Source organism: Streptomyces sp. NPDC031340, from assembly GCF_055569945.1.
This window is the reverse complement of sequence record NZ_JBVIIE010000059.1, coordinates 1-55,043: the sequence shown is the minus strand read 5'-3', so window position 1 is coordinate 55,043 and position 55,043 is coordinate 1. Positions and strand designations below refer to the sequence as shown.

24 protein-coding genes are annotated in these 55,043 nt (G+C 72.1%); 13 read left to right on the top strand and 11 right to left on the bottom strand.

What is annotated here, in order from left to right; genetic code table 11:
• Positions 1-15 precede the first annotated feature (15 nt).
• From ACZ5GT_RS33415 to ACZ5GT_RS33405, 3 genes are all read left to right on the top strand, one after another.
• Complete coding sequence (locus ACZ5GT_RS33415; RefSeq protein ID WP_469033898.1) at positions 16-23,601, top strand: scabin-related ADP-ribosyltransferase; 23,586 nt, start codon at positions 16-18, stop codon at positions 23,599-23,601.
• A 64-nt stretch (positions 23,602-23,665) separates the two neighbouring features.
• Positions 23,666-24,982: a ricin-type beta-trefoil lectin domain protein gene (locus tag ACZ5GT_RS33410; protein ID WP_469033896.1), complete on the top strand. Its 1,317-nt coding sequence runs from the start codon at positions 23,666-23,668 to the stop codon at positions 24,980-24,982.
• Between the two features lie 52 nt (positions 24,983-25,034).
• Positions 25,035-26,294: a phenylacetate--CoA ligase family protein gene (locus ACZ5GT_RS33405; RefSeq protein WP_469033894.1), complete on the top strand. Its 1,260-nt coding sequence runs from the start codon at positions 25,035-25,037 to the stop codon at positions 26,292-26,294.
• A 189-nt stretch (positions 26,295-26,483) separates the two neighbouring features.
• Here the strand turns inward: ACZ5GT_RS33405 and ACZ5GT_RS33400 are convergent, their stop codons facing one another.
• The 3 genes from ACZ5GT_RS33400 to eccD all read right to left on the bottom strand — a co-directional run bounded on the left by ACZ5GT_RS33400 (position 26,484) and on the right by eccD (position 30,350).
• Positions 26,484-26,879, bottom strand: a complete 396-nt coding sequence (locus ACZ5GT_RS33400) for an XRE family transcriptional regulator (protein ID WP_469033891.1) — start codon at positions 26,877-26,879, stop codon at positions 26,484-26,486.
• 331 nt (positions 26,880-27,210) lie between these two features.
• Positions 27,211-28,716, bottom strand: coding sequence for a type VII secretion protein EccB (gene eccB, locus ACZ5GT_RS33395; RefSeq protein WP_469033889.1), 1,506 nt, complete (start codon positions 28,714-28,716; stop codon positions 27,211-27,213).
• A gap of 233 nt (positions 28,717-28,949) precedes the next feature.
• A complete protein-coding gene (eccD, locus tag ACZ5GT_RS33390; protein ID WP_469033887.1) occupies positions 28,950-30,350 on the bottom strand; it encodes a type VII secretion integral membrane protein EccD in 1,401 nt (466 codons plus the stop codon).
• Positions 30,351-30,555: 205 nt separating this feature from the next.
• Here eccD and eccCa point away from each other — a divergent pair, with 205 nt between their 5' ends.
• Entirely contained in the window at positions 30,556-34,509 is a 3,954-nt protein-coding gene (gene eccCa / locus ACZ5GT_RS33385) for a type VII secretion protein EccCa (protein WP_469033902.1), read from the top strand.
• 61 nt (positions 34,510-34,570) lie between these two features.
• Here eccCa and ACZ5GT_RS33380 read toward each other — a convergent pair whose 3' ends face one another.
• Entirely contained in the window at positions 34,571-35,212 is a 642-nt protein-coding gene (locus ACZ5GT_RS33380; protein WP_469033885.1) for an MBL fold metallo-hydrolase, read from the bottom strand.
• A 72-nt stretch (positions 35,213-35,284) separates the two neighbouring features.
• On the opposite strand from ACZ5GT_RS33380, the gene ACZ5GT_RS33375 reads away from it, so the two are divergent.
• Positions 35,285-35,785: a MarR family winged helix-turn-helix transcriptional regulator gene (locus ACZ5GT_RS33375; RefSeq protein WP_469033881.1), complete on the top strand. Its 501-nt coding sequence runs from the start codon at positions 35,285-35,287 to the stop codon at positions 35,783-35,785.
• Positions 35,782-36,438: a fumarylacetoacetate hydrolase family protein gene (locus ACZ5GT_RS33370; RefSeq protein ID WP_469033879.1), complete on the top strand. Its 657-nt coding sequence runs from the start codon at positions 35,782-35,784 to the stop codon at positions 36,436-36,438. The genes ACZ5GT_RS33375 and ACZ5GT_RS33370 overlap by 4 nt, the downstream gene beginning before the upstream one ends.
• A 90-nt stretch (positions 36,439-36,528) precedes the next feature.
• Here ACZ5GT_RS33370 and ACZ5GT_RS33365 read toward each other — a convergent pair whose 3' ends face one another.
• Both ACZ5GT_RS33365 and ACZ5GT_RS33360 read right to left on the bottom strand, forming a co-directional pair.
• Complete coding sequence (locus ACZ5GT_RS33365; protein ID WP_469033900.1) at positions 36,529-37,713, bottom strand: S8 family serine peptidase; 1,185 nt, start codon at positions 37,711-37,713, stop codon at positions 36,529-36,531.
• 131 nt (positions 37,714-37,844) lie between these two features.
• Positions 37,845-41,174: a right-handed parallel beta-helix repeat-containing protein gene (locus ACZ5GT_RS33360; RefSeq protein WP_469033877.1), complete on the bottom strand. Its 3,330-nt coding sequence runs from the start codon at positions 41,172-41,174 to the stop codon at positions 37,845-37,847.
• Positions 41,175-41,549: 375 nt separating this feature from the next.
• Here ACZ5GT_RS33360 and ACZ5GT_RS33355 point away from each other — a divergent pair, with 375 nt between their 5' ends.
• Positions 41,550-41,819: a type II toxin-antitoxin system prevent-host-death family antitoxin gene (locus ACZ5GT_RS33355; RefSeq protein ID WP_469033875.1), complete on the top strand. Its 270-nt coding sequence runs from the start codon at positions 41,550-41,552 to the stop codon at positions 41,817-41,819.
• Positions 41,820-41,912: 93 nt separating this feature from the next.
• On the opposite strand, the gene ACZ5GT_RS33350 is transcribed toward ACZ5GT_RS33355, so the two are convergent.
• Positions 41,913-42,326, bottom strand: coding sequence for an ATP-binding protein (locus ACZ5GT_RS33350; RefSeq protein WP_469033873.1), 414 nt, complete (start codon positions 42,324-42,326; stop codon positions 41,913-41,915).
• Between the two features lie 252 nt (positions 42,327-42,578).
• Between ACZ5GT_RS33350 and ACZ5GT_RS33345 the strand changes: the two genes are divergently transcribed.
• The 3 genes from ACZ5GT_RS33345 to ACZ5GT_RS33335 all read left to right on the top strand — a co-directional run bounded on the left by ACZ5GT_RS33345 (position 42,579) and on the right by ACZ5GT_RS33335 (position 43,919).
• Positions 42,579-43,427, top strand: coding sequence for a helix-turn-helix domain-containing protein (locus ACZ5GT_RS33345; RefSeq protein WP_469033870.1), 849 nt, complete (start codon positions 42,579-42,581; stop codon positions 43,425-43,427).
• A 9-nt stretch (positions 43,428-43,436) separates the two neighbouring features.
• Positions 43,437-43,628 (top strand): hypothetical protein, encoded by a 192-nt coding sequence (locus ACZ5GT_RS33340; protein ID WP_469033868.1) that lies wholly within the window; start codon positions 43,437-43,439, stop codon positions 43,626-43,628.
• Between the two features lie 99 nt (positions 43,629-43,727).
• A complete protein-coding gene (locus ACZ5GT_RS33335) occupies positions 43,728-43,919 on the top strand; it encodes a hypothetical protein (protein WP_469033866.1) in 192 nt (63 codons plus the stop codon).
• A gap of 99 nt (positions 43,920-44,018) precedes the next feature.
• Here the strand turns inward: ACZ5GT_RS33335 and ACZ5GT_RS33330 are convergent, their stop codons facing one another.
• Positions 44,019-46,016 carry a glycosyl hydrolase gene (locus ACZ5GT_RS33330; RefSeq protein WP_469033856.1) on the bottom strand — a complete coding sequence of 666 codons (1,998 nt, stop codon included), beginning with the start codon at positions 46,014-46,016 and terminating at the stop codon, positions 44,019-44,021.
• A 426-nt stretch (positions 46,017-46,442) separates the two neighbouring features.
• Positions 46,443-47,297: a carbohydrate ABC transporter permease gene (locus tag ACZ5GT_RS33325; protein WP_469033853.1), complete on the bottom strand. Its 855-nt coding sequence runs from the start codon at positions 47,295-47,297 to the stop codon at positions 46,443-46,445.
• A 185-nt stretch (positions 47,298-47,482) separates the two neighbouring features.
• On the opposite strand from ACZ5GT_RS33325, the gene ACZ5GT_RS33320 reads away from it, so the two are divergent.
• On the top strand, positions 47,483-48,757 hold the full coding sequence (locus ACZ5GT_RS33320) for an RNA-guided endonuclease InsQ/TnpB family protein (protein ID WP_469033851.1): 1,275 nt from the start codon (positions 47,483-47,485) through the stop codon (positions 48,755-48,757).
• Here ACZ5GT_RS33320 and ACZ5GT_RS33315 read toward each other — a convergent pair.
• Positions 48,705-49,664 carry a carbohydrate ABC transporter permease gene (locus ACZ5GT_RS33315; protein WP_469033847.1) on the bottom strand — a complete coding sequence of 320 codons (960 nt, stop codon included), beginning with the start codon at positions 49,662-49,664 and terminating at the stop codon, positions 48,705-48,707. The genes ACZ5GT_RS33320 and ACZ5GT_RS33315 overlap by 53 nt on opposite strands.
• Positions 49,665-49,751: 87 nt before the next feature.
• The gene (locus ACZ5GT_RS33310) at positions 49,752-51,071 is read right to left on the bottom strand and encodes an ABC transporter substrate-binding protein (RefSeq protein WP_469033846.1); all 1,320 of its coding nucleotides are present in this window, start codon (positions 51,069-51,071) and stop codon (positions 49,752-49,754) included.
• A gap of 286 nt (positions 51,072-51,357) precedes the next feature.
• Between ACZ5GT_RS33310 and ACZ5GT_RS33305 the strand changes: the two genes are divergently transcribed.
• Entirely contained in the window at positions 51,358-53,763 is a 2,406-nt protein-coding gene (locus tag ACZ5GT_RS33305) for a glycoside hydrolase family 2 protein (protein WP_469033843.1), read from the top strand.
• Positions 53,760-54,791, top strand: a complete 1,032-nt coding sequence (locus tag ACZ5GT_RS33300; RefSeq protein WP_469033841.1) for a LacI family DNA-binding transcriptional regulator — start codon at positions 53,760-53,762, stop codon at positions 54,789-54,791. The genes ACZ5GT_RS33305 and ACZ5GT_RS33300 overlap by 4 nt, the downstream gene beginning before the upstream one ends.
• Positions 54,792-55,043 lie beyond the last annotated feature (252 nt).

The following is a 55,043-nucleotide window of genomic DNA, read 5'->3' as shown; positions in this document are numbered from 1 at the left end:
GCATACGACTCGCTCGTGACACGACTGAGGGCTCTCGGCATCGAACCGGCCCAGGCACCCGCCCAACTCACCGGCAACGAACTGACCGACCTCCTTCCCCCGCCCGCCACCCCCACGCCGACGACGCCCACAGCACACCAGGACCAGAACCCCACCCCGGACAAACCCGCCTACCCGTTCACCCGCGACGAGACAGACATCCCCACGCGGCACTTCATGGAGGACTACCTCACAGAAGTCCTCACGGAAGACATCTCCACGGAAGACTTCCCGGGAGACGTCTCCATGGAAGACCACTTCCCGGGAGACGTCTCCATGGAGGAAGACGCACCGACGTGGGAGGAAGCTCTCTGGGCGAGCGACTCCGAACCGGAAGACCAGGACGACGCCGGGCCGACGCGCCTTCCGGCGGGCGACCTCCACGTCCTCTCCACACTGCTGGGCGTGGACTCCCGCGGGCCGGCCGGTGCGGACTCCACGGCCATGGACCTCTCCGACGGCGATGACGCCCTTGCCGACAGCCCCATGGAAGACGTCTCCATGGAGGAAGACGCACCGACGTGGGAGGAAGCTCTCTGGGCGAGCGACTCCGAACCGGAAGACCAGGGAGCGGCGCGGGACACGGACCCGGACGTGTTCCCCGCAGTGACCTACTCCGACGGGGCGAACGTCACCGGCCCGTCCGCCCTGTCCCAGCTGCAAGACCTGGTCCGCGCACTGGGCAGCAGGGCGGCCGTGGCCAGGGCGCTGGGGGTTGACCACTCCGCCGTATACAGATGGCTCAGCGGCAAGAAGCAGCTGAACGCAGACGCCGTCACAAGAATCGAAGAGCTGCACGGCCGTCTCCTCCCCAACGGCGCGACCGGCGACGTGCGGCCACCGGAGACCGCCGCGTCCTTCAGGGACATCCTGCAATCGCTGTACGTGAAGGAGCGGGAGAGCCACGCGGATGATGAGTCCGCGCTCCGGGCGGTGGCCGACGCACTCAGCGGCGGTACGGTCGAAGTGAGCCCGGACGACGTGTACCGAGGGATAGCCGGCACGCGTGCCGTGGACCCGGCGGTGCGCGAGCGGATCGCCGAACACGCCGCGCTCGTCCTCCCCGACGGACCCACCACCGCACCGGCCGACACCCCCGCTCTCCACACGGTGGAGACCCGCCACCTGGTGAACCGGCTCGGCCCCGACACCACGGCAGGACTGCTCGGCATCCGACCGCAGGTCCTGGAATCCCTCCACGCCGGCACCTCCTCCCCGACGCTGGAGGTGGCGGAGCGGATCACGGCAACCACCGACCTGCTCCTGACGCAGGACACCACACCGACCGCCGACGACGTCACGAACCACGTCCGCCAGCGCAGAACCCCCCTCCAGAACGACATCGCGCACCTCACCAGCCGGCTGGGCACGGCCGCCGTGGCCGACGTGCTCGACTGTGACCCGAGGACTGTACGCAGGTACCGCCTGGGTGGTCATGAGTCGCAGGTGCCGAAGAAGACGGCCGACCGGATCCGCGCGGCACTGGCCCTGCTCGACGAACACGGTCCCGCCGGCGTCACCGCCGACACGGTGACCGAACGCGTCACACCGGACGCCACCGCGACCACACTCCGGGCGCTGAGAGACGTGGCGAGCAGTGAAAAGGACCTGGCCAGAGAGCTCCAGGTCCCGCAGGCGACGCTGCGGCAGCAACTACAGGGCGCGCCGGCCTTTCAGGCGTTCGCCGAGCGGGTGGACGCGCTGGTCACACAGTGCAAACAGTTGGGGATCGACGTCCAGCAGACCGCGACCGCCGGGGCCGACGGAAATGCGCCGACCACGCTCGTCCAGGCCAGGATGAGGCTGCTGCTGAACCGGCGCGACCCGCAGGAGAACGAGGCCACTTCAGAAGGGGCCGCGGCCAAGGTACTGAACGTCGACCAGCAGGATGTGCGGGCTTACCTGAACGGCACGGGCACGCCTCCGGCCGCCACCGTCGGTCCGCGGCTCAAGGCCGCCGCCGACCTGCTGCTCGAACGTCCCGGGCCGGTCACCGCCGAGGAGGTGACCGAGCGGGTCAGCCGTGCTCGCGGCCCCTGGCAGACGAAGATACAGACGCTGCGGGACGGGCTGGGAAACGACGAGAACCTCGCCGACGTGCTCCAGATCAACCCACGGACGGTGCAGGCGTACCGCGTCGGTGAGGCGACGACACCGCTGAAGGAGACGGCCGACCGGATCGACGTGGCACTCGCCCTGCTCGACCGACACGGTCCCGACGGCGTCACCGCCGACACGGTGACCGACCACGTCACGCGGTACGACGCCCGGGACAAGGTGCGCCTCCTGGCCCAGTGGCTCGGAACCGCCGACGCGGCCCGAAAACTCGAGGTCGAGGAACCGACGGTGCGCGTGCTGCGCATCTTCCGGGAGACCGGCATGCTGACCGTGGACACCGCCCGCCGGATCGACACGGCATACGACTCGCTCGTGACACGACTGAGGGCTCTCGGCATCGAACCGGCCCAGGCACCCGCCCAACTCACCGGCAACGAACTGACCGACCTCCTCCCCCCGCCCGCCACCGCTTCACCCACCACGCCCGAAACCCCCGCCTACCCGTTCACCCGCGACGAGGCAGACTTCCTCACCGAGCACTTCCTCACGGACAACGCCCCCACGGACGACGCCTCCATGGACGACGCCCTCGTGGAAGAAGACTCCCCGACGCGGGCTCCCGCCCGGACCGGCACTCGCCAGGACGACGCCGGATCCGCCGCTCCTCTCGACGCACTCCTCCAGGAAACCGACTCCGAACCGGAAGACCAGGACGACACCGAACCGACGGGCCTGCTGCCCGGCGACCTCGACATCCTCTCCACACTGCTCGGCGTGGACAGCGCCATGCAAGTCGACTCCGAACCGGAGGACCACGACGACGCGGAGGACATGGACGACGCAGAGGACATGGAGATCGACTTCGTGCCGGCGGTGGACTACGCCACGGTGCACGGCGACGACTCCGGCCTCCCGGCAAGCCGCGAGAACGAGCAGGCCGACGAGACCCCCGGTGAGCTGCTGGCCTCGGGCGAGGTGGACACCGACCGCTGGATCCCCTTCGGCGCCGGCGAGGGAACACCCGAAGCGTTCACCTTCACCAGGCCCGACACCGCCGACGGCGAACCCGCCACATCCGGCGCACCATGGCAGATCAGCCGCCCCCAGGGATCCGGCGAACGCACCCGGATCGGCTACACCTGGGCCCACTACCGCGGCGCCACCCCCGCCCAGGACACCCTCCACCTCACCCGCCGCATCTACCTGGACACCCGGAACGCCTCCCCCGAACAGATCACCACCCTGCGAAACGGCCTGCGCACAGCCCTGAACGACCTGATCAACCAGCACGACTACCGCCTGCCCGCCCTCCAGCCCGACCGGATCACCGGCCCCGCCCTGCCCGGCCCCCTGCTCCGCGTCGACGTACGCTTCACCGACTCCCCCGCCGACGCCGACTCCGTCGTCACCGTCCACACCGGCCTCCCCGGCCCCGGACGGTCGATGGTCCAGAACGCCTGGTACACCGACGTCCACCCCGCCGCCTACGTCCACGAAATCGTCCACGGCCTCGGCGTCATCGACGACAACCCCGACCCCCGCGTCCTCCTCACCCCCGGCGGCCGCGGCCAACAACACCTCAATCCCGGCCAGTCCAGCCTCATGGGCCCCTTCACCGACCCCGCCCGCCAGGACTTCGCCCTCACCACCGACCACCTCCAGCAGATCACCGACGTCCTGACCCCCTACCTCCGCCACACCACCACCCCCCACACCGAGTCCGCCCCGCGGAACGAGGCCACCGCGCCCGCCGAGGCGGACGGTGTCGACACCGCACCCCCCGTGGACGTGACCAGGCTGCCGCGGAACGAACGCGACCACCTGGTCGTGGTCCAGGAGGACCGGCTGTGGCGGTTCTCGGACAAGGAACCGGAGGAGGTCTTCCGAAACGGGTTCACCGCCGACGCCCCGGACACCGTCGTGGGGCTGCTGGAGTGGGCGAAGGACAACCCCGGCGAGGCGCCGTTCGTCTCCACCACCCGCGATCCGGAACTGTGGTTCGAGGGAAGGCGGTACCGCTACGAGATCCGCCCCCTCCTCGACCCCCGCGACAGCGAGGGGATCGACCTGAACGCCACCTTGCAGGGGCTTCACGACCGGGGGCTGCTGCCCAGCGGCAACACGTTCGCCCACGAACAAGAGGTCACCTTCACCGGCTCCATCCACCCCGCGGCCGTCACCGCCGTCTACGACCGCGCGGACGAGTTGACCGGCTTCTGGGACCCCGCCCGGGAAGAGGTCATCTGGGTGGACGGCAACCTGGCACAGGTACATCCTGCGGATCTCGCCCATCTGAGGCCGTTCTCCCTGGAAGAGCCCGTCTACCTGTTCTCCGACGACGCCCCCTCGGACGTGCTCGGTCCGAGACGCGAGGGCTTCACCGCGGAAGCACCCAACGCCCACGTCCTGCTGCGCGACTGGGTCGAGCAGGACGGACTCCCCGGACCGTACATCCCTGCCACCCGCGACCGGCACCTGCCCAACGGCAGCCGCTACCGGTACCAGATCCACCCGGGCTGGAACCTCTACAGCTACGTCGTGGACGTCAACGCCACGATGGAGCAGGCCAGGCAGGCCGGCGCCGTCCCCCCTGACTGGACACACCCCCGCCCCGGGGAGCAGCAGGTCCTCTTCATCGGCAGAGTCACTCCGGGAGCGATCGCGAGCGTCTACGACCGCATCGCACACCGCACCGGCATCCTGAACGCGGACACCGGCACCTTCGAGTGGACCCCCGGCGACGTCCCCCCGGACGAGTTCGGCGGTGCCAGCCCCATGGACCCCCTCGACACGGGCCTCCAGGAAACCGACTCCGAGCCGGAGGACCGGGAACCGGCGGAGGACATGGACATCGACATGGCCCCGGCGGTGAACTACGCCATGGCCCCGGACCCGCTCCAGTTCGTCGTCGAGGCACGCGGGGAACGCCTGTTCAGGTTCTCGGGAACGCCGAAGGACCAGGAGCCGCTGCCGGAGGGTCCCCGGCCCGAGACCCACAGCCGGGCCGCCGGCACCGCCGTGCCCGGCCGGCCGGCGACCACGGGATCCGCTCCTGGCGCGAACACGGCCGGCGACCCCGACGTCGCCCCCGCGGTCGACTACCGGGTCACCGGGGACGGCACCCGGGAAGCGGAAGAACAGCACGGGGACGAAACCGTTCCCCGGGGCGGCGAACGCGACGGGTCCGCGACGGCGGATGGTGCCCCGGACCGGCGGGAGAGCGCCGTCACGACGCCACCGCCTGCTGAACTGACCCGTGCCCGGGCCGCGTTCGAACAGCGCGTCGGCGCCCACCACCACGCCGATCCGGCGGCGCTCGCGGCCGCGCGCTCGGCCGTCGTGCGGCTGCGGGAGGTGCTGCACGCCGCCTACCCGTCTTCCGGACACAGCGCCGAGGTCGTCGACTCCTCGTTCTTCACGACCGATCCGACCAGCGCGGGGCAGACGGTCCTGACCGCGGCCACCTCCAGCGCGGACGCCCTCGACCGCCTGATCGCCGAGGGATCGGTGCGCGAGCTGATGACGGCGTTCTTCAACGCCGCCGGAAAGAAGGCCCTGTACGAGAAGGACGCGGAGGTTCCCTCGCTGACCGCCGTGCTGCGGTCCGTGCTGAACCCCGGTGACGGTTCCTCCGCCGCCGACACCGGCATGTCGCTGGCCGACCGGCTGGGTCTCGACCGCGACGCACTGGAGACCTACAGGCAATTCGTGCACGGCGATGACCGGCGCGAGCTCCAGGAAGCGCTCGCGGCGGATCCCGAACTGAGCGGCCAAACCTACCTCTTCAAGCCGTCGGACCCCTTCGCCCTGGGCAACCTCGCCGCCCACAGCACGACGGGCGCGGTCAAGGACCCCTGGGAGATGGTCCGCAGCCAGATGTCGCGCGTCGCACGGCCGACCTCGGAGCAGGAGACCGGCCCGGCGAAGAAGACCCCCCGCGACTACACCTACCTCGGCGCCCGCCTGACGGACGGTGAGCGCACCTTCCTGAGCCGGAACGAACGGCCGCTGTCCCTGGTCGGCTTCGACATCGAGGAGATCCCGCTCGGCACCCTCGCCTTCGACGCTGCGGGCGACCCCGACGTCACCGGCATCCTGTCCCGCCCGGACGTCACCGCCGTCGAGGTCCAGCGGCCCGCCGCACCGGCGGACACGACCGCGGAACACGATCCCGACGTGCCTTCGGCACAACCGCGTCCTCCGGTGGAGCGGGTCTTCGCCGTCGTACGGAAACCCGTCACGGTCGAAGCGCTCCGCGCCGGCGATCTGAAGGACGCCACCGAGCAGGGACCGGAACTGCCCCTGAGCTGGGTCGAGGGGATCGCCTACTGGACCCTGGACGAGCAGTCTTCCTGGTACCGGCGCTGGCACGACGGGCAGGGGATGCCACTGGTCGCCGGCGTCTCCGGCACAACGCTGCGCATGCTCAGGGCCTTCCAGTGGCTGAACGTCCCGGCCACGAGCGCCGTCGACTTCCGCAAGGCCCTCATGGGCTGGATGCTCCCGGGCCAGGACCACTCGCTGTTCGAGATCGTCCGCGCCTCGCACCTGGCCGACGTCTCCTCGCCGCAGGAGGAAGCGGCGGTGCGTGCGGGCGTCAACGGCCTCTACACGACTCCTGGAGTCGTTCCCGCCGGGCTCGTCCCGCCCGGCGCCGGGGCGGCGAACGGCCCCGGCGATGTCCCGCCCGCCGTGAACATGGACATGGTGCACCCGAAGGACCGCCCCCACCTGCGCACCACGGAAGGCGAGCAGGTGTGGCGGTTCTCCGGCGAGGACCCGGAAACGGTGTTCCGGAACGGCTTCCACTCCGACGGACCCGACAAGCACCTGCAGTTGTGGATGTGGGCCATGACGACGACAGCGCGTGCGCCGTTCGTGTCGACCACCCGGGACTTCAACCTGTGGTTCAGGAACAAGCGGTACCGCTACGAGATCGACTCCGCACGCAACTCCGACCCCAGCGGCATCGATCTGGACATGACCATCCTGGTCCAGAAGGCTGCCGGCGCCCTGTCCCGGTCGTGGCGGAACACCTACGCCGAGCGGGAGATCACCTTCACCGGCTCCATCGACGCGGGGGCGGTCGTCAGCGTCTACGACAGCGTGGAGGACCGGACCGGTGTCTGGAACGCCGCCGAGGAGCGGATGGACTGGTACCCGGGGCAGCACCAGGTCTCCCGCGGGCCGCATGCAATCACGTACCAGGCCGGGCAGGGGAACGGGCCCGGGACCGGCCCCGGGGCCGCGGGGACGGACGGTCCGCTGACCTTGCTGGGGTCCGGCCGGGTGGGCACCGATCGCTGGATCCCCTTCGGCCGGCGCTCGGCGGCGGCCGAAGGGCCCGGTTCGGTGCCCGAGGCCTTCGTGCTCACCCCCGGCCAGGACGGCGAACGGCCCCGCGTGGAGCGGATGACGCGGGTTCCGTCCGGAGAGCGTACGCAGGTCGGCTACACGTGGGCCCACTACCGCGGTGCCACCCCCGCACAGGACGCCATCCACCTCACCCGCCGGGTCCACCTGGTCACCGAGAACGCCTCCGCAGAGCAGGTCGCCGCCCTGCAGAGCGGCCTGGTGACCGCCACGGACTACCTGATCAACGAGCGCGGCTACCGCCTGCCCCCCTTCCAGCCCGACCGGAGCAGCGGGCAGGCACCCCAAGGCCCCCTGCTCCGGGTCGACGTGCGCTTCGTCGACTCCCCCGCCGACGCCGACTCCGTCGTCACCGTCCGCGACGGCCTGCCCACCCCCGGACAGTCCATGGTCCAGGACACCTGGTACACCGGCGTGCACCCGGCCGCCTACGTCCACGAGATCGTCCACGGCCTCGGCGTCCGCGACGACGCCGCCGACCCCCGCGTCCTGCTCACCCCCGGCGGCCGCGGCGAACAGACCCTCGCCGACGGCGAGTCCAGCCTGATGGACGCCTTCACCGACCCCGCCCGGCAGAACTTCGTCCTCACCACCGACCACCTCCGGCAGATCGCCGACGTCCTCAGCCCCTACCTCCACCACGGCACCACCGCCGACGCCGAACCGGCCGCGAGCACCGCACCGGACACCGCTGACACCCCGCCCCCCGTGGACGTGACCAGGGTGCCTCCGAACGAACGCGACCACCTGGTCCTGGTCCAGGAAGAGCGGGTGTGGCGGTTCTCCGACAGGGCACCGGAGGAGATCTTCCAGATCGGGTTCACCGCCGACGCCCCGCACCGCGTCGTCGGCCTGTGGGAGTGGGCGGACGACAACCCCGCGGCACCGTTCGTCTCCACCACCCGCGATCCCGATCTGTGGTTCGACGGCAAGCGGTACCGCTACGAGATCCGTCCCCTCCTCGATCCCCGCGACAGCGTGGGAATCGACGTGAACGCCACCCTCCAGCGGCTTCGCGAAGAGGGAGTGCCCACCGGTGACGACCCGTACGACCACGAACAGGAGGTCACCTTCACCTACTCCATCCACCCCGCGGCCATCGCCACCGTCTACGACCGCGAGACCGACGCGACCGGCTTCTGGGACCCCGGCCTGCGAACGGTCGTCTGGGTGGACGGCAACCTGGCCCAGGTACACCCGGACGACCTCCCCCACCTGACGCCGGCCGATCGCGAGCAGCCCGTCTACCTGTTCTCCGACAAGTCCCCCGAGGAAGCGCTCGGCGACGAGAACGGGAACGGATTCGACCCCCAGGCCCCCAACCGCTACGTCCCGCTGCGGGACTGGGTCGAGCAGGGCGGGCTTCCCGGACCGTACATCCCGGGCACACACGACCCGAACCTGCCCGAACAGGGCCGCTACCGGTACCAGATCGACCTGACCAGGGGCAGCGCCTCCTACGCCGTGGACGTCAACGCCACGATGGAAGCGGCCGTGCGGGCCGGCGCCCTCCCCCAAGACTGGACACACCCCAGCCCCGGGGACCGGCGGGTGCTCTTGATCGGCAGGGTCGACCTGCCGATGATCGTCGACGTCCACGACACCCGGCCCACGGACCCGCTCGACGCACTCCTCATGGAAACCGACTCCGAGCCGGAAGACGACACGGCCCAGCCCGCGGACCTGGACCCGCTCGACGCACTCCTCATGGAAACCGACTCCGAGCCGGAAGACGACACGGCCGAGGAGATGGACACCGACCTTCCCCCGGCGGTGAACTACGCCATGGTCCCGGACCCGCGCGAGTTCGTCGTCGAGGCCGCCGGGGAACGCCTGTTCAGGTTCTCGCGGAAACCGCCGCAAGACATCTTCCAGAACGGATTCACCGCCGACACATCCGAAGCGGGCCCCACGCTGTGGAACTACGCAGAATCCAACAGCCCCGCTCCGTTCGTGTCGACGACACGCGACATCGACCTGTGGTTCGACGGGTACCGCTACCGCTACGAGATCGACTCGAGCCGCAACCCGGACCCGGTGGGTATCGACCTCAACGCCACCCTCGAAGCGGAACGTCTGGGCAACTATCTCGCCGATGACCAGGTGTCGCCGTACCCGGAAGAGCAGGAGGTCACCTTCACGAACGCGCTCGCACCGACGGCGGTCGTGAGCGTCTACGACCACAAGGGCAAGCGCACGGGCTTCTGGAACCCGGCCCGCAGAGGCGTCGAATGGCTGCCGGGCGACCGCCACTCCCCTGTTCCGGTGGACCTGTCCCTGCTCAACGAGGACGACCGGCCCTACGTGGTGTCCAGTGCCGTCGGAGAACAGCTGTGGCGGTTCTCCGACGAGTCGGAGAACCCGGAGCTGGTCCTGCGGGAAGGGTTCCGGACCGCCGGTTCAGGCGAGAACCCCCGGCTGGTGGACTGGGTGGAGGGCGACCGGTCGGCTTCCTTCGTCTCGACCACGCGGAACCCCGCCCACGACGAGCACGGCAAGCGCTACCGCTACCAGATCGACCCGACCTGGAACCCGGTACCCGTCGGTGTGGATGTCGCGGCCAGTCTCCGCAGACAGCAGCACGCGGGCGTCGTCCCCACCGCGTGGACCCACCCCCGCCCCGCCGAAGACGAGGTGATCTTCCCCGGCTCCCTCGACCACCGGGCCGTCCTCAGTGTCTACGACACGGTCGAGAACCGCACCGGCCGGTACGACCCGGACACGGACACCGTCGAATGGACCGACGGGCAGCACCAGCGACTCACCGAAGCGGAGGAAGGGGAGGTTTCCCCCGACTCCTCCGCCCGCTGGTCCGACCTCAGTGGCTCCGACTCGGGCGACAACACCGACCGGCACGACCCGGACATCGACACCATCCGAAGGATCGACGAGCCGCACCGGCGACCGGAGACCGGGCGCATAAGGCAGCTGATCGACGACCTGATGGGCTCTCTGCAGGCCATCTGGGAGACGGTGCGTACCCAGGGCCGCGCCGCCCTCCGGTGGTTCGCGGAGCTGCTCACGGCCGTACGCGACCGCCTCCACGGGCTGACGCGCCCCGTGGCCCCGCCCGCCCCGGCGGCCGACGGCCACACCCCACCGGTCACCGCGCCCACGCCGGATGACCAGGAGACGCTGCCGGAGGGTCCCCGGCCCGAGACCGGGAATCAGGCCGGGCAGGTGAGCGGGGACGGTATCAGGGGGGCGGAGGCGCCTGAGCCCGCAGCGATGCAGGAGGTGGCGGAGACAGCAGGGACGGACGGTCCGCTGACGCTGCTGGGTTCCGGCGAGGTGGACACCGATCGGTGGCTTCCGTTCGGCTCCCGTTCCGGGCGAGGGGCGGCCGAGGGTCCCGAGGCCTTCGTGCTCACCCCTGACCAGGACGGCGGCCGGCCCCGCGTGGAGCGGATGACGGTGACCCCGTCCGGTGAGCGGACTCGGGTGGGTTACTCCTGGGCCCACTACCGTGGTGCCACCCCCGCGCAGGACGCCGTCCACCTGACCCGTCGGGTGCATCTGGTTGCCCGGGACGCGTCCCCCGAGCAGTTCACCGCCCTGCAGAACGGCCTGCGCACAGCCCTCAACGACCTGGTCAACCAGCGCGACTACCGCCTGCCCGCCCTCCAGCCCGACCAGATCACCGGCCCCGCCCTGCCCGGGCCCCTGCTCCGCGTCGACGTGCAGTTCGTCGACTCCCCCGCCGACGCCGACTCCGTCGTCACCGTCCACGCCGGCCTGCCCGGCCGCGAGCGGTCCATGGTCCAGAACAGCTGGTACACCAACGTCCACCCCGCCGCCTACGTCCACGAGATCGTCCACGGCCTCGGCGTCATCGACGACGCGGCCGACCCGCGGGTGCTGCTCACTCCCGGCGGCCGCGGCGAACAGACCCTCGCCGACGGCGAGTCCAGCCTGATGGACGCCTTCACCGATCCCGCCCGGCAGAACTTCGTCCTCACCACCGACCACCTGCGGCAGATCGCCGACGTCCTGGCCCCTTACCTCCACCACACCACCACCGGCACCGAGCCCGCCCCGGCCCCGCGCACCGAGTCGACGCCCGCCGAGACGGACACCCTCGACACCGCGCCTCCCGTGGACGTGACCAGGGTGCCTCCGAACGAGCGCGACCACCTGTTCGTGGTCCAGGAGGACCGGTTGTGGCGGTTCTCCAACAGGGAACCGGAAGAGGTCTTCCGGAACGGGTTCACCGCCGACTCCCCGGACAGCGTCGTCGGACTGCTGGAGTGGGCGAGAGACAACCCCGGCAGCGCACCGTTCCTCTCCACCACCCGCGACCCGGAAATATGGTTCGGCGGCAAGCGGTACCGCTACGAGATCACCCCTCCCTTCGATCCCCGCGACAGTGAGGGGATCGATCTGAACGCCACCCTGGACCGGCTTCGCGACCTGGGGATCACCGCCGCTGCCAACCCGTACCCCCACGAAGAGGAGGTCACCTTCACCGGCTCCATCCACCCCGCGGCCGTCACCACCGTGTTCGACCGCGAGACCGACGCGACCGGCTTCTGGGAACCCGTCAGCGGGAAGGTCATGTGGCTGGCCGGCAACCTGGCCCAGGTCCACTGGGCGGACCTCTCCCACCTGACGCCGACCGACCCGGATGAACCTGTCTACCTGTTCTCCGACAAGGCCCCCGAGGACGTGCTCCGCGAGGGGCCGGCAGGCGGCTTCGCCGCACAGGAGCCCAACCGCCACCTCCTGCTGCGGGACTGGGTCGAGCGGGGCGGACTTCCCGGACCATACGTCCCGGCCACCCGCGACCCGAACCTGCCCGGCGACAGCCGCTACCGGTACCTGATCAGCCCGGCCATGAACTCCTATTCCTACGTCGTGGACGTCAATGCCACGATGGAAAAGGCCAGGCAGGCCGGCGCCCTCCCGCCGGACTGGACGAACCCCCGCCTGGAGGAGCAGCAGGTCCTCTTCGTCGGCGGAGTCGGCGCCCAGGCGGTCGTGAGCGTCTACGACAGAGCCCTGCACCGCACCGGAACCCCGAGCAGCATCGGCACCGGCCTTTCCTCCGAGGACACCGGCGCCCTCGACTGGATCCCCGGCGACATCGCGCCGGAGGGCCCAGACGTCTTCTCCGTCCAGTTCGGCACGGACAGGCCGGCCGGTGCGAGCTCCCCGGCCACGGACCTCTCCGACGACGACTTCGCCCACCGCAGCCCCATGGATGTCGACTGGGAAGCGGCGCAGGACACGGACCCGGACGTGTCCCCCGCGGTGACCTACTCCAACGTGTCCCCGGACGTCACCGGCCCGTCCACGGGCGGTATCCGCCAGGGCGACGGCGAGGAGCAGTACGCGGCGCGCTCAGCGGAGGCCGGCGGCTCCGTGACCGGGGACCAGGATTCCCCCGGCGGCGTCACCGGTGACGCCGCGTCGGATGTCGGCGACGCGGCCGAGAACCGGACCACGGACGCCGACAGCCCGGCCAGGGTCGTCACCGCGGACCCGGCATACGCCGTGGTGGACCCGTCCGAGGCGCGGCGTCCGGCGGAGGAGACGCGGGACGGTCTGCCGCTCGGCGGTGACGCCGACCCGGCCGTGTGGGACCGTCTGCGCGGACACCTGCGGGGCATCTGGGACGCGATCACCGGGCTTCCGGCGCGGCTCGGCGCCTGGGCGGGCCGCGTCTGGCAGTCCGTCGTGGACCTGCTCAACCGCAACACCCGCCCGCACACCGAGCCGGGTCCCACCCCCGAGCCCGACGCGCCGATTCCCGGCACCATGGAGACCGGCCCCGACACGCCAATCCCCGGCACCACGGAGACCGACCCCGACTCCGACCCCGACACAGCACCCGAGGTGCCCTTCCCCGGCGCGGTGGAGACCGGCCGCGCCCGGATCCGGCCGGTCCAGGACGCACGGTGGGTCGGGGAGCCCTACGGGGGCTGCCTGTGGATCAGGCACTTCGAGGCGCGCCGGTACCGGCTGCCGTCGGGCGAGTTCGGCTCCGTCGCGGCGGTCCGCCTGTTCCTCGACCAGGAACCGGGTCAGCAGATCACCGGGGAGACGCTCACCGAGCTGAGGCAGCGCGCCCAGCAGGGTGTCGACGAGCGGTGGAACACCGGCCACCGGCTGCCCAACGGGGATCTGTTCCGGGTCGACCTGGAGTTCGTGACCGACAGGGATTCCGCGCACCACGTCGTGACCGTGCACTCCGACTATCCGCGTGCCGACCACATGAACTGGGGAACCGACACCGAACCGTACGTGCTGGCGCACGAGGTGGGGCACCTGCTGGGCCTGGAGGACGAGTACCGGGAGGGCGACCGCAACCGCCAGCGCGCCGTGTACGAGGACGAGGGTCTGATGGGCCCCTTCCTGCGGGACGACCGGGGCCGCCCCACGGTGGACAACGACCACGCCGCCGGAGTGGACCTGGGCCGGATGCGGATCGCTCCCCGGTACCTGCGCCAACTGGGGGCGTGGATCGAGGGCGCCCTGAGGACGGCCAGGCTCCGGACCGCGCACGGGGTGGCCTTCTCCACCGAGGACACCCTGCACGCGCGCGCGGACGGGCTGCCCACGCGCGCCCACTTCGCCCTGGACGTGCGCAGGTCGGTGCTCTACGGCGAGGCCCGCACCGGTGGGGGCGGGCGCATCACTCCCCCACCGGCCTCCGACCGTCCCCGGCCGGTGGCGCTGGAGGGCACGGACAGGCCCAACGGGACCTACCGTGCCATGTATCCGGACCTGCACCGGCGAGCGGTACGGGAGAACCTGACCGACCTGATGGCAGGCGATCTCCTGCTTCCGGCTCAGCCGGACCCGGGGCTGATGATGTTCCCCGCGCACTGGACCGAGGAGGACGCGGTCTACGCCGCGGAGCAGGCCTACCTGCACGCCCTGCGGAACGGCACAGTCCAGCCGGTGCCCGGGCGGTCCGGTGTCCACACGTGGCGGGGCGAGTACGCCGGCGTGTGGATCGAGGGAGAGGTCTCGCAGGGGGTCTTCACCGGCTTCCGCCCGAGCGACGACCAGGCCGACACCCTCACTCCGACTCATGCCGCACCCCCCGCGCCTGCCGCCGAAAACCACAGCGGTCCGGTCATCGGCCGCCGTGTGGAGGACCTGGTCCGGTACGGCGACCGCCGCACCCGCACCGGAGCTCACCACGAGCCCGGACTGACGCGGGCGGACCAGATGAGGTTCCACGGTCTGCAGATCAACCGCGGCCAGGAGCATCACAACGGAACGTACGACGCCGAGGTCTTCTTCCTCCACCCCGCGCTCCGCGTGGGTCCGGGCCGCCCGTTCCTGCCCCTGGCATGGGAGCAGCACGTGGACGGGGACCAGCATGTGATGTTCCCTCGCGCGTGGACGCCGGGGACGTTGCTGGACAACGTCGAGAGTGCGCACGGGTCCGCTCTTCAGGCGGGCTCCTTCAGACAGGTCGACGACCGTGGCACGTACCACTGGGTCGGTACGGCCGCGGGCGTCCGCATCGAGGGCCTGGTACGCGACGGCCGGCATCTGGTCTTCCGGCCCACGTACGTTCAACCGCACGTCATCTGGCCCGAGTCCGGGCCGGTCGGCGAGGTGAGGGTTCCCTCGGTGACGGTCGAGAGCGACGACGGCCGAGTGCTCCCCTTCGACATCCGGCACCTGCTGTTCGCCAACGGTCAGCGCGCTGTCGAGTTGACCGTACGGATATATCTCGACCCCGCCCCCGGCACCGATCCCGCATGGATGGACAAGACCTTCGACGCGGTTCGGCAAGCGATGCCCGGTGCCGTCATCCAGGCCGCGAACGTGTCGCAGATGAACGGTGCTCTGGTCGGGCTGACGCTGCTGCGCACCGACGACGTGGAGCAGGCCCATCACACACTGTTCGTGGTCGGGGGCGACTTGGGCCTCATGACCGGTGGAATCGTCGGCTTCCTGCCGAGGGGCACCGAGCTGCGCACTTTCGTCGAGCGACTCGTGAACATGGAGGCGCCGCACGCCGACGCCTGGCGACTGCCCGCCGACGCCGACCAGGAAGACGGACCTTGGGCCCTGAGCCATGCCGTCGAGCGACTCGCATTCGCCGACCCCTTCGGGCGGCCCACCACACTGCGTGAACCCGATCCCTCGCAGAGGGGTGACTGGCCCTCGAACGTCCCGTCGGACGCCCCGTCGGCCCCGCCGGCGGAATCCGATGACCTGGACGAAGCGGGATTCGACCGCCTGTCCCTGCTGATCGCCCCCGGCGCGCCCGCGCGGACGCCCGTCTACCGTCCTGCCCCCGTGAGCACACCGAACGCCCGCCCGGAGGACGAGGCCGCGCCCGAGCCGGGAGCCGGTGAGGAGGCCGGTCAGCCGGAACCGGAGGCACACGACGCCGCCCCGCGCGAGCGGACGCCGGCCCCCTCCCGTATCGAGACGCAGCTCGACACGCACCGCCCGCCCCGCGTGGACCGTACGATGCCGGCACCGTCCGCCGAGGACGGGCCGGTGGTCTTCACCGATGGCAGCCGGCTGCCCGAGTACCTGACGTCCGGATACGGCGACGGGGACGACCGTTCCCGCAGCTACGGCCACAGCCGGGTCGCCCTGCGCGGGCCCGACCTGGTGGTGGCGGAGATCGCCGAGCGTCTCGGCGGCCCGAACACCGAGCCCGGCCTGCGCGAGGCGCTCGACGACCTGCGCCGGGCCATGGACGCCACGCCGCAGGTGTTCGCCGGCGACGGGTACGAGTCTCCGTCCTTCGGCGACCCGACGCGGAGGAAGGCGCTGTGGGTGGTCACCCGTCCGCACGGCAACTGGGAGCGGTTCACCGACGTCCACGCCACCCCCGTCAAGATCGACGCCGCCCACCGCAGCCAGGCCGGCGACGGCCGGACCGGCGTGGGGGGCAGCAAGATGAAGGCCGGGCTGGGCCTGACGGTCGGCCCGCCGTCGGGAGTGGCAGGTTTCGGCCGGATCGGCGTCTCCATGGGCGTCGCCACGTCGCACGAGCACGCCCTGCAGGACCAGACGCTCAGCCAGGTGGAGAGCCGGGCGGCGGAGAGCTCGCACCTGCACCTGGACGACGTGCGCTACGAGGTCACCGTCGTCGGTGCGGCCGCTGACTCCCCGGCGAGGCAGGGCCAGTTCGCCTTCTCGGTGCGCAACGGACTGACCGTGCGGCTCCCCGACAGCGCCACCTCCCGCGCCGAGCCGGGGCGGGTGCCGCAGCGGATGACGCTGGACGAGCACGCCGACTACCGGCTGGTGCACACGGAGGGCTACGGTCCGATCAGGCCGTTGCGGGACCGGCTCGTGGCGGAGATCGGTGCGGAGCCCGGCACCGAGGCGCACGCGTACCTGTCCGCGTTCTTCGGTGCGGAGCACTTCCAGCGGGCCGCCGACCGGCTGGCCAGGGGCGGCGTCGCCACGGAGGTGCTGTTCGACGAGGACGGGGCACCGCTCGGCGCGTTCACCGTGGACCGGGTCGTGCCCGGGGAGGCGGTCCTGCTCACCGAGAGCCAGGTCTTCGAGATGCGCCACACGCTCCAGCAGACCGCCAGGAACGAACGGACGTTCTCCCGCTCGTCCTCCCTCGGCGTCGAGGTCACCGTCGGCCCCAGCGCGGAGCTGGGGATCCTCGGGAAGGCCATGGCCGGAGGCGTCGTCGGCCGGGAGCACACGGTCACGGACAGCAGTGCGTTCGGCGGCTCGGGCGCCCTCAAGGTCGTCGGCCGGGCGAAGAACGTGCCCACCGTCCTGTACCAGGTCCGCAAGACCGTCCACGTGCGGCGGAGCGGCAGCGCGGAGACCGTCCGGTTCGAGACCTGGAGTCTGGACCGGATGACCCACACCGAGGCCCGCCGGCTGGCCGGCTGGGACGACGGCACCACCCTGCGCACCCGGCACGGCAACGAGCCCCGCCCCCCGGCGTACCTGACCGGCGACCGCCCCGCCCTGCTGGGCATGAGCAGGCCCGAGGAGTTCCGCTGGGAGGACGGTGAGAAACCGGCAGGCGCGTCGAAGGGCTGGCTGGAAACCTTCACCGACCAGGTGGTCCGGGCGGCCGCGGAGCGGTACCCGGGCGTCCTGGCACCCCTGGAGGCGTTCACCGGTCCGGCCGATGCCCGCTGGCGCGACCGGGAGCACTTCGTCATGGCGCTGCAGAACACCCTGCGGGTGCGCAACGCCCTGTCCCACCACAGCGTGGCCGGCAACCTGGGCGTGATCACCACCACCGGGCTGACCATCCCCCTGGACGTTCCGCGCGCCACCTGGACACGCTCGCAGCTCACCCTCCGCGTCGGCGGCGAGCTGACGCAGCGGCGCTACGAGGGGACCCAGAACGACCTGATCCTGCGCACCAGCGCCCCGGGCACCGCGCGACTGGACGGCTCCTCGTCGGTGAACGACACCACGAGCTGGGGCCTGGAGGGGCGGAGCGGGGTCACGGACCACGCCACCGTCTCGGCCCGCGCGATCTGGGGGCGCAGCCGGGGCCGCGGCACGCAGTACGGGGCGAGCGTGTCGTTCGAGCCGCTGGCCGCCAGCGCCCGCCCGTCCCACCTGCACAGCTACCGGCTGAGCCTGACGGTGGCCGTCGAGGGCTTCGCCCGCTACCGCTCGGTGCCGAGAGCCCTGTCGCTGGGCGCCCTCGGCGCGCGGCCCCAGGAGAGCCGGGACCTGATCGGGGGCACGGCGGGCATGCCGTTCACCGGCCGCGTGGTGCTGGCCGTACCGGACGAGCACACGCTCCCCGCGCTCGACTCCGTACCGGAGGAGCGGGCGGTGGGCGAGCCCGCGTCCGTCACGCACGGACCCGACTCCGACTCCGTCGGCGAGAGCCGACCGTCGGACGCCGGCACCGAGCCGGCGGCGGACGAGCAGACAACGCCGGACACAGAGATGGCGGCGGACGAGCAGACAGCGCCGGACACGGAGACGGCGCCGGGCGCCGAGTCCGAGGAAGACGCGGAGTCCACACCGGCCGCCAACTCGGCGCCGGGCGCGGACTCGGCGCCGGGCGCGGACTCGACGCCGAACGCCGAGTCCGCACCGGCCGTCAACCCGGCACCGGACGCGGAGTCCGCGCCGGACGCCGAGCCGGTCGTCCCCTTCGAGGTCCTGAGCCAGGCCCGGGCGCGCGCTCTGCTGGACGGCGTACCGGACCTCGGTGACGAGGCGGCGGGCGAGGCCCGGGAGTGGGACGTGTTCCGCGGGCACGCCCATCAGACCGTGAGCGTGGGCTCGCCCCTGGCGCTCGCCGGTGCCGCCCAGAACCTCATGGCAGGGCTGTCCGGCGGCGCCTGGCACTTCACGCGGACCGGGGCCGTCCCGCACGACGCCATGGTGCGGCTCTTCCAGTCGCAGGCCCTCACCAGCGGCTTCGACCAGGCGTCCGGTCCTGCCGGCTCCCGGGCGACGTTCTTCGCCGAGGGCCTGCTGCGGCACCGGGTGGCCGAACTGGTGCACCAGGTCCGGGTCCAGGACCTGCGCGTGATCTCCAAGCCCGCCAAGATGGGCACCGAGCTCGCCATCGGCAGCGACCTGAACATCGCGGGATCGGTCACCACGGGCAGCAGCTTCGCCCTGGCCCTGACCGCTGGCGGCAGGTACCGCACGCACCCCGGCGGCACCGAACTCATCTCGACGCACGGCCTGCGCTACGGCCGGGGCAGCTCGCGCACCGAGACCACCAGCGTGATCCGTACGGTCACCTCGGACGCCAACGCCGACGACGGCGGCCACAAGGTCCTGGTGGCCGGTGACGCGCGGCACGACATCGCGGGTTCCGTCCACCTCGAGGGGCTGCTCCGCCCGCTGCTCACGCCGTTCCACCGCGGCGGTCCGGCCGGCGTCCGGCTCATCCTCCCGGACAGCTACCTCGGCCACCTCGGGGAGAAGACGGCCCACCGGCTCGGACTGCTCCGGGACGGCCTGGGCGAGGTGCCGCTGTACACGTCGCACGAGTGGACCACCAGCACGTGGTGGCACGACCACCCGTTCGGCTCGTACCCCGTCAACTCCCTGGACGCCACCCAGGTGCTGACCGACTTCGACCGGCAGCTTCAGGCCTGGCGGGTCGGGGACACGGACCGTGAGCGGGTGCGCTCCCTGGTGACCCCCCGCGCCCTGCGGGCCCTGCGGGAGCAGATGACCAGCGGCGGCAGCACGGGGCGTACCCGGGTCGGCCGCTGGATCATGGGAGTCCGCCTCGGCAGCCGCATGGGCAGCCTGCGCGTCGAACTGGTCGCCGGGGAGTCGCGGTTCGACGGCCTCGACCACGGCGTGAACATCGAGGACACCCGGATCGCGACCGTGACGGAGGCGCGCGGCGGCTCGACGGGCAGTTCCAGGGCCTACGGTGTCGGCATCAACGAGACCGTGCTGACGGTCCCGTCGAAGCGGGACCCGCGGCCGGGTGAAGTCGCGTCGGTTCCGGCGACGTTCGACGGGTCGGTCGTCTCCTCCGAGCAGACGTCGAGGAACCTCTCCCGCACGCAGACCCGGACCCAACGGTTCTACGCCCGCGAACCGCACGCCCAGTACCGCACCGGATACCGGCTCCGGCTGACGCTGGACACGGGGCAGGGCACGCCGATCCACGAGGAGAACACGGTCGGGACGCTGCGCGAGTACGTACCGCTCAGCATGACCGCTCCGGGCCGGCGGCCGGCGTCGGCGGACGACCCGCTCGGTCCGCCCGCCGTGGCCCGGCCGCCGCGGACCGTCACCCGATGGACCCAAGGCGTCACCGAAGGTGAGATCGAAACCTGGCGGTCCACCGGGCTCCCGGACGGCACCCGCGGCCCCTTCCGGCCGCCCGCCGTCGGCTGGATGGTGCGCAGGGTCGTGGGCACCGACACCCTGCGGCAGGCCGCCAGCCTGGCGCTGGGCGAGGCGTACGGGAATTCCGTGGCCCCCGACGGTGACGGTTCGCGCGAGCTCGCCGGTGCGCAACTGGACGCGGCCGCGGAGCGTGCCTCCCGTGCCGGGCTCACCCGCCCCGGTACCGCGGCGGCGCTCGCGCTCGACAACGCGACCCAGGACGCCGCGCTGGCGGCCTTCTTCGAGGAGAGCGGCACCGCCGAGGGCTACACGGTCCCCGGCCTGCACGGGGAGGGAAGCGCTCGCGGCGACTTCCGTCTCTACTCCAGGCCGGACCTGAGCGGGGCCACGCTGCTGGCGGTGGTGCCGGAGAGCACGATGGAGGTCGCGGAGCGGGACACCGGGGCCGCGAGCCAGGCCCGGTCCCGCACGAGCGGATACGACGCCACCCTCGGCGCGGCAGCGGTCGTGGCCGCCGACACCGTCGGGTCGCTCGTGCCCGCCGGGAACCTCGCGGGACCCAACGTCTCCGCCACCGACCGCTGGACACGGGGCACCGCGGACGGCGCCCAGCTCACCGAGAAGCCGGCCCGCCGGAGTTTCGTGTTCGCGGTGCCGACCGACTGGCTCGGCGTCGCCGAGGTGGAGCGTTCCCGTCATCTGTTCGGCCGGGTCCACCGCGTCCGGGCCGTCGAGGCACGGACACAGCTGATCACGGTGGTGCACGAGGACACGGCCCGCGAGCTGGGCCTGATCGACGAGGCGAACTTCCCGTCCCGGGTCGCGGACGCCTGGAACCTGGTCACCAAGGCGTCCAAGGCCTGGATCGCCGCCGACGAGGCCTACTGGAAGAAGCGCCGCACGCTCGCCGACCAGCCGGACACCACGCCGGAACCGGCCGGCGGCGACCCGGTGGACGTGGTGAAGCAGCAGCTCCTGCGGCCTCTGCTCGACGAGGCCGAGGCCGCCGCCGCGGAGTTCCACCGGGTCCGGGCCGCGGCGGACCGGCTCACCCGCTGGCACCAACTGCCCGCCGAGCCGGCACGGTCCGGTGAACCGGAGCGGCGGCAGGGCCTCACCGAGCCCCCGCCGGTGGTGTACCGGGCGCCCCGGCAGGACGGGGCGAGCCCCGGTGCGCCGGCCGCCCGCTTCACCTCGCCCGACGGGACGCCGGACCGGCTGGTCTCGCCCGAGGGCGTGTTCTACACCGTCCATGACGTCCCCGCCGACGGCGACGGGTTCTTCCACGCCTTGGCCGAAGGGGTGTACCACGCGTCCCCGGAGGAGTTCGGGCACTGGGCGACCGCGGCGGACCGTCAGGAGATCGTGCGCGACCTGCGGGGCCGGCTCGCCGACGAGCTGGACGACACGCGCGACGACGATCTGCTGTCCTTCACGTCTCCCGACACGAAGGACAGGTTCGACGACGCGGAACTGCGGGAGAGCGGCGTGGACTTCGCGCCGGAATCGCCCGAACGCCGCGAGTTCGAGTCCTCGGGCCACATACCGCTGCACGCCGAGCTGCCGGCCGGACAGCGCGCCGCCCTCGCACGGGCACAGCTGCTGCGTTCCGGTGCCGCGGCGAAGGACGCGGGCTGGGACCACGGCGCGGCCGACCTGCTGCCCGCGCTGGCCGCCCGGCACTTCGGGGCGCGGATCACGGTCGTCCGCGCGGACGGCGCCTTCCAGGACTTCACGCCGCCGTCCGGGATGCCGGACGCAGCGGGCGCGGAGCGGGAGGCGGAGCAGGAGGAACTGCCGCGCTTCGTGCTCCAGTTGAAGGACCGGCACTACCGGCCGGCGCTCCCCGCCGGAGAGGACCGGCGAACGCCCGCGCTGCCCGCGCCGTCGCCCGCGCCGTCGCCCTCGCCCGCGCCGTCGCCCGCGCCGTCGCCCGCGCCGTCGCCCTCGCCCGCGCCGTCGCCCTCGCCGTCGCCCTCGCCCGCGCCGTCGCCCTCGCCCGCGCCGTCGCCCTCGCCCGCGCCGTCGCCCGCGGCGGACAGCGCCCCCGAGGCCGTCGCGCCCCAGGCCGTCCGGCCGCCGCGGCCCGCGCACGGCTCCGTGCCGTGGACGGCGGGCTCCGGCGCCTGGCGCCCCGCCTTCACGCCGGGGCGGGCGCCGTCGCTGACCGGCCCGGACGGCACGGTCCACAGCCTCGTCGCGCCCGAGGGCGACGGCAACGGCTTCTGGTCAGCCGTCGCCGACGGCCTGCCGGGGCTCACCGGCGAGGAACGCGCCCTGTTGCCGGCCGGGTCGGCCGCTGCCCGCCCGGGCGGCGACCCGGGTGCGGTCGCCCCCGGGAACGGTGTCTGGGACGACGCCACCGAGCAGACGGCGGCCCGGTACGCGGCCGACGTGCTGGGCGCCGACGTCACCGTGGTCGGAGAGGACGGCACCGTCCGCACCCGCGCCACCGGCGACCGATCGGACGGGCGCCCGGTGGTCCTGTACCGGAGGGGCGGGGAGTACCTGCTGGCCCGGCCGGACCGTGGGACCGGCGACGGTTCCCCGGCCGCGCGGCGCGACGGGACCGGTCACGCTGCTTCCGTCGGGTCCGACAGCGGGACCGAGGCCGCGCGCGACTCGGCGGACGCCGCTGCGATGGACGGGGCGGAGGAGGATCCCGCCGCCACTCGACCGCGGAGCGACGCCACCGACGCCGGCCCGGACGAGCTGACACCGGACGACGCCACCGACGCCACCGACGCGGGGGCCGAAGCCGCGGAAACCTCCCAGGCCGAGGCAGCCCCCGAGGCAACGGCGGCCCCCGAGCCCCCGCACACCTCGGAGGCCAAAACCGCCCCCGGAGTCACCGCGACCGCCGAAGCCATGGCGGTGCCCGAAGCCACGGACGCCTCCCAAGCCGACGCCGCCCCCACCCTCGCAGCGGTCCCCGATCCCGCACCCACCGCCGAAGCCAAGAATGCCAACCAAACCACCCCCGAAGCCATGGAGGTCCCCGAAACCGCCGAGGCCCCTCCCGCGCCGGAGTCCGACGCCGAGCAGGATGTCGCCGCCGAGCTCCGTACGCTGCTCGACTCCCCGGAACTGCTGGCCACACCGGTGGCGCAGCACGACGTCGAGGGGCTGGCGTACGGTTCCAAGGCCGCAGCCTTCTGGCAACTGTCCCCGGGACAGCAGCGACTTGACGAGCTCGGGCTCAGTGCGGAAGATCGCGAACGCCTGCTGCGCCGGAACCTGGCGCTCTTCGCACCTGAAGTACAGGCCGCCTTCACCCGGTTGACCAGCCGCCGACAGCCCGGAGCGTCCCACTGGGATGGGCCGGCGGACCCGGCCGACCCCGCTGCCGCGGCATCAGCCGTTGCCGCAGCGGACACCTGACGGCGCCTCGGCCACAGGATCGCCGCACCCTCCACACCGTCCCTGTCCTACCCGAGAAGGAAACATGACCCCTTCGCAGCCCCAGGAACCGCAGAGAACCCCTGACCGGCCCGGCACCCCGGCACAGGGACCGGACGCCGCCGCGGCCGGGACCGCCGAGGCCGTTGAGCCGGCCGGGGCCGCGTCGCCCTCGTCGGCCCCGGCCGCTCCGGCCACCCCGGAGGAGCCGGCGGAACTGTCGGAGCCGGCCACCGTCGCCCTCCCCGGTCCCGAGCCCGCGGCACACGGCGCGTCCGGTCAGGCCCTGCTCCCCGAGGCCACCGGCGGGGCTGTGGGCGAGGCCGCGGAGGAGCCGGAGACGGAAGCTGCCGGTGCCGGCGCCGGCGCCGCTCCCGAGGCCGGCACCGCGGAAGCGGGGACCGCCGCCGCGGCCGGCGGCGAGGAGCCGGAGGAGGCCGAGGCGGCCCCCGCGGGGATGCCCGAGCCGGCGCCCGCCGCCCCTGCGGGACGGCCGCACAAAAGCATGCTGGCCGGAGCCGCCATGGTCGGGGCGCTGCTGCTGGCCGTACCGTTCCTGGTGGGCGGCGATGACGACGGCAGCCGCACCCAGGCGGCCGGAGCGACCCCCGGTACCGTGCTCGGAGGCCCCGGCGAGGACGGTTACGGTGCCATCGGATCGGCGTCCCCGACCACCGGAGCCGGACCCGCAACGCGCGGCACGTCCGGCAAGGACTCCGGGTCGCACGACGCCGGGCGCCCGGACACGCACGCCCAGGCCGACGAGGTCACGTCCACCGGCGGAAAGGGCGCGCAGGGCGGCGACAGCGGCAACGGCGCCAAGCACACGAGCACCGGGAAGACCACCAGTCACACGACGGGCGGCCAGGCCGGCGGCTCCACGTCCGGGAAGACGGACACCACCAAGACGTCCTCGGACAAGACGTCGTCCGGCACGACCGACAAGAAGACGTCGTCCGGCGGCGGTTCGTCGACCACGACCCCCGGCGTCTCCATCCGGAGCTACGCCTCCGGCCGCTGCATCGACGTCACGGGCTCCGGGGGCGACGGCACACCGCTGCAGATCTGGGACTGCACCGGCGCCTCGCAGCAGACCTGGCGGTTCATGGCGGACGGCACGGTCCGGGCCCTCGGCCTGTGCATGGACGTCGCCTGGGGCGCGACCGGCAACGGCGCGGTGATCCAACTGGCCAGGTGCAGCGGCAACCCCGCCCAGCAGTTCCGGCTCAACGCCGCGCACGACCTGGTCAACCCGCGGGCGGACAAGTGCGTCGACGTGAAGGACCGCGGCACCGGCAACGGCACCCGGCTGCAGCTGTGGGACTGCAACGGCGGAAGCAACCAGAAGTGGAGCGCGGGCTGACCGGCCGGACGCTCCGATGCCCTCGCTGACAACGCCCGAGTAAAGGAACGACATGACCGCGTCGCAGCTGCGGGAACTCGTCGAGTTCGCCCGCCGCAACTCCCCCTACTACCGGGACCTCTATGCGCAGGTGAAGACGGACGGGAACCTGCGCCTGGAGGATCTGCCCGTCATCGACCACTCAGGCTTCTGGGCGGCCAACACCACCCACGGCAACCGGGTGCTGACCAGCCGCCAGCTGGAGGGCGTCGTGTTCCGGACGGGCGGGACCACCAGCCGTCCCAAGCTCACCGTCTTCACCCGTGCCGAACTGCACGCCATGGCGCGGCTGTGGGCGGACGGATGCACGGCGGCCGGCCTGCGTCCCGGCGACCGCGTCGCCAACCTCTTCTACGCCGGCGAGCTCTACGCGAGCTTCCTGTTCAACACGCTCGCCCTCCAGGAAGCCTCCGTCCCCGCCGTCCACCTGCCGATCGCGGGCAGCCCCTCACCCGAGGTCGTGGCGGAGACGATGGCGGAACAGCAGGCGACCGTCGTGCTGGCCACGCCCACGACCCTCGCCCGCGTCGCGGCACACTTCGTCGCCCGAGGGGAGACGCTGGCGTCCGTCCGCCTCTTCCTGTTCAGCGGTGAGGCCTTCCACGAGGATCAGCGGCCTCTGCTCACGAAGGCGTTCCCCCACGCGGACATCCGCTCGCTGGGGTACGCGTCCGTGGACGCCGGTGTCCTCGCCGCCCCGGTCGAGGGCGAGCCGGACACGCGGGTGCACCGCGTGCACCGGCCGCACAAACTGGTGGAGATCGTCGACGAGCACACCGGCGAACCGATCCGTGAGCCGGGCCGGCCGGGACTGGTGCTGGCGACCGATCTGGTCAGGCGCCTGATGCCGGTCATCCGCTATCCCGTGGGAGACGTGGCGGAGTGGGTGGACCACGCGGACGGGCGTTTCCGCCTGCTGGGGCGCTCCGAAACCGGCGCGAGGGTCGGACCGATGACCGTCTACCTGGAGGATCTGCGGGCCGTGGTCGACGAGGTGTCGGGCGAGCAGCTGATCTCGGGTATGCAGGCGGTGCAGCGGCGCCGCGACTCCAAGGACGAGCTGGTCCTGCGGATCGCCGGTGAGATCCAGGACCCCGAGCGGTTCGCCGACCAGGTCGTCTCCCGCTTCGGCGAACTCCGCCCGGCCTTCGGTGAGCACGTCGAAGCGGGAATGATCCACCCGCTGACGGTCGAGCACGTTCCGCTGGAACAGCTCGCCGTCAACCCGCGCAGCGGCAAGCTCGTCCGACTGCTCGACCAGCGTTCCGGCTGAGCGGGCCACGCCGACCTCCTGGCGTCACCTCGATGACGCCAGGAGGTGTACGGCCGTCTCCGGCACCGCGAGCCGAGCACTCCGCAGAGCGCCCCGCCGGGCCACCGTGCGGCCCAACGGCCCGGCGGCCCGGCGCCCCGGCGGCCTTACGACCGGTCAGCGGCCGGTCAGCGACCTGTCAACGGCAGGTCAGCGGGCCGGGCCGGGGTCCAGGGCCGGGTCGTCCATCGGGGCGCACAGCACCGTCACCTCCTCCAGCTGACGGAAGGAGATGTTCAGCGCGTGCAGAAGGGCGAGGGTCTGGAGGAAATTCCCCGGCCACTCGTTCTTTTCCTCGGCCCTCGCGTAGTCGTGGACCTGCATTCCGATGTCGCGGGCCAGCCTCGCCACGGTGAATTGCCGGGCGAGCCGCAACTCCGCCAGGGTGCGGGGCTGCGCTATTCCCATCAATTCGGTGGTCCGGCACCACAGCACATCCGCCAGAGCGAACAGTTCGCCCTCGGTGGGGCGGTGAGTTCCGCGCTCCCAGGCGGCGACCGTGTCGGTGTCGACGGGAGCGCCGACCAATTTCATCTGCCGTGCCACGTCGAGCGTTGAAATACCTAAGCACTGCCGCGCGGAGACGGCGGCTGCCGGACGGAAGGGAGGCCGATCCATTACTCGGTCTTTCCTTAGTGTGCGGGGGGTGGGGGGTTGTGCTCACGGGTGTCACGTGGTTGCCGGACCCCTGGGCGCACCGTCGACCACGACGTCGTCCGCGCTCAGTGAACCGCCGGGGGGAGGAACCTGCACGAGAGTAGGGCCCAACCGACGTGAGAACGCTCTCAATTGAGGGACATCTGAGCTATTGGTCCTACAGACTCTGCACGTTCGTACACCCCGGTGCCGTCCCCGGCGCGCGTGACGCCGCGGCCGCTCACCGGTCTCCGGGGCCGGAATCACGCGTCTTCCCGCAGGCGGGAGGAGTGATCCCGGTCCGCTCGCCGACCGCCGCGGCCCGGGGGTCCAGGTCCGGTCCCGACCGCAGCATGGACAGCAGCGGAGAGGGCAGCGTGACCGCGTCCCCGTCCGCGTATCCCAGCGCCTTCAGCGCGTCACCGGAGGTCACCCGGTACTTCACGCCGTCCTCGGCCACCAAGTACGTCGTGCCGCCCACCGCCGTGCCGCCCGCGCCCAGCGTGCGCACCAGGGCCGCGTGGCCCGGCCGGACCACGACGGTGTCCACCGGCAGGCACGCCTCCGCCGACTCGCCGGGCGCCGACTGGGCCGCGGGGGCCAGCCCGTCCCGGGTCGCCAGGACGGTGCTGACGCGCACCACCCCGTCCACCGCCTGCACCCGGGCGCATGCCGTGAGACCGTCCGGCACGTCGGCCACCCGGGGCGGGGAGTCCGGGAGCCCCGCGGAGTCGGCGGACCCGGACGACCGGGCGCCGGGGGCGAGGTGGTCCCGGAGCACGTCCGCGCCCAGCGGCTCGGCCTTCGGAGAGCGGCCGCCGTAGGCCTTCTCCCGGGTCGCCGGATCCCCGAGGACCAGCGCCGCCCCGGTGGCCGTGAGCGGGGTCAGGCCGTCCTTCCGCAGCAGGTAGTACTTGGCCTCCGAGCCGGGCACCCGCACCACGTACACCCGGCCCACGGTGCCGCGTTCGCCGCCCAGCGACGGCCCGGCGTCGCCCCGGCCCGGCACGGCGGGCGGGGCGAGGTCGGGGCCGGGGACCATGGCGTCCAGGAACGCGGCGGACACCGGGCGCGGTGTGACGGAGCCGTAGCCCAGGGAGACGGCCGCGCCGGAGGCCCGGTCCAGCCGGAGCCGGCTGCCCCGCCAGACCAGGTAGGCCGTCTTGTCCGGACCGCTCACCAGGAGCGCCTGGTCGTCGGCCATCGGCCGGCTCGGCACGGGGGCGCCGGCGACGAGGGTGGTGACCGTGGCGGAGCCGGAGCCGGAGCCGGAGCCGGCGGACCGGGGGGCCGAGCAGACGTGCCAGGCGCCGCCGTCCAGGTCCTTCGCGCCCGGCACGGAGTCCGGGGCCCCCGGTATGCCGACCGGGGTTCCGACGGGCGTGCCGCGCAGCGAGGCGGCGCGCACATCGGTGGTCTTCAGGTCGCCCGCGCCGATCAGCAGGGCGGAGGCGTAGTTCCGCACCGGCCTGAGCCGGCCGTCGAGGTACAGGTAGCGGCCGCCGGTGTCCCGGTTGACGATCAGGGTGTCCGAGGCCCGCCACGAGTCGTCGCCGCCAGGCGAGATCAGCCCGTACACCACCGCGCCGGCGCCGACGAGCGCGGCGACGAGGACACCGACGGCCGCGCCCCGCGTGGTGCGGGCCAGCGGGCTCTCCGGGGCGTCCGGATCGGCGAGCAGCATTCCGGAGGTGAGCCTGCCGATGGCGAAGGCATGGGCCTGGACCTGGTCGCGCTTGGACTGCATGGGATGGAGTGCCCTTTCCGTTCTCTGTGCGGTTCGGCCGTCTTCGGCGAGGGAGCGGACGCCGCCTTCGGCGACGTACCGGGTGGTGGCGGCTGCCCGACAGGCGGCCGGCCGGACGTACGAGCGCGCGCGGCCCGCCGGACGTGCGCGGCGGCCCCTGCCGGGGCGTCCGCGGCGGCCGGCCGGGCGTGCGCGGCGGTCAGCCGGACGCGCCCGTCGGGCGTGCGCGGTGGTCAGCCGCCCAGGGCCCGGAGGGCGCCGAAGACTCCGAGCACCCACAGCGTCAGCGGCAGCAGGGCGATCGCCAGCAGCGACTGCAGCAGTTCCGCCGCGCGGCCCCAGTACGGCAGCATCCGCCGGCCCGGCACCGTCCAGGAGGCGACGGCCAGCACCGCGGCCAGCGCCAGGAGCCCCGCCACCAGCCCCGGGCGGTCGGCCGGGGAGAGCCGTGCCGCGGCGGCGACGACCAGCAGGAACCCTCCCCACAGGCCCGGGACGACCAGCGCCAGCCGCTGCCACACGTTGACCATGCCGCGGCCGTGCAGCAACAGCAGCAGCGACAGCACGACCCCGGTCAGCACCGCCGGCAGGCCGGACTGCCGGGCGAGGGCGGCCAGGCAGCCGGCGCAGACGGCGCCGGTCGCCGCGTACAGGGCGGTCATCCAGGCGCCGGCGAGTTCGGTCCGGGTGGCGACGTCGCCGCCGTCGTAGGGGTCGATGCCCTCCTGCAACTGCTGCGCGCTGGTGGGCAGCGGGGGCATCCGCAGGCCGGCGAGGCGGAAGGACAGGGTGGGGACGAAGGCGCCCACGATCACGGCCACCGCGGCCATCGCGGCGCCCGCGCCGTCCACCGGTACGCCGGCGACGCTCACCAGGGCCCCCGCGCCGGCGGAGGCGACCGCCACCACGGCCGTCGCTATGAAGAGCGGGGTGTACACGGCCGTAGCGGCCACCGCCAGCGTCGCCCCGCCGGCGGCCGTCGCGCCCGCGGCCAGCAGCCGCGCGCCGAGGACGTGGTGCGCGTGCGGGCCGGAGAGGTCACCGCCGGGCAGCAGCCAGCCGGCCAGTGCCAGGGAGGGCACCGCCAGCAGGCCGAGGGTCGCGCCCGCCGCCGCGTCCCCCACCGCACGGCTGGCCGAAGCCGCCCCGGCCAGCAGCAGCAGACCGGCCACGGCGGCGGTCACCGCACGGGCGGCGACCGGCCCGCCGGGCCAGGCCAGCACCCCCAGCGCGGTGAGCACGCAGACCGCCACGGCCGCGCGGAACAGCCGGCGGCCGGCCTCCGGACCCCAGCCGTGCAGCCGTTCGCGGGTGACCTCGGCGATCCCGTCGACGAGGTCGTCCAGCCGCACCTCGGGCAGCGCGTCGGCGTGCGGACGCAGGTGGAGCACCTCGCCGTCCTTCAGGTCGAGCGACTCCAGGGTGGCCTCGTCGTCCAGCGGAGCCCCGCCCAGCCGTTGCAGCACCCAGCCCCCGTGCTCCAGGCCGTTCTCCTCCAGTTCCTCGCCGGAGTAGCGCAGTACGGCGGGCAGCAGATCGGCGACGGGGACGTCGGCGGGGACGGCCAGGTCGATGGTCCTGGCCGGGGCACGGACGGTGAGGTGGCACAGCGACGCCACCGGGCTGTCAGTCATTTGAGGGCCACGCTTCCCAGGAATGTCATCGGCGTACTTGGTATTGGCAGTTGAACGGATGCAGACTACTGACACCCCGAAGCATTCGTGAACGCCCCGGGTATTCAGCGCTCTTGGTCCGGTCCATGAGTAGCGCGCCACGGTTAGGAGCCAGTTCTTGAGTGTCGTCCTATTCCGCCGCCCGGCCCGCAGGCGCGGGCCGGAAATGCCCGAGGGCGAATTGGCCCTCCAGGAGCCGCCGACCCTGCCGGAAACGGTTCCGGACAATTCGGCGGTCTGGACCTACCTGCCGATGGGCATGATGTCCGCCTCCATGATGCTGGCGTTCCTGCGCCCCGGCGGAAGCGGGGGCGCGCTGATGTACGTGGCGCTGGGCGTCATGGTCCTCGGCTCCGCCCTGATGGTGGTCGGCCAGGTGATGCGCAGGAGCGGCGAGCGCAAACAGCGGCTGCGCGGCGAGCGCCGGGACTACCTGCGCTACCTGTCGCAGACCCGGCGCAAGGTCCACCGGGCGGTCGTCGAGCAGCAGTTGGCCCTCGCCTGGCGTCATCCCGAGCCCAGGACCCTGCGTTCCATGGTGCGGACCACCCGGCTGTGGGAACGGCGCACCCGGGACGAGGACTTCGCCGAGGTGCGGGTGGCCGTCGGGGACCAGCAGCTGGCGATGCGGCTGGCTCCGGTGTCCGCCAAGCCGGTGGAGGACCTCGACCCGATGTGCGCGCACGCGCTGCGCCGGTTCATGCGGGCCTACAGCACGGTGCCCGAGCAGCCGATCGCGCTGTACCTGCGCTCCTGGGCCCGGGTGCTGCTGCGCGGCGACGAGGCGGCGGTACGCGGCCTGGTGCGGGCCGCGCTGTGCCAGCTCGCGGTGTTCCACGCCCCGGAGGACCTGTGGATCGCGCTGTGCGTCAGTGACGAGCGGCGCGCGGAGTGGGACTGGGTCAAGTGGCTGCCGCACAACCTGCACCCGTACGAGCAGGACGGCGCCGGGCCCACCCGCATGGTGGCCGGCGACCTGAACGGCCTGGAGGACCTGCTCGGCGTGGAGTTCACCGAGCGGCCCGCCTTCGACCCGGACGCGGTTCCCGGCCGTGACGAGCCGTTCACCGTGCTCGTGGTGGACGGCGGCCGGGTACCCGCCGGGCACCGGCTCGACGGCAACGGCCTGCGCAACGTCGTCGTGCTCGACCTGTCGGAGACGCTGCGGTGGCGGCCGGGACGCACCACGCTGCGGCTGGACGTGCGGCCGGACGGGATGCGGCTGGTGCGCACCGACCGCAGCCGCAAGGAGCAGTCGACGCTGCTGGGCCGCCCCGACGCGGTCGGCACGGCCGGCGCCCGGGCGCTGGCCCGGATGCTCGCGCCGTACCGGATGAACCTGACCGCCGAGGCCGCCGAGCCGCTGTCCACGGACACGGAGCTGACCACCTTGCTCGGCATCTCCGACCTGCGGCGCCACGACGCGGCGGCGCTGTGGCGGCGCAGCACGGGCGCGGCCCGGCTGCGTGTTCCGGTCGCGGTGGGCGCCGACGGGGCCCCGGTCGAACTGGACATCAAGGAGTCGGCGCAGGGCGGCATGGGCCCGCACGGCATGCTGATCGGCGCGACCGGCTCGGGCAAGAGCGAGCTGCTGCGCACCCTGGTGGTGGCGCTCGCGCTGACCAACTCCTCGGAGACGCTGAACTTCGTCCTGGTGGACTTCAAGGGCGGGGCCACCTTCCTCGGCCTGGAGGAGCTGCCGCACACCTCGGCGGTGATCACCAACCTGGCGGACGAGGCGGCGCTGGTGGAGCGCATGCGGGACGCCGTCCACGGTGAGCTGATACGACGTCAGGAGCTGCTGCGGGCGGCCGGCAACTACACCTCCGCGCTGGACTACGAGAAGGCCCGCGCCTCGGGAACGCCCCTGGCGCCGCTGCCGAGCCTGTTCATCGTGGTCGACGAGTTCAGCGAACTGCTGGCCGCGCACCGGGACTTCATGGACCTGTTCGTGATGATCGGCCGGCTGGGCCGGTCCCTCGGTGTGCACCTGCTGCTGGCCTCGCAGCGCCTGGACGAGGGACGCATGCACCAGCTGGAGAGCCACCTGTCGTACCGCATCGGTCTGCGCACCTTCTCGGCCATGGAGAGCCGTGGGGTGCTCGGGGTCCCGGACGCCTACCAGCTGCCGTCCCAGCCGGGCGCCGGGTTCCTGAAGAGCGGCGTGGAGGCGCTGACCCGGTTCCGGGCGGCGTACGTGTCGGGGGCGTACCGGTCGCGCGGGGGCGCGGTGGTGCGGGCCCGGGTCGCCAGCCAGGTGGTGCCGTGGACCGCGGACTACGTGGTGCCGCGCTCACCGGCCGCGCTGCCCGAGCCGGAGCCGGAGGCGGCGGCGGAGGAGGAGGACGAGAACGCGCCCTCGCTGCTGTCGGTGGCCGTGGAGCGGCTGCGGGACGCCGGCCCGCCGGCGCTCCAGGTGTGGCTGCCGCCGCTCGACCTGCCGCCCACCCTCGACGGACTGCTGCCCGGCCTGTCGGAGGACCCCGAACGCGGTCTGGTCTGCGCCGCCTGGCCGGGAGTCGGCCGGCTGCGGGTACCGGTGGGTGTGGTGGACAAGCCGTTCGAGCAGCGGCGTGACCCGCTCGTGGTGGACCTGTCCGGAAGCGGCGGGCACATCGCGGTGGCGGGCGGTTCGCAGAGCGGCAAGTCGACAGTGCTGCGCTCCCTGATCGCCGCTCTGGCGCTCACCCACACCCCGCGCGAGGTGCAGTTCTACTGCCTGGACCTGGGGGGCGGAACGCTGGCCGGGCTGGCCGGGCTGCCGCACGTCGGCGGCGTGGCGAACCGGCTCGACACCGAGCGGGTGGGCCGTACGGTGGCCGAGGTGAACACCCTGCTCAACCAGCGTGAGCAGTTCTTCCTCGACCACAGCATCGACTCGATGGCGACCTACCGCAGGCGCCGCGCGGCCGGCGAGTTCGCGGACCAGCCGCACGGCGACGTCTTCCTGGTGGTGGACGGCTGGGGCACCCTGCGTCAGGACTTCGACGCGCTGCTCCCCACCCTCAACCAGATCGCCGCGCGCGGCCTGAACTACGGCGTCCACCTGGCCGTCGCCACGGCGCGCTGGCTGGAACTGTCCCCCCAGGTGCGCGACCAGGCGGCGACCCGGCTGGAGCTGCGGCTGGGCGACGCCATGGACTCGGTGGTGGACATCCGCAAGGCCGGGACCGTGCCGCGCAGCCCGGGACGCGGCCTGACGACGGACGGCAAGCTGCACTTCCTGGCGGCGCTGCCGCGTATCGACGGCCGGGAGAGCGCCGACGACCTCACCGAGGGGGTGGCCGATCTGGTGGAACGGGTCGCCGGGTGCTGGCCGGGCCCGCCCGCGCCGCCCGTGCGGACGCTGCCGCACCGGCTGTCCGTCTCCGAGCTGCCGGAACCGGAGCTGGCCGAGGGACTGCGGGTCCCGCTGGGACTCGACGAGGAGACCATGTCGCCGGTGTGGCACGACTTCAGCCGTACGCCGCACCTGATCGGCATCGGCGACACGGAGAGCGGCAAGACCAACCTGCTGCGGCTGGTCGCCTCGGCGGTCACCGCCCGCTACAGCCCGAGCGAGGCCCGCATCCTGGTGGTGGACTACCGCCGCACGCTGGTCGAGGCGGTGCCGGAGGAGTACCGCCTCGGGCACGCGGTGTCGATGGACGCCCTGCGGGAACTGGTGGACGGCTCGGCCCGGGCCATCGCGACCCGGGTCCCCGGGCCGGACATCAGCCCCAGCCGGATGCGCCTGGCGGACTGGTGGACGGGGCCCCGGCTGTTCGTGCTCGTCGACGACTACGACATGGTCGGCGGCGGCTTCTCCGTGGGCCACCCCTTCGACCCGCTGTCCGGCCATCTGACCCTGGGTCACGAGGTGGGCCTGCACGTGGTGGTGATGCGGTCCGCGACCGGCGCGGGCCGCGGCCTGAACGACCCGCTGCTCAGGCGCCTGGACGAGGCCAACACGCCGGCGCTGCTGATGTCCTGCCCGCCGTCGGAGGGGTACCTGTTCGGCACCGTCAAGCCGCGCAACCTGCCGGCCGGCCGGGCCCAGTACATCGCCCGCCGCAAGGCCGTCCTCATGCAGACCGCACTGCTCGACGACCCGAACGGCGAGGACCCGGCCGGGGCGTGACTCCGGGCCGGTGAGGGGCGACCGCGCGGCTGCGCGGCCGCCCCTCCGGACACACCAAGGCTCATACCGCGACGGTCTCTCCGATCGGCACGATCGCGAGGGGTACTTCGGTGAGCATCTCCGGGCTCAGGAAGCGGGCGGTCGACTGCTGTCCGATCGGGCCGAGCATGACCTCATGGATCTGGATCAGGTTGTCGGGCGCGACCTCTCTGACGTAGTCGGCCGCCTCGCCGAGCTTTGTCCAGGGCCCGCTCGTGGGCAGCAGCAGGGTGTCGACGGGGGCGTCCGGGACGTGGTAGGCGTCTCCGGGGTGGTAGAGGCGGCCGTCGACGAGGTAGCCGACGTTGGCCACGCGCGGGATGTCGCGGTGGATGGAAGCGTGCAGGTCACCGAAGACCGAGACGTCGAAACCGGCGACTGCGACGTCGTCCCCCGCGGCCACGACGGTGACCTGGCCGCGGCGGGCCGACCACCGTTCGACCACCGACGCCGGTCCGTACACCCGCAGCTCGGGCCTGGTCTCCAGCGACCTTGCGATCAGCTCCTCGTCGAAGTGGTCGAAGTGCTCGTGGGTGATCAACACGGCATCGGCGGCCGCCACCGCCTGCGCGGCGTCGGGGGTGAAAGTGCCCGGATCGATGACGATCCGCGCGTCCTCCTTGGCCACGGTCACGCAGGCATGCGCGTGCTTGGTCAGCTTCATCAGAACTTCCCTTCCGCCATATGTACAGCCTGGACTGTACAGCTTCTCCTGTATTCCCGATAGCATGACCGCATGCCCAAGCAGCCCGAAGAGCCCGAAGAGCCCGTACCCTCGCCCGACCGCCTCGCGGACGCCTTGAGAACCACGGTCGGCGCCCTCGTCCGTGCCACGCGGTCCTCCGACCGCCTCGCCTCGATCCCGGCGACGGTCCTGGACCTGCTCGACCGGCAGGGACCGATGACCACGGCCGACCTCGCGGCCAGCCGAGGAGTGCGCCACCAGACGATGGCCGCCACCGTGAAGGAGCTCACCGAGGCCGGCTTCCTGGCCGTCGGCCCCGACCCGGCCGACGCACGCAAGAGGATCCTCACGTTGACCCAGGAGGGGATGAACGCGATCGAAGCCGACCGCTCCGACCGCGTCAGCCTGCTCGCCCGGACCATCGCCGACGGCCTGACCGACGACGAGCAGCGCCTCCTGGCCCATGCCCTGCCCGTGCTCGACCGCATCGTGGCGAGGATCGCCCGGAGCAGCCCGACGGACGACCGCGGTCCCGTCACCGGGGCCTGGTGATTCCCACGGACACCCGCGTCGCGCCGGGCTTCCGTCCGGGGAAGATCATCGGGGTCGGCCTGAACTACGCCGGCCATGCGGCCCAGGTCGGACGCCCGGCACCCCGAAGGCCGCAGATCTTCCTCAAGGCGCCCAGCGCTGTCATCGGCAACGGCCGGGCCATCGTGCTGCCCGCCGAATCCGCACGGGTCGAGCACGAGGCAGAACTCGCCGTCGTGATCGGCCGGACGATGCGCCGCGTGACCGCCCGCGGCGCGCTCGAAGGAATCGCGGGGTACTGCTGCGCCAACGATGTGACCGCCCGAGACGTCCAGCACTTCGACGGATTGCCGGACTACGCCAAGTCCTTCGACACCTTCTGCCCACTCGGGCCGATCGTCCCCGCATCCCGCGTCGACCCACACGACCTGCGGATCGAATGCCTGGTCAACGGCAGGCTGCGGCAAAATGCCAGGACCTCGGACATGCTGACGCCGATCGCGGACCTCGTCGCCCACATCTCCGCAGCCATGACGCTGCAACCCGGAGACGTCGTGCTGACCGGCACACCCGCAGGAACCGGACCGCTCGAGGCGGGCGACGCGGTCACCGTGACGATCGAACGCCTCGGCTCGCTCACCAACCCCGTCACAGCCGAGGCCGCGAGTCCATGAAGCCACCGCTGTTCGACGCGCGTCCGGGGCGCCCGTCGCCGGGCGCGCCGGTCCGCCCGTACGGCCGCGCCCGGCGCCGTTGCGGCGTGGTCAGCCCGCCGTCGAGGTGTCGTTCCCGGGTGGGCGCCAGCGGCGGGCGCGGCCCTTCGGGACGAGCACGGCGGCCCAGACGGTCACCAGGATCAGGCCGGCGGCGGCGCCGGCCGGCCACAGGGCACGCCGCGTCGCCCGGGCACCGGCCTCGTCCCTCTCGAGACGCACCGGCCGGGAACGGTCGTCCGGCGCCGCCGGGCCGGGGGACGCGCCCGGCACGAAGGTGAGCGCACCGTACGGATCGAGGCGGGGCACGTCCGCCGGGTAGGCCGTCGTGACCAGTCTGCGGGCCGTCTCGGCGGCGGACAGGTCCGGATGCGCGGACCGCACCAGGGCCGCCGCCGCGGCGACGTACCCGGCGGCGAGCGAAGGTCCGGAGCCGATGAAGTGGCCCCGCCCCCGGGGACCGATGCCGAGGACGCCGTCGCCCGGGGCGGCGAGGTCGGCGTGGCGTGGGGTGAACGCGCCGTCCGGCCGCTGTCCCCGCACGTCGACGTCGACGACGGACAGCACGCCGTCCGAGGCCGCCGGCCAGTAGTCGGCGGGCGGCGCGGCGGAGGACGCGCCGTCGCGGGGGGCGTCGGGAGCCGCGGCGGCCACGATCAGGGCGTCGTGGGCGGCGGCGTCGGAGAGGGCGCGCCGGAGGGCGGCGGAGTCGCGGGTGAGAGCCGGGGACACCACGATCACCCGGGCTCCGGCGTCCACCGCGGCCCGGATGCCGTTCGCGACCGTGCCGTCCGTCGCCGCGCCCCGCTTGTCGGTGCCCCGCACGGCCAGGACGCGGGCCTGCCGGGCCGCCCCCGAGAAGCCGACGCCGTCCACCGGGGCGGCGGCGATCAGCCCGGCCACGAAGGTGCCGTGGCCCACGCAGTCGTCCCCGGCCCCGCCCACCGCGGTGACCCGGCCGGCCAGGGCGGGCGCCTTGAGCGAGACCCCGGTGTCGACGACGGCCACCGTCACCCCGGCGCCGGTGCCGAACTGCCGTGCCCTGGACAGTTGCAGGTTGACCTGCTCCCAGGGCACGGCCTTGGCCACCGTGGTGGAGCCGCCGGTGCAGTCGGCGCCGGACGACAGCCGGGACGGCATCACGGGCAGCCGTACCGGATCCCCGGACGCGGCGGCGGCCGCCGTCGCCGGCCCGGCCGCCACCGCCGACGCGGAGAGCAGGGTGACGAGGGTCAGCACCGCCCGGCGGTGCCGCGGCCGGCGCACGCCACGGGTACCGCCGCTGCCGCCGCCGGGACCGCCGCAACTGCCGCTTCCGGGCGCGAGCGCGGGCCTGAGCGCAGGACCGGGCCATCCCACCGGCCGGGTCATCCGGACACCGCCCGGCCGCCCGGCGCCACGTCCTCGGGAAGCAGCAGCCGCAGATCCTCCAGCCCGGGGGCGGCCATCGTGCTCAGCCGTCCGGCCTGACGCGTCATCATGCCCTCCAGTACCTGACGGGCGAGCCGCGCGTTGCCGAAGGACCGGTCACGCGGGAGCGACTCGAAGTACGCGCGCAGCACCTGGCCCGTGCCCGGGCCGCACTCGTAGCCGGAGGCGGCGGCGTGCTGCCGCACGATGGTGACCAGTTCGTCCGAGGAGTAGTCGGCGAACTCCACCCGCCGGGAGAAGCGGGAGGAGAGGCCCGGGTTGGAGGAGAGGAAGCGTTCCATCTCCTCCGTGTAGCCGGCGACGATGACCACCGCCTGGTCCCGGTGGTCCTCCATGAGCTTGAGCAGGGTGTCCACCGCCTCCTGCCCGAAGTCCGACCCGGACCCCGGCCCGCCGGGGGTCAGTGTGTAGGCCTCGTCGATGAACAGCACGCCGCCCAGGGCGCGTTCGAAGGCATCCCGGGTCAGCTGCGCGGTGTGGCCGACGTACCGGCCGACGAGGTCGGCGCGGGCCACCTCGACGAGCTGGCCGCGCGGCAGCACGCCCAGCGAGACGAGCAGTTCGCCGTAGAGCCGCGCCACCGTCGTCTTGCCGGTGCCCGGCGGCCCGGTGAAGACCAGGTGGTGGCTGATGCGGGGTGCGGGCAGTCCCGCCGCCTCGCGCTGGCGGGTGACGGACAGCAGGTTGACCAGGTCGGTGACGTCGCGCTTGACGGCCGCCAGGCCCACCAGGTCGCCGAGGCGGGCCAGCGGGTCGCCGTCCGGGCCCGTGCCGGCCTCGTCGGCGACCGCCCGGGCGGCCTCCTCCCCGATGTCCTCGGGGAGGAGCAGCTGGAGGTCCTGGTCGGTCATGTCGAAGAGCGTGGCGAGGCGGGTGGCCTGGCGGTCCACCATCTCCTCGAACACCTGGCGGGCGGCGCGGCCGTTGCCGAAGGCCGCGTCCTTGGGCATGCGTTCGAAGTGCACGGCGAGGGCCTTGCGGGTGGCGTCGTCGAGCACGTACTGGTGCCCGGCGCACATGCTCTCCACGATCGCCACCAGTTCCGGCACCGCGTAGTTCTCGAACTCCACGGTCCGGGAGAAACGCGAGGCCAGGCCCGGGTTGGAGGCGAGGAAGTCCTGCATCTCGGCGGAGTACCCGGCGGCCACGACCACCACGTCGTCACGGTGGTCCTCCATGAGCTTCAGCAGGGTGTCGACCGCCTCCCGGCCGAAGTCTGCGCCGGAACCGCGGCCGTCGGAGAGCAGGGTGTAGGCCTCGTCGATGAACAGCACGCCGCCCAGGGCGCGGTTGAACGCCTCGGTGGTCTTGATGGCCGTACCACCGATGACCTGCGCCACCAGGTCGGCCCGGGAGACCTCGACGAGATGCCCGGAACGCAGTGCGCCGAGTTCGGCGAGGATCGCCCCGTAGAGCCGGGCGACGGTGGTCTTGCCGGTGCCGGGCGGGCCTGCGAAGACGAGGTGCCGGCCCATGGGCGGAGCGGACATGCCGAGCTTGGCGCGGCGCTGGGCCATCCGGGTCAGGTTGACCAGCGTGCGCACCTGCTGCTTGACGTTGTCCAGTCCGATCAGCGCGTCGAGGGCGCCGAGGGGTCCGTCCGGCCGGGCGAGCCGGGCCTCCTCGCCGTCCTGCCCCGCGGTGTGCGGGCCGCCGTCGGTCCCGTCGGCGCCCCGGCCGTCCGGCCTGCCGTTGCCGGTGCTGGTCAGCCCCTCGACGGCGAGCCGCTCACCGGCCTTGGACCGGACGAGTCCGCCGCCGCCGTTGTCCCGGACGGTGCAGTTGACCACGGACACCGGTTCCGCCGACTCGACGCACAGACCGTCCTGCGTACTGCCGCTGATCTCGCAGGAGTTGAACGAGCCGCGGCCGCCGTCGGCGACCAGGACGCCGTGCCGGCCGCTGCCGGCCACCCGGAGCCGGGTCGCGGTCAGCTCGCCGCCGCCCTCGACGGTGACGCCGGACTCCTCGGCCCCGCTGATCTCCAGGTCGCGCACCGTCATGATGCCGCCGGCCCCGACCGACACACCCACGGCGGCGGGCGCGAGGACCGCTCCGCCCCCGAGGTAGACGTTGCCGTCGTCCTCGGCCCGGACACCGCAGCGTCCGGCCCGCTCGACCGTGCAGTCCTCCAGCCGGCCCCGGCCGTCCTTCAGGACCTCCACCCCGTGCCCGCGCGGCGCGTTGATCCGGGCCCGCCTGATCAGCGGGTTGGCGCCGGTGCGGATGGAGACTCCGGTGCCCTGGGCGTCGGTGACGTCGAGCCGGTCCAGTTCGGCGGCCGACTCCTCCTCCAGCAGCACCGCGGTGGTCGCGCAGTCCTTGACGGTCAGGCCGACCAGGACGGGCGAGGAGTGCCCGTTCACCCGGAGGGCAGGAGCCTGGGCCGCGTCCAGCCAGCAGTCCTCGTACGTGCCCCGGGACCGGTCGGTGACCAGCAGTCCATGGCTCTTGGTGCGTGCCGTACGGCATCGGCGGACCACCGGGTCGCTGCCTGCGCTGACCACGATGCCGGTGCCGGTGGTGCCGGTGACCCGCACATCCTCGAGTTCCGTCCTGGCCTGGCTGGCGAGCTGGACCCCCGTGCTGGTGTCGTGCACCACGGTCCGCAGCACCCGCGTGGTGCTGTGTCCCTCCAGTGCGACGGCGGGCTTGTCCGTCGAGGAGATGTCGCAGTCCTCGACCGAGGCATGCGCCTCTCCGTTGGCGAGGACACCGTTGCCGCGGGCGTCGCGGACCGTGCAGCCGCGCAGGGTCAGCCGGCCGCTCTCGCCGACGACCACGCCGGAGGTGCCGAGGTGCTCGATGGTGCAGGACTCGACGGAACTCTCCACCACCGCGGTCACCACGACCCCGGCGCCGCCGGGATTGCTGACCCGGCAGTCCCGCAGCGCGAGCGAGCCGCCGGCCCGGGCCAGCAGGGCCGTCCAGGCGGAGCCGGTGACCTCGCACCCCTGCATGGCGACCTGCCCGCGCGGCGCGTCGATGACGGGGAGTTCCTCGTCCCGGCCCTGGAACACCAGGTCGGTGAGCATCGCGGCCTCGGCCTTGAGGACCAGTGCGCTGCCCCGGCGCGGAGCTATCCGGACACTGCCGCGGGCCTGCTCCGCCACGATGGTGACCGGGGCGGTGATGGTCAGGTTCTCCGCGTACGTCCCGGGAGCCACGCTGACGACGGCGCCGCTGCGTGCCCTGGCCAGCGCCTCACCGATCGTCCGAAAGCCGTCGGGTCCCTCCGGGCTGACCGTAAGTACCTGGCGTGACAAGCGCGTTCCTCCTTCTCGGCCCCGCACGGCACGAGTCCGCCCCGGATTGCCTTTACATGACCATCATGCCGGGCCTCCGCCCCGCCCACCCGCCCGGATCCCCGGCAAGTTCGCTGGTCCTGAGGGTTACTTGAGCTTCAGAGCGCTTGATCTTGGCCAGCTCCCGGCCCCTTGCGCGAGACGTGACACATCTCACACCCAGCTTGACTGAGCAGCCCCTCTCCCCGCCCGGCGAGGGGCGCCGACGGGCCGAGCGTCTGGCAGCGACAACGGTCACGAGGATCACGACGCCTTGCCCGCCGACCAGCCGTTCAGGCGCCTCTGCGGACACCCCTCCACTTGTGTACACACATGACACTTCGTACCTTCGAGCGCATGACGCACCCACTGTCCGTAGAGTCGATCCGCGATGTCCGGGCACACCTGGCCGAGGTCGTGGAGCACGCCGGCCTCGACGACGTAGCCACCGTGATCACTCGGCGGGGAAAGCAGGTCGCTGCCGTCGCGTCCATCGAGGTGCCGGGCAAGTACCAGGAGTGGGAAGAGCGCGAGATCAACCGGATCATCGACGAGCGCATGGCCGGTCCGGCGCCCGGCATCCCGATCGAGGACGTCATGAGGGAGACGCTGACGCGCGGCGAGTGAGTACCGCGTCCTCCGGCCCGAGGCGCAGGCCGTTCACGCCCTGCCCGGTCCGCCGGGCCGTCGGCCTCCTCCCCGGCCGACGGCTCCGCCTGGTCAACTTCCCCGATGGAACGACAGTCCCGCGATAACGGACGTTCCGCGCGTCGGTCGGGGCCGGACGGTCCAGGCGGCGGCCAGACTGTCGACGAGGATCAGACCCCGGCCGCCCTCGGAGTCCGCGTCCGGTCGGGCCAGTACCGGCTTGCCGGTGCCAGGGTCCGACACGGCGAGCCAGTAGTGGCCGTCTGCCGGCCACAGGACGAGTTCGATCAGGTCGTCGTCCTCCCGGCAGGCGCCGTGGCGGATGGCGTTGGTGACCAGCTCCGACGTCAACAGGCCCAGATCGTCGCCGAGATGGGGGCGCAGGACGTGCGGCAGCGATTCGGCGACAACATACCGGGCCCGCCGTACGGAGGCGGGGTGGGCGGGGAAGCGCCAGTGGGCGGGTACGAGGGGGATCTCGGGCATGGCGAACTCCACGGCTGTGTGAGGGGTTTGGGTTCGCCGGTGGCCTACCGCCCTGGCCGCGGTCGCACCCGCCCCAGGGCAGGCGGGCATGACCGCGCGGTGCGCTTCCGGCGTTGCGGTGCGTAACTTGCGCGATACTGACAGTAGAGCAGGCAGTGGTAAATTTTCCACGCGCTCCAGAGAATTCACCACGGCGAGGTACGGCGGCCTCCGAGTGCGACCGCGCGGCCCCCGCCTGATGGAAGGAACCCCGTGCCCCCAAGGACGACTCCCACGGAACGGCAGAAGCGACTGGGTAGTGAACTGCGGCGTATCCGTACGGTGGCAGGCATGTCCGCAGAGTTCGCGGCGGGCCTACTGGGTGTGGACCGCGGCAAGATCTCCAACATCGAGTCAGGAGTCCGGGGCATCAATGCCGACCGCTTGCGCACACTGGCCTGCAACTGCGACGTGACCGATGAGGCATACGTGGAGGCACTTGTCGAGATGGCCCAGCCGAGTACAGGCTGGTGGGATCGCTACCGAGGCATTCTGCCCCAGGGCTTGCTGGACATCGCAGAAACGGAAAGTAACGCTGTACGCATGCGCGGCGTCAACACCGTGCACGTGCCGGGCATGCTCCAGACATCGGATCAAGCGATGGCCATCTTCCGAGCCGCGGTCCCTGCCCTGCCCGAGCACGAGGTTGCCCTACGACTCGCACTGCGTGCGGAACGCCAGCAGGTGATCACCGGCGACAAGGCGATTCCGTACATCGCCGTCATCCACGAGGCCGCGCTGCGGATGCAGTTCGGCGGTACCGAAGTGGCCCGCGCCCAGTTGGAATACCTCCTGGAGGTCTCCGAGCGGGACAACGTCACCGTGCTCGTCCTCCCCTTCACCCGAGGCGCCTTCCCCGGAGCAGGGCAGACCGTCGTCTACCTCGAAGGACCCGTACCGCAGCTCGACACAGTGCAGGTGGACAGCTCCCACGGGCCCACCTTCCTGCACGCCGAGGGGCAGTTGGCGAAATACCGGGCACAACTCGATCTGTTGGAAGATCTGGCGCTGCCGCCAGAGCAGTCCCGAGATTTCATTCGCGATCTCGCACGCCAACTGTGAGGAGCACCAGTGTCCGACATCACCTGGGAGAACCCCTTCTGCGCCGAGGGCAGCTCGTGCTTCCGGCTCGGCACCGACGCCGACGGCAACGGCTACATAGCCGTTGCCGGGCAGGAGGACCACTACCTCACCGACTCCCTCGACGCCCTCCGCACCCTCATCACCGACATCAAGGCGGGCAAAGCCGACCACCTGCTGTAGGACCTGTCACGCACGCCAAGCCAGGCCACTCAGGCCGGCCAAAGAGACGCGGGATCAAGACCGCGAAGTCATTGCGTGATCACGCAGAGGAGACGCCAGATGCCTGACATCACCTGGGAAGCCCCGTTCTGCGGCGAGGGCAGCTCCTGCTTCCGCCTAGGAACCGACACCGACGGCAACGGCTACATAGCCGTCGCCGGCCAGGAGGACCACTACCTCACCGACTCCCTCGAAGCCCTGCGCACCCTCATCACCGACATCAAGGCCGGCAAAGCCGACCACCTGCTGTAGGACCCGCGTGTGCGTACTCCTCGGCGAGGACCACGAGGAGACCCGCGAGATCGCCGGTCTCCTCGTCCTGAACTGCCGCCTGCGGCAGCGCGGTCTACGTCATTCGGCCCGGATGTTGTCCACGTACACCACCCCCGTGGTCGCCGCCCCGCTTCCGTGGCCGAGGTACAGGTTGAACGTCGTCACCCTGGCGAGGTGGGCCGCGTCGAGTACGGCTCCGGCGTGGGAGGTGTCCCAGGGGGCGGGTGCGAACGCGCTGAAGGGCGCCTTGATCTCCTGCCCGCTGGTGTCGGACAGCGGGACGTTGTACTCGAAGTACACGCCGTCGGCGACGATCTGGAGCGTCGCCCCGTTCCCGGAGCCGTCGCCCTGCAGCCACAGCGCCATGGACGTGAAGGCGGACCAGTCCGCGTCGACCGACTTGCCGATGCCGGTGTACCCGGCGCCGGTGAAGTCGTACGCGTAGGCCAGACCGTAGGTGCCCGAGGACCTGTGGTCGGCGGACAGCGTGGTGGTGTTGGAATTGACGTGGCTGTACGCCTCGTTCAGGGAGACGTCGTCCCCGGCGTACCCCTCGAAGTCGTCGACCCATCCGGCGGGCAGGGGGGCGACCTCTCCGAGCAGGACGTGGGCCGAGTCGGTGAACGTCTCGCCGGCCACCCGTGCGCTGACCGTGAGGTCGACCATGCGATTGTCCAGCCAGGCCGGGTCGATGGACCAGACGCCCGAGTAGAAGCCGTCGGCGTCGAGGTGCAGTCGCCGGGCGGGTGAGCCGTTCACCGAGTAGGTGACCCGGCTCGCCCGCGCGGGCGTGACACGCACCCGGACAGTGGTCTCGGAGTCCGTCACGCGCTGCCGGTCCGTGGGGGTCACGAGATGCAGGAAGGGAGCGTTCCGGACGGCGGTGGTGCGGGCGGAGAACACCCCCTCGAGATCGGCGGCGAAGACGGTGTACGGGTCCTGGTGATACTTGACGAAGTCCGGCAGCAGGGCATGGCCCGGGTACGGCACGTACGCGCGGTTGCTGCCACCGAAGTTGGCCCAGGTGAGCATGTACGTCGCCTGCCGGGCCAGCGGGTCCGCCTTGATCGCCGCCAGCAGCCCGGTGAACCAGTTCGGGTCCCGGCCCTCGGTGCCGCTCTCCCCGAACTCGGAGTACGCCGGCACCTTGCCCCGCTCGTTCGCCAGCCGGACCACCATCGCCAGGTCCTTCACCAGGGCGTCCAGCCACGCCTCCGATCCGGCGGAGCCGTCGTAGGCGTCGTAGCCGAGGACGTCGACGAACTCGTCGCCCGGGTAGGTCTTGAGGTAGCCGGTCGGGTCGCCGTCGAAGGCGGAGTTGGGCGAGTAGGCGTAGAGCAGGTTGTGCACGCCCTTGGTGTCGCGCAGGTACTCGACCGTGTAGCGGTACACCTCGATGTACTCGGCGGAGGTGGTGTGCCCCGCCCCCCACCAGAACCAGCCCCCGTTGTTCTCGTGGAAGGGGCGGAAGATCACCGGGATCGGGGTGCCGTCAGCCCGCCGCGCGCCCTTGACCGCGCTCGCGATGCGGTCGAGGAAGGCGTTGAACTCCGCGTGCTTCGAACCGCCGGGGAGGATGTGGCCGACCACGCGCCCCGAGGTGTCGTAGAAGTTCTCCCCGGTCACGAAGTTCGGCATGTGGGCGCTGAGGGTGTTGATCCCGCCGCGGGCGTCGCCCTGTCTGATGGACCGGCTGAGCGCGGCGATGTTCTCGGCGTCGGTCCCGCCGGGCACGCCGGGGCGTTCGTCGCCGTCGAGGATCAGGGTGTCCCAGCCGAAGACCGCGGGGTAGTCGCCCACCGCCGCCTTGGTGTCGGACGCCTTGCCGTCGGGAGTGGTGAAGGTGAAGCCGTAGGAGAGGTCGTGCTGGTGACCGAAGAGGATGCCCTTGCCCTGCTGCCGCTTCAGGTAGGCGAACAGCGCGCGGGTGGCCGGGGTCGCCTTGTCGTCGACGATCCGGACCGGCGTCGGCGCGCCGGCGGGCGCCGCGGAGGCCAGGGGGGTCCCGGTGACCGCGGCCAGGGCGACCGTGGTGCCGATGATGAACGCGCGGCGGTTCAGGGGGGAGTTCGGCATGTACGTCTCCTTCGACGTGGCGATTTCTCGTACGAGGACGTGCGGAGGTACGCGTGCGAAGAGAAGCGGGGACGTGCGGAGAGGTGCGGAGAAGTGACTCGCTCGCCGAGGCGGGCAGCCGCCCTCGGCGGTGCGGGGTGCCGTCGGGCACGGGCCGGCGCGAGCGGTGGCCGAAGGGGGTGCAGCGGGGTGGCAACGGGGTCCCGTGCACCGAGTCGTGCGGTCGAGCGGAACGGGCGGTCAGCCGACGGGACCGGAGCGGGTGCGACCGCCGTGTCGGGGGGGGGGGGGGGGGGGGGGGGGGGGGGGGGGGGGGGGAGGGGGGAGGAGGGGGGGGCGGCCCCCCCCCCCCCCCCCCCCCCCCCCCCCCCCCCGCCGCTCAGAGCGGGCCGAGCGCGGGCCGAGCGCGGGGCGTACCGCCCCGGTTCACTTCGTGGCGCCCCGCGCGAACCCGTTGTAGATGTAGCGCTGGAGGAAGAGGAAGACCACGAGCGTGGGCACGATGACGAGGATCGCGCCGGCCGAGATGTCCTCCCAGTGGGCGCCGAAGGGGCCCTTGAAGCGGAACAGGGCGGTCGACATGGTGCCCAGTTCCTCGGAGGGCATGTAGAGGAACGGGATGTAGAAGTCGTTGTAGACCGTGATGCCCTTGATGATGACGACGGTGGCGATGGCCGGCTTCAGCAGCGGGAAGATGATCCGCCAGTAGATGGTGAGCGCGTTCGCGCCGTCGAGCCGGGCGGCCTCGTCCAGGGAGACCGGAATGCCGCGGATGAACTGCAGGAAGATGTAGATGGACACGATGTCGGTGCCCATGTAGAGCAGGATCGGCGCCCAGCGGGTGTCGAACAGGCCGAAGCTGTTGACCACCTGGAAGGTGGCGACCTGCGTGGTCACGCCCGGCACCAGGGTGGCGACCAGGAACAGCCCCATGACGAGCTTCTTGCCGCGGAAGTGGAAGCGGTCGATGGCGTACGCGGTCATCGAGCCGATGATCACCGTGCCGGTGATGGAGAACAGCAGGATGAACGCGGTGTTCCCGAACGCCGTGAGCATCTGGCCGTCACGGAAGGCGGTGACGTAGTTGGAGAAGTTCAGCCAGTTGCCGGGGAGCTGGAACGCGCCGCCTCCGTCGGTCGCCTCCTTCGCCGTCTTCAGCGAGGTGAGGAACACGACGGCCAGCGGGATCAGGACCACCAGCGAGGCCAGCACCAGGGACAGATAGATGAGGGCCGAGCCGATGCCCCGGGGGCGACGGCCGTCCACCGCGTTGGCGGTCATCGGAGCCTTCTTTCGTGGATACCCCGGCCGTCAGGCCGGGATGGGGATACCTCCCGCTTGCGGGGGAGGAACAAAGCTGCTGCGGAGCAGGGCAGGAAAGGCCGGTTCGCCGCCAAGGCGGACGGGCGTCCACCGCCAACCGGTCGGTCCCGGCCACTCACAAAACAGCTGATAGTCTGTGAGTTGTGACACAGCAGGTCAAACGGGCGTTCAAGTACCGCTTCTACCCAACGGACGAGCAGGCAACGGAGCTGTCGCGCACGTTCGGCTGCGTCCGCCTCGTGTACAACAAGGCGCTGGAGGAGCGCACACGGGCCTGGCACGACGAGCAGCGCCGGATCTCCTACGTGCAGTCCTCCGCCGCGCTCACGGAGTGGAAGAAGACCGAGGAGCTGGCCTTCCTGACGGAGGTGTCCTCCGTCCCGCTCCAACAGGCGTTGCGCCACCTTCAGACGGCGTTCAGCAACTTCTTCGCCAAGCGCGCGAAGTACCCGCGCTACAAGTCGCTCAAGAAGGCGCGCGCGTCGGCCGAGTACACCCGCAGCGCCCTCAAGTGGCGCGACGGGCGACTGACGCTGGCCAAGATGGCCGAGCCCCTGGACATCCGCTGGTCGCGCCCTCTCCCGGAGGGTGCGCAGCCCACGACGGTGACCGTGTCCCGCGACGCGGCGGGCAGCTGGTTCGTGTCCCTGCTCTGCGAAGACACCGTCACCCCGGCGCCAGCCACGCATGCGGCGGTGGGCCTGGACGCCGGGATCACCTCCCTGGTGACCCTGTCCACCGGGGAAAAGATCGCCAACCCGAAGCACGAACGGCGAGACCGCGCCCGCCTCGCCCGCGCGCAGCGCGAGCTGTCGCGGAAAGAGAAGGGCTCTGCCAACAGGGAGAAAGCCCGTCGCAAGGTCGCCCGCGTCCATGCCCGGATCGCCGACCGGCGCCGGGACTTCCTGCACAAACTGTCGACCCGACTCGTCCGTGAGAACCAAACGGTCGTGATCGAGGACCTCACCGTCCGCAATCTGCTCAAGAACGGCAGGCTCGCGCGCGCCATCTCGGACGCGGCCTGGACGGAGCTGCGATCCATGCTGGAGTACAAGTGCGCCTGGTACGGGCGCGAACTCGTCGTGATCGACCGCTGGTTCCCGTCCAGCAAGCTGTGCGGGGCCTGCGGCACGGTCCGCGAGAGGCTGCCGCTGAACGTCCGCGAGTGGACGTGCGCCTGCGGCACGGTGCACGACCGCGACGTGAACGCGGCACGCAACATCCTGGCCGCCGGGCTGGCGGCGTCCGCCTGTGGAGACGGTGTAAGACCTCAACGGGAGTCCTCCCGGACGGGGCAGTCGTCAATGAAGCAGGAACCCCAGCGAGTGACCGCTGGAATCCCCCGCCTTCAGGCGAGGGAAGAAGTCAAACGAGATCCACCTTTTCGTCGGGCACGAGGCGGCGCTGGATCCAGGTGATCAGCAGGATGAACAGGAGCAGGACGACGGCGGCGGCGGAGGCCAGACCCGTCTTGTTGAACTGGAACGCCAGCTTCACCGTCTGGATGACGAACGTGGTGGTGCCGGTGGCGCCGCCGGTCATGATGTAGGGGATCTCGAAGACCGACAGGGAGCCGGACACGGCGAGGATCACGCTCAGGCTGACCACGGGCCGGATGCTCGGCAAGATCAGGAAGCGGAACTGGTGCCAGCGCGAGGCGCCGTCGAGCTCGGCCGCCTCGTACAGCTCGCCGGGGATGGACTGGATCGCCCCCAGGAAGAGCACGAAGTTCAGGCCGGTGAACCGCCAGACGGACACGCCGGCCAGGGAGACGTTCGCGGACGCCGGTGTGCCGAGCCAGGCGTGGTCGGTGCCGGCGCCGAACCAGGACAGCACCGAGTCGAGGGTGCCGCCGTCCTGGAAGAAGTACAGGAAGACGAACCCGATGGCGACGCCGTTGATGAGGTACGGGAAGAACAGGATTCCCTTGAAGAGGTTGCGCAGCCGCAGGTTGAAGCTGAGGACGGTCGCGAAGTACAGGGCGACGACGATCTGCACGGCGGACGCGGCCAGGTAGTAGAAGCTGACGAAGAACACCCGGAACAGCTCGGGCCGGGTGAACAGCTCGACGTAGTTGTCGGTCCCGGTGAGGTGGATCTCCGGGCTGACGCCGTCCCAGTCGGTGAAGCTGTAGTAGATCATGTTCGCCACGGGCACGTAGGTGAACGTGATCAGCAGAACCAGCGGGACCAGCAGGAACAGCCACGGGGTGGCCCTGCGCAGCGCTCCGCGGCGGCGACGGGAACCGGAACCGCTCGTCGCCTGGCCGGCGCCGGTGCTCTCCTTGTCCACACGTGCGGTGGATCGGTGGGTGGTGTGTGTCATGTCGGCCTTTCGGTCGTCCGCGGAGGCGGTCGGCGGGCCGGGCCCGGCTCGGAGAAGTCCGTCACCGGGCCCGTGCCCCGCGCTCCGTCAGGAGCCCGCGGTCTTCTCCGCCTCGCTCCACTTCTTGTCGAGCTCGGCGAAGTAGCCCTTCAGGCTTCCGCTCTGGACGCCACGCGCCATGTCGACCAGCTTCTGCCGGTAGTCGGGCTTGGCCAGGCCGATCTCGGCGGCGTTGTCGATGGCGTTGACCTCGGTGCTCTTGGCCTCGGACCGCTCCAGCATGGTGACACCGTTGTCCTCGAAGGGCTTCAGGGTGTCGGGCAGGGCGCCGGACTTCAGCGTCGGTATCGAGCCCTCGTTCTGCGCGAACCCGGACTTGTCGGCGAACCAGTCGACCCAGGCCCGCGCGGCGGCCTTGTTCTTGGAGTGGATGCTCACCGCTTCCTGGTAGTCGGGCGAGAGCATGCTGCAGAACTTGCCGTTCGTCTGCGCGGGGAACGGCATGAAGCCGATGTCGTCGGGGTTCTTCCCGGCCGTCTTCGCCGCGGCCTGCATCTGGCTGATGGCCCAGGAGCCGAGCTGCATGGTGGCGATCTGGCCGCGGGCGATCATGCCCTTGGAGTTCTCCCAGTTGGTGGTCGTGGGGTCCTTCTCGACGAGCTTGTCGTGGACGACGTCGTAGAGCAGCGTGTCGATGGCGTTGAGGTCGGTGCCCTCGGCCCACGGGGCGGTGGAGGTCGCCAGCTTGTCGTTGGCCTCGGCGTCGCAGGTGACCGAGCCGATGCTCGCGGCGCCGGCGGTCAGCGGCCACTGGTCCTTGAAGTTGGTGTAGTACGGCACCGCGCCGGTCTTGGCCTTGATGGCCTTGAGGTCGGCGACGAACTCCTGCGGGCTGGTGGGCCAGTCGGTGATGCCGGCCTTCTTCCAGACCGCCTTGTTGTAGACGAAGCCGTCGGCGTTGCCGACGGTGGCGAGGCCGTAGACCTTGCCGCCGACGGTCGCCCTGCCGGTGAAACGGTACTTCTCGCCCAGTTCACCGGCGCTGCCGAGGGAGGCGAAGAACGAGGGGTAGTCCTTCTTGGCGATCGCGTTCGGGATCATCAGCACGTCACCGTAGTTGGCGGTGTTCATGCGGATCTTGACTTCGCCCTCGTAGTCGGTGATGCCGTCGAACTTCACGGTCACCTTGGGATAGATCTTGTTGAACGCGGCCGCGTACTTCTTCAGCGTGCCGTTCTGCACCAGGTCCGTGCGATGCGTCAGGACCGTGATGGTGCCGGACACCTTCGCCGGGTCGGTCGCCGCGTCGGCGGACTCGCCCTTCGTCGCCGCCGCTCCGGTGCACCCGGTCGCGGTGAGCGCCGTGACGGCGATCAGTGCGGCGACGGCCAGCGTCTTCCTCCCCATATACCCCAGCTCCCTCTGTCTTGCGGCTCAGGCCCGCCTTTGGGCTGACGGCACTATGGCACCGACCGATTGAACCGGTAAAGCTCACTCCCTCGCCGTGATACCCAATCGTTACCAGAGGGTTTCCAGATGGGGCGGTTTTTGGCCTGTAGATGCCCACAAAAGACACCAGACAGGGACATACCGCTTTGAACTATACCGGTTTATGGACATCGCTTCGCAGGGCAGCTAGGTTGGCGTGCGCCACGACCAGAAACGACCTTGCATCAGGTGAGGGGAGCCGCACATGAAGGACGTCACCCTGCTCAGCGACGGGTGGGGGCTGCGCCACGAGGACACGGTGCTGCCCGCCCGGGTACCGGGCTGCGTGCACACCGATCTGCTGGCCGCGGGACTCATCCCGGACCCTTTCATCGGCACCAACGAACACGAGGTGGCCTGGGTCGGCGACCGCGCCTGGACCTACGTCGCCCGGCTCACGGCCGACACCGCGCACGAGCGCACCGACCTCGTCTTCGACGGTCTGGACACCGCGGCCGAGATCACCCTGGACGGGGAGACGCTGGGCCGGACCCGCAACATGCACCGCACCCACCGGTTCGACGTCACCGGCCGCGCCGGAGAGCTCCAGGTGCGTTTCGCCCCGGCTCGCGAGGAGGCGGAAGCGGTACGGAAGACGGTCGGCGACCGGCCCAACGTCTATCCCGAACCGTCCCAGTACATCCGCAAGATGGCGTGCAGCTTCGGCTGGGACTGGGGCCCGACCGTGGTCACCGCCGGAATGTGGCGGCCCGTCCGCCTGGAGCACTGGTCGACCGCCCGGATCTCCCAGGTCCGGCCGCTGGCCACGGTCGACGGGACCCGGGGCCGGGTCGAGATCCACCTCACCGTGGAACGCACCGCCGGCGGCACCGGCCGCCCGCTGACCGCGCGGGCGTCGGTGGCCGGCGTGGACACCGAGGTCACCTTCGAGGACGGCCACGCGGTGCTCGCACTCGACGTGCCCGAGCCGCGGCTGTGGTGGCCGCGCGGCTACGGCGAACAGCCGCTGTACGACCTGACCCTCACCCTCGCCGACGGCGACACCGCGCTGGACACCTGGCAGCGCCGGATCGGCTTCCGCACGATCGAGCTCGACCGCAGCGCCGACGAGCACGGCACCGGCTTCACCCTGGTCGTCAACGGCGTACGCCTCTTCGCGCGCGGCGTGAACTGGATCCCCGACGACGTCCTGCCCTCCCGCGTCACCCCGGAGCGCTACCGGCACCGCCTCACCCAGGCCGCCGAGGCGAACATCGACCTCGTGCGCATCTGGGGCGGCGGGATCTACGAGGACGACGCCTTCTACGACGTGTGCGACGAACTCGGGCTCATGGTCTGGCAGGACTTCCTGTTCGCCTGCTCCGCCTACCCCGAGGAGCAGCCGCTGCGCGGCGAGGTGGAGGCCGAGGCGCGGGAGAACGTCGTACGCCTGATGCCGCACCCGTCGCTGGTGCTGTGGAACGGCAACAACGAGAACCTCTGGGGCTTCCGGGACTGGGGCTGGGAGCCCGAACTCGCCGGCGACTCCTGGGGCGAGGGCTACTACCTCGGCCTGCTGCCGCGTGTCGTCGCCGAGTTGGACCCGACCCGGCCGTACACGGCGGGCAGCCCCTGGTCCGGTTCCTGGGACCACCACCCCAACGACCCGGCGCACGGCACCCACCACTCCTGGGAGGTGTGGAACCGCCGCGACTTCGCCGAGTACCGCGACAGCGTGCCCCGGTTCGTCGCCGAGTTCGGCTGGCAGGCGCCGCCCGCCCTGGCCACCCTGCGCCGCGCGCTGCCCGGCGAGGACCTCGCCCCCGACTCGCCCGGCATGCTGCACCACCAGAAGGCCGAGGACGGCAACGGCAAGCTCAACCGCGGTGTCGAGCGCCACTTCGTGCTGCCCGAGGGCACCGGGGACGCCTTCGACCGCTGGCACTACCTGACCCAGCTGATCCAGGCCCGGGCCATCGCGGCCGGCATCGAGCACTGGCGCTCGCACTGGCCGCGGTGCGCGGGCACCGTCGTATGGCAGCTCAACGACTGCTGGCCGGTCAGCTCCTGGGCGGCCATCGACGGGGACGGCCGGCTCAAGCCGCTCTACCACGAGCTGCGCCGCCTGTACGCCGACCGGCTGCTCACCCTCCAGCCCTCCCCCGAGGGCGTCGTGCTCGGCCTGGTCAACCAGTCGGCCGAACCCTGGCGGGCCGAGGTCACCCTGCGCCGGACGAACGCCGACGGGACGGTGACGGCCCAGATGCCGCTCACCGTGGAGGTGGCGGCTCGTGACGCGGTACGCACCCCGCTGCCGGTGGACGCGCTCGGCCTGCCCGGGGACGGAGAGTTCCTGGTCGCGGACGTGGACGGACTGCGCGCCGTGCACTTCCCCGTGCCGGACCGGGAATTCCCCTATGTCCGTCCCGAGTTCGACGTCCGGGTGGAACCGGTCGCCGGTGATGCCGATACAGTCGACGTCGTGGTCACAGCGCACACCCTGGTACGAGACCTCTACCTGCAGCCCGACCGCCTCGCCCCCGACGCGGCGGCCGACACCGGCCTCGTCACGCTGCTCCCCGGCGAGGAGACGAGCATCCGGGTCGTCGGCTGGCCCGACCCCGACGCCGGGCGGGCCCGCGCGGCGCTCTTCTGCGTGGAACCGGCGTGAGCGCACCCACCCAGCGCGTCACCATCAAGGACGTCGCGGCCCGGGCCGGCGTGTCGAAGGGGGCGGTGTCGCTCGCCTTCAACGGCCGGCCCGGGGTGTCCGACGCCACCCGGGAGCGCATCTTCCAGGCGGCCCGGGAACTGGGCTGGGCTCCCAACGCCCGCGCCCGCTCCCTGTCGACCGGCACCAAGGTGGACACCATCGGCCTCGCGATCTGCAGGCCGGCCCGGCTGCTCGGCCTCGAACCCTTCTACATGGAGTTCATCTCCGGAGTCGAGAGCGTGCTGGCCGAGCGGTCCTGCTCGCTGCTGCTGCACCTGGTGCGGGACGTGGACGAGGAGATCGCGCTCCAGCAGCGGTGGTGGCAGGGCCAGCAGATCGGCGGATCGATCCTGGTCGACTTCCGCGAGAACGACCCCCGGGTCCCCGCGCTGCGCGCCATCGGGCTCCCCGCGGTGGCGGTCGGCCACCCGTCGCTGACGGGTGGCTTCACCTCGGTGTGGACGGACGACGCCACCGCCGCCACCGAGGCCGTACGGTATCTGGCGGCGCTCGGCCATCGCCGTATCGCCCGCGTCGGCGGTCCCACCGGGCTCGGCCACAGCGCCATCCGCGCGAAGGCGTTCTCCGAGGCCACGCGGGAACTGGGCATCGCCGACGACCTCCAGATCGCCACCGGCTACGAGGGCGAGGAGGGGGCCCGCGCCACCCGTTCCCTGCTGCTCATGGCCGAGCGGCCGACGGCCGTCCTGTACGACAACGACATCATGGCCGTCGCCGGTGCCGCGGTCGCCGCGGAACTGGGCCTCTCGGTGCCGCGCGAACTCTCCCTGCTCGCCTGGGACGACTCCCAGTTGTGCCGGCTGACCCACCCGCCGCTGTCCGCGATGAGCCACGACGTGCACGGCTTCGGCGCGGACGCGGCACGGACCCTGTTCGCGGTCATCGACGGCGAGGAACCCGCTTCCCACCAGGTCGCGACGCCCTCCCTCACCCCGCGCGGATCGACGGCGCCGCCACTGAGGTGAGGCGCCGGTGCTGTTGCCGTGCCGGTGCTGTTGCCGTGCCGGTGCCTTGGCGGGCGGCATCCGATAGGGGTGCCGGGCGCCGGGCGCAGTTCGTCGGGGCGCCTGGTGCCGGGACACCAGCGCAGAGTGTCGGCCAGTCCGGGGCAGGGGGGGGGGGGGGGGGGGGGGGGGGGGGGGGGGGGGGGGGGGGGGGGGGGGGGGGGGGGGGGGGGGGGGGGGTGGGGGGGGGGGAGGGGGGGGGGGGGGTGTGTT

Bases quoted from the DNA above. Each gene is read 5' to 3' on its own strand.
- ACZ5GT_RS33410 (WP_469033896.1), top strand. From the start codon at position 23,666: ATGACCCCTTCGCAGCCCCAGGAACCGCAGAGAACCCCTGACCGGCCC.
- ACZ5GT_RS33405 (WP_469033894.1), top strand. From the start codon at position 25,035: ATGACCGCGTCGCAGCTGCGGGAACTCGTCGAGTTCGCCCGCCGCAAC.
- ACZ5GT_RS33310 (WP_469033846.1), bottom strand. From the start codon at position 51,071: ATGGGGAGGAAGACGCTGGCCGTCGCCGCACTGATCGCCGTCACGGCG.
- ACZ5GT_RS33355 (WP_469033875.1), top strand. From the start codon at position 41,550: ATGACGCACCCACTGTCCGTAGAGTCGATCCGCGATGTCCGGGCACAC.
- ACZ5GT_RS33350 (WP_469033873.1), bottom strand. From the start codon at position 42,326: ATGCCCGAGATCCCCCTCGTACCCGCCCACTGGCGCTTCCCCGCCCAC.
- ACZ5GT_RS33305 (WP_469033843.1), top strand. From the start codon at position 51,358: ATGAAGGACGTCACCCTGCTCAGCGACGGGTGGGGGCTGCGCCACGAG.
- ACZ5GT_RS33335 (WP_469033866.1), top strand. From the start codon at position 43,728: ATGCCTGACATCACCTGGGAAGCCCCGTTCTGCGGCGAGGGCAGCTCC.
- eccB (WP_469033889.1), bottom strand. From the start codon at position 28,716: ATGCAGTCCAAGCGCGACCAGGTCCAGGCCCATGCCTTCGCCATCGGC.
- ACZ5GT_RS33380 (WP_469033885.1), bottom strand. From the start codon at position 35,212: ATGAAGCTGACCAAGCACGCGCATGCCTGCGTGACCGTGGCCAAGGAG.
- ACZ5GT_RS33375 (WP_469033881.1), top strand. From the start codon at position 35,285: ATGCCCAAGCAGCCCGAAGAGCCCGAAGAGCCCGTACCCTCGCCCGAC.
- ACZ5GT_RS33325 (WP_469033853.1), bottom strand. From the start codon at position 47,297: ATGACCGCCAACGCGGTGGACGGCCGTCGCCCCCGGGGCATCGGCTCG.
- ACZ5GT_RS33315 (WP_469033847.1), bottom strand. From the start codon at position 49,664: ATGACACACACCACCCACCGATCCACCGCACGTGTGGACAAGGAGAGC.
- eccCa (WP_469033902.1), top strand. From the start codon at position 30,556: ATGCCCGAGGGCGAATTGGCCCTCCAGGAGCCGCCGACCCTGCCGGAA.
- ACZ5GT_RS33330 (WP_469033856.1), bottom strand. From the start codon at position 46,016: ATGCCGAACTCCCCCCTGAACCGCCGCGCGTTCATCATCGGCACCACG.
- eccD (WP_469033887.1), bottom strand. From the start codon at position 30,350: ATGACTGACAGCCCGGTGGCGTCGCTGTGCCACCTCACCGTCCGTGCC.